The sequence below is a fragment of the Streptomyces sp. NPDC001231 genome, assembly GCF_042896885.1.
Taxonomy (GTDB): Bacteria; Actinomycetota; Actinomycetes; order Streptomycetales; family Streptomycetaceae; genus Streptomyces.
The window spans coordinates 56,772-112,873 of record NZ_JBIAXS010000008.1; the positions used below are offsets into that span (position 1 = coordinate 56,772).

52 protein-coding genes and 5 tRNA genes (1 of these 57 only partly in view) are annotated in these 56,102 nt (G+C 72.9%); 34 read left to right on the plus strand and 23 right to left on the minus strand.

Annotated features, from left to right (window positions below; genetic code table 11):
• From pheT to ACFY3J_RS11960, 3 genes are all read left to right on the plus strand, one after another.
• On the plus strand, window positions 1-2,052 hold the 3' portion of the coding sequence (gene pheT / locus ACFY3J_RS11950) for a phenylalanine--tRNA ligase subunit beta (RefSeq protein WP_384175407.1). The gene continues 462 nt to the left of window position 1, outside the view; only the last 2,052 of its 2,514 coding nucleotides appear in the window; the start codon falls outside the window, past its left edge; the stop codon is at window positions 2,050-2,052.
• A gap of 584 nt (window positions 2,053-2,636) precedes the next feature.
• Entirely contained in the window at window positions 2,637-3,977 is a 1,341-nt protein-coding gene (locus ACFY3J_RS11955; protein ID WP_384175409.1) for a transcriptional regulator, read from the plus strand.
• Window positions 3,978-4,072: 95 nt separating this feature from the next.
• Complete coding sequence (locus ACFY3J_RS11960) at window positions 4,073-4,618, plus strand: NUDIX domain-containing protein (protein ID WP_384175411.1); 546 nt, start codon at window positions 4,073-4,075, stop codon at window positions 4,616-4,618.
• A gap of 78 nt (window positions 4,619-4,696) precedes the next feature.
• On the opposite strand, the gene ACFY3J_RS11965 is transcribed toward ACFY3J_RS11960, so the two are convergent.
• A complete protein-coding gene (locus ACFY3J_RS11965) occupies window positions 4,697-5,569 on the minus strand; it encodes a 3-hydroxybutyryl-CoA dehydrogenase (RefSeq protein WP_384175412.1) in 873 nt (290 codons plus the stop codon).
• Between the two features lie 171 nt (window positions 5,570-5,740).
• Here ACFY3J_RS11965 and ACFY3J_RS11970 point away from each other — a divergent pair, with 171 nt between their 5' ends.
• Window positions 5,741-6,994, plus strand: a complete 1,254-nt coding sequence (locus ACFY3J_RS11970) for a glycoside hydrolase family 10 protein (protein ID WP_384175414.1) — start codon at window positions 5,741-5,743, stop codon at window positions 6,992-6,994.
• Between the two features lies 1 nt (window position 6,995).
• On the opposite strand, the gene ACFY3J_RS11975 is transcribed toward ACFY3J_RS11970, so the two are convergent.
• Complete coding sequence (locus tag ACFY3J_RS11975; RefSeq protein ID WP_141362616.1) at window positions 6,996-7,196, minus strand: DUF1918 domain-containing protein; 201 nt, start codon at window positions 7,194-7,196, stop codon at window positions 6,996-6,998.
• Window positions 7,197-7,326: 130 nt separating this feature from the next.
• A complete protein-coding gene (locus tag ACFY3J_RS11980; protein ID WP_390840807.1) occupies window positions 7,327-8,241 on the minus strand; it encodes a DMT family transporter in 915 nt (304 codons plus the stop codon).
• Between ACFY3J_RS11980 and ACFY3J_RS11985 the strand changes: the two genes are divergently transcribed.
• Window positions 8,240-9,715 (plus strand): PLP-dependent aminotransferase family protein, encoded by a 1,476-nt coding sequence (locus ACFY3J_RS11985; RefSeq protein WP_390840808.1) that lies wholly within the window; start codon window positions 8,240-8,242, stop codon window positions 9,713-9,715. The two genes, ACFY3J_RS11980 and ACFY3J_RS11985, sit on opposite strands and share 2 nt — an antisense overlap.
• 59 nt (window positions 9,716-9,774) lie before the next feature.
• On the opposite strand, the gene ACFY3J_RS11990 is transcribed toward ACFY3J_RS11985, so the two are convergent.
• Window positions 9,775-10,242, minus strand: a complete 468-nt coding sequence (locus ACFY3J_RS11990; RefSeq protein WP_384175420.1) for a DUF6314 family protein — start codon at window positions 10,240-10,242, stop codon at window positions 9,775-9,777.
• An 85-nt stretch (window positions 10,243-10,327) separates the two neighbouring features.
• Between ACFY3J_RS11990 and argC the strand changes: the two genes are divergently transcribed.
• From argC to ACFY3J_RS12015, 5 genes are read left to right on the plus strand one after another with little or no spacing between them, the layout of a single operon-like run.
• Window positions 10,328-11,356 (plus strand): N-acetyl-gamma-glutamyl-phosphate reductase, encoded by a 1,029-nt coding sequence (argC, locus tag ACFY3J_RS11995; RefSeq protein WP_390840809.1) that lies wholly within the window; start codon window positions 10,328-10,330, stop codon window positions 11,354-11,356.
• Window positions 11,353-12,504, plus strand: coding sequence for a bifunctional glutamate N-acetyltransferase/amino-acid acetyltransferase ArgJ (gene argJ, locus ACFY3J_RS12000; protein ID WP_390840810.1), 1,152 nt, complete (start codon window positions 11,353-11,355; stop codon window positions 12,502-12,504). Before argC ends, argJ begins: the two co-directional genes overlap by 4 nt.
• Window positions 12,501-13,409 (plus strand): acetylglutamate kinase, encoded by a 909-nt coding sequence (gene argB / locus ACFY3J_RS12005; RefSeq protein ID WP_384175426.1) that lies wholly within the window; start codon window positions 12,501-12,503, stop codon window positions 13,407-13,409. Before argJ ends, argB begins: the two co-directional genes overlap by 4 nt.
• Window positions 13,406-14,635, plus strand: a complete 1,230-nt coding sequence (locus ACFY3J_RS12010) for an acetylornithine transaminase (RefSeq protein ID WP_384175428.1) — start codon at window positions 13,406-13,408, stop codon at window positions 14,633-14,635. The genes argB and ACFY3J_RS12010 overlap by 4 nt, the downstream gene beginning before the upstream one ends.
• Before the next feature lie 19 nt (window positions 14,636-14,654).
• Complete coding sequence (locus tag ACFY3J_RS12015; protein ID WP_100567805.1) at window positions 14,655-15,194, plus strand: arginine repressor; 540 nt, start codon at window positions 14,655-14,657, stop codon at window positions 15,192-15,194.
• Between the two features lie 24 nt (window positions 15,195-15,218).
• Here the strand turns inward: ACFY3J_RS12015 and ACFY3J_RS12020 are convergent, their stop codons facing one another.
• From ACFY3J_RS12020 to ACFY3J_RS12040, 5 genes are all read right to left on the minus strand, one after another.
• Window positions 15,219-15,956 carry an FAD:protein FMN transferase gene (locus ACFY3J_RS12020; RefSeq protein ID WP_390840858.1) on the minus strand — a complete coding sequence of 246 codons (738 nt, stop codon included), beginning with the start codon at window positions 15,954-15,956 and terminating at the stop codon, window positions 15,219-15,221.
• A 55-nt stretch (window positions 15,957-16,011) separates the two neighbouring features.
• On the minus strand, window positions 16,012-16,824 hold the full coding sequence (locus ACFY3J_RS12025) for an FMN-binding protein (RefSeq protein WP_390840811.1): 813 nt from the start codon (window positions 16,822-16,824) through the stop codon (window positions 16,012-16,014).
• Between the two features lie 73 nt (window positions 16,825-16,897).
• Entirely contained in the window at window positions 16,898-18,280 is a 1,383-nt protein-coding gene (locus ACFY3J_RS12030) for a ferric reductase-like transmembrane domain-containing protein (RefSeq protein ID WP_384175431.1), read from the minus strand.
• 92 nt (window positions 18,281-18,372) lie between these two features.
• Window positions 18,373-18,840 (minus strand): FMN-binding protein, encoded by a 468-nt coding sequence (locus ACFY3J_RS12035; protein WP_384175433.1) that lies wholly within the window; start codon window positions 18,838-18,840, stop codon window positions 18,373-18,375.
• A 7-nt stretch (window positions 18,841-18,847) separates the two neighbouring features.
• A complete protein-coding gene (locus ACFY3J_RS12040; RefSeq protein WP_390840812.1) occupies window positions 18,848-20,200 on the minus strand; it encodes a ferric reductase-like transmembrane domain-containing protein in 1,353 nt (450 codons plus the stop codon).
• Window positions 20,201-20,354: 154 nt separating this feature from the next.
• Here ACFY3J_RS12040 and ACFY3J_RS12045 point away from each other — a divergent pair, with 154 nt between their 5' ends.
• Together ACFY3J_RS12045 and ACFY3J_RS12050 are read left to right on the plus strand one after the other, a co-directional pair.
• A complete protein-coding gene (locus ACFY3J_RS12045; RefSeq protein WP_390840813.1) occupies window positions 20,355-21,104 on the plus strand; it encodes a response regulator transcription factor in 750 nt (249 codons plus the stop codon).
• 17 nt (window positions 21,105-21,121) lie between these two features.
• Window positions 21,122-22,678: a sensor histidine kinase gene (locus ACFY3J_RS12050; RefSeq protein ID WP_390840814.1), complete on the plus strand. Its 1,557-nt coding sequence runs from the start codon at window positions 21,122-21,124 to the stop codon at window positions 22,676-22,678.
• Between the two features lie 18 nt (window positions 22,679-22,696).
• Here the strand turns inward: ACFY3J_RS12050 and ACFY3J_RS12055 are convergent, their stop codons facing one another.
• Together ACFY3J_RS12055 and ACFY3J_RS12060 are read right to left on the minus strand one after the other, a co-directional pair.
• Entirely contained in the window at window positions 22,697-23,395 is a 699-nt protein-coding gene (locus tag ACFY3J_RS12055; RefSeq protein ID WP_384175441.1) for a L,D-transpeptidase, read from the minus strand.
• A gap of 3 nt (window positions 23,396-23,398) precedes the next feature.
• On the minus strand, window positions 23,399-23,986 hold the full coding sequence (locus ACFY3J_RS12060; protein ID WP_384175443.1) for a pyridoxamine 5'-phosphate oxidase family protein: 588 nt from the start codon (window positions 23,984-23,986) through the stop codon (window positions 23,399-23,401).
• A gap of 350 nt (window positions 23,987-24,336) precedes the next feature.
• Between ACFY3J_RS12060 and ACFY3J_RS12065 the strand changes: the two genes are divergently transcribed.
• From ACFY3J_RS12065 to ACFY3J_RS12085, 5 genes are all read left to right on the plus strand, one after another.
• Complete coding sequence (locus ACFY3J_RS12065; protein ID WP_384175445.1) at window positions 24,337-25,530, plus strand: argininosuccinate synthase; 1,194 nt, start codon at window positions 24,337-24,339, stop codon at window positions 25,528-25,530.
• 176 nt (window positions 25,531-25,706) lie between these two features.
• Window positions 25,707-27,134 carry an argininosuccinate lyase gene (gene argH / locus ACFY3J_RS12070; RefSeq protein ID WP_384175447.1) on the plus strand — a complete coding sequence of 476 codons (1,428 nt, stop codon included), beginning with the start codon at window positions 25,707-25,709 and terminating at the stop codon, window positions 27,132-27,134.
• A gap of 72 nt (window positions 27,135-27,206) precedes the next feature.
• Entirely contained in the window at window positions 27,207-28,178 is a 972-nt protein-coding gene (locus ACFY3J_RS12075) for an aldo/keto reductase (protein WP_390840815.1), read from the plus strand.
• A gap of 90 nt (window positions 28,179-28,268) precedes the next feature.
• Entirely contained in the window at window positions 28,269-28,835 is a 567-nt protein-coding gene (locus ACFY3J_RS12080; RefSeq protein WP_384175451.1) for a TetR/AcrR family transcriptional regulator, read from the plus strand.
• On the plus strand, window positions 28,832-30,343 hold the full coding sequence (locus ACFY3J_RS12085; RefSeq protein ID WP_384175453.1) for an MFS transporter: 1,512 nt from the start codon (window positions 28,832-28,834) through the stop codon (window positions 30,341-30,343). Before ACFY3J_RS12080 ends, ACFY3J_RS12085 begins: the two co-directional genes overlap by 4 nt.
• Before the next feature lie 115 nt (window positions 30,344-30,458).
• Here ACFY3J_RS12085 and ACFY3J_RS12090 read toward each other — a convergent pair whose 3' ends face one another.
• Window positions 30,459-31,130 (minus strand): lysophospholipid acyltransferase family protein, encoded by a 672-nt coding sequence (locus ACFY3J_RS12090; protein ID WP_390840816.1) that lies wholly within the window; start codon window positions 31,128-31,130, stop codon window positions 30,459-30,461.
• Between the two features lie 212 nt (window positions 31,131-31,342).
• On the opposite strand from ACFY3J_RS12090, the gene ACFY3J_RS12095 reads away from it, so the two are divergent.
• The 3 genes from ACFY3J_RS12095 (at window position 31,343) to ACFY3J_RS12105 (ending at window position 33,717) form a co-directional block, all read left to right on the plus strand.
• On the plus strand, window positions 31,343-31,564 hold the full coding sequence (locus ACFY3J_RS12095) for a hypothetical protein (RefSeq protein WP_390840817.1): 222 nt from the start codon (window positions 31,343-31,345) through the stop codon (window positions 31,562-31,564).
• A gap of 189 nt (window positions 31,565-31,753) precedes the next feature.
• On the plus strand, window positions 31,754-32,944 hold the full coding sequence (locus ACFY3J_RS12100; protein WP_384175458.1) for a glycerophosphodiester phosphodiesterase: 1,191 nt from the start codon (window positions 31,754-31,756) through the stop codon (window positions 32,942-32,944).
• Between the two features lie 275 nt (window positions 32,945-33,219).
• A complete protein-coding gene (locus tag ACFY3J_RS12105; RefSeq protein ID WP_384175460.1) occupies window positions 33,220-33,717 on the plus strand; it encodes a GNAT family N-acetyltransferase in 498 nt (165 codons plus the stop codon).
• Between the two features lie 17 nt (window positions 33,718-33,734).
• On the opposite strand, the gene ACFY3J_RS12110 is transcribed toward ACFY3J_RS12105, so the two are convergent.
• Together ACFY3J_RS12110 and ACFY3J_RS12115 are read right to left on the minus strand one after the other, a co-directional pair.
• Window positions 33,735-34,166 carry a hypothetical protein gene (locus ACFY3J_RS12110; protein ID WP_141362661.1) on the minus strand — a complete coding sequence of 144 codons (432 nt, stop codon included), beginning with the start codon at window positions 34,164-34,166 and terminating at the stop codon, window positions 33,735-33,737.
• Between the two features lies 1 nt (window position 34,167).
• On the minus strand, window positions 34,168-34,527 hold the full coding sequence (locus tag ACFY3J_RS12115; protein WP_361412782.1) for a hypothetical protein: 360 nt from the start codon (window positions 34,525-34,527) through the stop codon (window positions 34,168-34,170).
• Between the two features lie 609 nt (window positions 34,528-35,136).
• On the opposite strand from ACFY3J_RS12115, the gene ACFY3J_RS12120 reads away from it, so the two are divergent.
• The 8 genes from ACFY3J_RS12120 (at window position 35,137) to ACFY3J_RS12155 (ending at window position 46,541) form a co-directional block, all read left to right on the plus strand.
• Window positions 35,137-36,183: a methionine ABC transporter ATP-binding protein gene (locus ACFY3J_RS12120; RefSeq protein ID WP_384175463.1), complete on the plus strand. Its 1,047-nt coding sequence runs from the start codon at window positions 35,137-35,139 to the stop codon at window positions 36,181-36,183.
• Complete coding sequence (locus ACFY3J_RS12125; RefSeq protein WP_384175465.1) at window positions 36,180-36,917, plus strand: methionine ABC transporter permease; 738 nt, start codon at window positions 36,180-36,182, stop codon at window positions 36,915-36,917. Before ACFY3J_RS12120 ends, ACFY3J_RS12125 begins: the two co-directional genes overlap by 4 nt.
• Before the next feature lie 60 nt (window positions 36,918-36,977).
• Complete coding sequence (locus tag ACFY3J_RS12130; protein WP_390840818.1) at window positions 36,978-37,814, plus strand: MetQ/NlpA family ABC transporter substrate-binding protein; 837 nt, start codon at window positions 36,978-36,980, stop codon at window positions 37,812-37,814.
• Window positions 37,815-37,989: 175 nt separating this feature from the next.
• A complete protein-coding gene (locus ACFY3J_RS12135; RefSeq protein ID WP_384175469.1) occupies window positions 37,990-38,628 on the plus strand; it encodes a GNAT family N-acetyltransferase in 639 nt (212 codons plus the stop codon).
• Window positions 38,629-38,758: 130 nt separating this feature from the next.
• A complete protein-coding gene (gene cbiE / locus ACFY3J_RS12140; protein WP_390840819.1) occupies window positions 38,759-39,967 on the plus strand; it encodes a precorrin-6y C5,15-methyltransferase (decarboxylating) subunit CbiE in 1,209 nt (402 codons plus the stop codon).
• 346 nt (window positions 39,968-40,313) lie between these two features.
• Window positions 40,314-44,228, plus strand: coding sequence for a nicotinate-nucleotide--dimethylbenzimidazole phosphoribosyltransferase (gene cobT / locus ACFY3J_RS12145; RefSeq protein WP_390840820.1), 3,915 nt, complete (start codon window positions 40,314-40,316; stop codon window positions 44,226-44,228).
• 208 nt (window positions 44,229-44,436) lie between these two features.
• Window positions 44,437-45,669, plus strand: a complete 1,233-nt coding sequence (gene cobA, locus ACFY3J_RS12150) for a uroporphyrinogen-III C-methyltransferase (RefSeq protein WP_384175476.1) — start codon at window positions 44,437-44,439, stop codon at window positions 45,667-45,669.
• Window positions 45,670-45,722: 53 nt separating this feature from the next.
• Window positions 45,723-46,541: a TrmH family RNA methyltransferase gene (locus tag ACFY3J_RS12155; protein ID WP_390840821.1), complete on the plus strand. Its 819-nt coding sequence runs from the start codon at window positions 45,723-45,725 to the stop codon at window positions 46,539-46,541.
• A gap of 719 nt (window positions 46,542-47,260) precedes the next feature.
• Here ACFY3J_RS12155 and ACFY3J_RS12160 read toward each other — a convergent pair.
• Entirely contained in the window at window positions 47,261-48,628 is a 1,368-nt protein-coding gene (locus tag ACFY3J_RS12160; RefSeq protein WP_390840822.1) for a serine/threonine-protein kinase, read from the minus strand.
• 570 nt (window positions 48,629-49,198) lie between these two features.
• Between ACFY3J_RS12160 and ACFY3J_RS12165 the strand changes: the two genes are divergently transcribed.
• Window positions 49,199-49,393 (plus strand): hypothetical protein, encoded by a 195-nt coding sequence (locus ACFY3J_RS12165; protein WP_384175482.1) that lies wholly within the window; start codon window positions 49,199-49,201, stop codon window positions 49,391-49,393.
• A 205-nt stretch (window positions 49,394-49,598) separates the two neighbouring features.
• On the opposite strand, the gene ACFY3J_RS12170 is transcribed toward ACFY3J_RS12165, so the two are convergent.
• From ACFY3J_RS12170 to ACFY3J_RS12190, 5 genes are all read right to left on the minus strand, one after another.
• Window positions 49,599-49,670 (minus strand) — tRNA-Val (locus tag ACFY3J_RS12170).
• Between the two features lie 37 nt (window positions 49,671-49,707).
• A tRNA-Val gene (locus tag ACFY3J_RS12175) sits at window positions 49,708-49,779 on the minus strand.
• Between the two features lie 25 nt (window positions 49,780-49,804).
• Window positions 49,805-49,876: transfer RNA gene (locus ACFY3J_RS12180), tRNA-Val, on the minus strand.
• A gap of 1 nt (window position 49,877) precedes the next feature.
• A tRNA-Cys gene (locus ACFY3J_RS12185) sits at window positions 49,878-49,951 on the minus strand.
• A 38-nt stretch (window positions 49,952-49,989) separates the two neighbouring features.
• Window positions 49,990-50,062 (minus strand) — tRNA-Gly (locus tag ACFY3J_RS12190).
• A 178-nt stretch (window positions 50,063-50,240) separates the two neighbouring features.
• Between ACFY3J_RS12190 and ACFY3J_RS12195 the strand changes: the two genes are divergently transcribed.
• The 3 genes from ACFY3J_RS12195 to ACFY3J_RS12205 all read left to right on the plus strand — a co-directional run bounded on the left by ACFY3J_RS12195 (window position 50,241) and on the right by ACFY3J_RS12205 (window position 53,307).
• Window positions 50,241-51,293, plus strand: a complete 1,053-nt coding sequence (locus ACFY3J_RS12195; protein WP_390840823.1) for a chorismate-binding protein — start codon at window positions 50,241-50,243, stop codon at window positions 51,291-51,293.
• Window positions 51,290-52,111 (plus strand): aminotransferase class IV, encoded by an 822-nt coding sequence (locus ACFY3J_RS12200; RefSeq protein ID WP_390840824.1) that lies wholly within the window; start codon window positions 51,290-51,292, stop codon window positions 52,109-52,111. Before ACFY3J_RS12195 ends, ACFY3J_RS12200 begins: the two co-directional genes overlap by 4 nt.
• Before the next feature lie 371 nt (window positions 52,112-52,482).
• A complete protein-coding gene (locus tag ACFY3J_RS12205) occupies window positions 52,483-53,307 on the plus strand; it encodes a GNAT family N-acetyltransferase (protein WP_384175488.1) in 825 nt (274 codons plus the stop codon).
• Between the two features lie 52 nt (window positions 53,308-53,359).
• Here the strand turns inward: ACFY3J_RS12205 and ACFY3J_RS12210 are convergent, their stop codons facing one another.
• Complete coding sequence (locus ACFY3J_RS12210) at window positions 53,360-53,890, minus strand: DsbA family protein (RefSeq protein WP_384175490.1); 531 nt, start codon at window positions 53,888-53,890, stop codon at window positions 53,360-53,362.
• 191 nt (window positions 53,891-54,081) lie between these two features.
• Between ACFY3J_RS12210 and ACFY3J_RS12215 the strand changes: the two genes are divergently transcribed.
• Together ACFY3J_RS12215 and ACFY3J_RS12220 are read left to right on the plus strand one after the other, a co-directional pair.
• Window positions 54,082-54,465 (plus strand): hypothetical protein, encoded by a 384-nt coding sequence (locus ACFY3J_RS12215; protein WP_390840825.1) that lies wholly within the window; start codon window positions 54,082-54,084, stop codon window positions 54,463-54,465.
• A 138-nt stretch (window positions 54,466-54,603) separates the two neighbouring features.
• Entirely contained in the window at window positions 54,604-54,756 is a 153-nt protein-coding gene (locus tag ACFY3J_RS12220; RefSeq protein WP_361412767.1) for a hypothetical protein, read from the plus strand.
• A 99-nt stretch (window positions 54,757-54,855) separates the two neighbouring features.
• Here the strand turns inward: ACFY3J_RS12220 and ACFY3J_RS12225 are convergent, their stop codons facing one another.
• Window positions 54,856-55,416: a CGNR zinc finger domain-containing protein gene (locus ACFY3J_RS12225; protein ID WP_225076210.1), complete on the minus strand. Its 561-nt coding sequence runs from the start codon at window positions 55,414-55,416 to the stop codon at window positions 54,856-54,858.
• 235 nt (window positions 55,417-55,651) lie between these two features.
• Entirely contained in the window at window positions 55,652-56,065 is a 414-nt protein-coding gene (locus ACFY3J_RS12230; protein WP_004002642.1) for an SsgA family sporulation/cell division regulator, read from the minus strand.
• Between the last annotated feature and the right edge of the window lie 37 nt (window positions 56,066-56,102).

The window sequence follows — 56,102 nt, forward strand, 5'->3', positions numbered from 1 at the left end:
GACGCCATCGAGCTGCTGGAGCTGGTCGACGAGGTCCTCGACATCGCCGTCACCGCCAACCGCGGCGACTGCCTGTCCCTGCGCGGCGTCGCCCGCGAGACCGCCATCGCCTACGGCCTGCCGCTGCGCGACCCCGCCCTGCTCGACGTACCGGCGCCGAACGCGTTCGGCTACGCCGTGCGGATCGACGAGCCGCACGGCTGCGACCGCTTCACCGCGCGCACCGTCTCCGGCCTCGACCCCGAGGCGCGCTCCCCGATCTGGCTCCAGCGCCGCCTCCAGAAGGCCGGGATGCGCCCGATCTCGCTCGCCGTCGACATCACCAACTACGTGATGCTGGAGCTCGGCCAGCCGCTGCACGCCTACGACCGCAAGCTGGTCCAGGGCACGATCGGCGTGCGCCGGGCCGAGGAGGGCGAGAAGTTCACCACCCTCGACGGCGTCAAGCGCACGCTGCACGCCGAGGACCTGGTCATCACCGACGAGCGCGGCGCCATCGGCCTCGCGGGCGTCATGGGCGGCGCCAACACCGAGATCGCCGACCACCAGGACACGGAGAACGCGACCACCGAGGTCGTCATCGAGGCCGCGCACTTCGACCAGGTCTCCATCGCGCGCACCGCCCGCCGTCACAAACTGTCCTCGGAGGCCTCCCGCCGCTTCGAGCGGGGCGTCGACCCGCAGGCCGCCTCCGCCGCGGCCCAGCGCACGGTGGACCTGCTGGTCCTGCTCGCGGGCGGCACGGCCGACGCCGGTGTCACCGAGGTAGCCGCGCCCGCGGCTCCGCGCACGATCACCGTGCCGGCCGACCACCCGGACAAGGTCGCGGGCGTCGTCTACGGCCGTGAGGCCGTCGTCCGCCGGCTCCAGCAGATCGGCTGCCAGGTGGAGGGGCAGGACGAGCTGACCGTCACCGTCCCGTCCTGGCGGCCCGACCTGACCGACCCCAACGACTTGGCCGAAGAGGTCATCCGCCTGGAGGGCTACGAGAACCTGCCCTCCACGCTGCCCAGGCTCCCCTCGGGCCGCGGCCTCACCCACCGCCAGCGGCTGCACCGTCGGGTCGGCCGCGCGCTGGCCGGCGCGGGCTACGTCGAGGCGCCGACCTATCCCTTCGTCGGCGAGCAGGTCTTCGACCAGCTCGGCCTCGAGCCCGGCGACCCCGCGCGCCGCGTGGTCCGGCTGGTCAACCCGCTCAGCGACGAGGAGCCCGCGCTGCGCACCACGCTGCTGCCGGGCCTGCTCGGCGCGCTGCGCCGCAACGACGGCCGCGGCAGCCACGATCTCGCCCTGTTCGAGACCGGCCTGGTCTTCCACCCGCGCGAGGAGCAGCGGGTCGCGGCCCAGCCGCCCGTCGACCGGCGTCCCACCGACGAGGAGATCGCGGAGCTGAACGCGGCGCTGCCCGAGCAGCCGCGCCATGTGGCCGTGGTCCTCGCGGGCGCCCGTGAGCAGACCGGCTGGTGGGGCAAGGGCCGCCCGGCCGACTGGGCCGACGCGGTCGAGGCCGCGCGGACCGTGGCCCGCGAAACCGGGGCCGAACCGATCGTCCGCAAGGGTCGGTACGGCCCGTGGCACCCGGGCCGCTGCGCCGAGTTCGCGGTCACCGTGGACGGTGCCGAGCGGGTCGTGGGCCACGCGGGCGAACTGCACCCGCGTGTGGTCAAGGCACTGGGCCTGCCCGAGCGCACCTGCGCGATGGAGCTGAACCTGGACGTGCTGGAGCAGGCCGGCGACGACACCCCGCGGGCGCCGGGCATCTCCACGTTCCCGGTCGCCACGCAGGACGTCGCCCTCGTCGTCGACAAGCCGGTCCCGGCCGCCGACGTCGAGGCCGCGCTGCGCGAGGGTGCCGGTGAACTCCTGGAGTCCATCCGGCTGTTCGACCTCTACGAGAACGCCGAGCAGCTCGGGGAGGGCCGCAAGTCCCTCGCCTACGCGCTGCGCTTCCGCGCGCCGGACCGCACGCTGACCGTGGACGAGGCGTCCGCCGCCCGTGACGCGGCGGTGGCGCTGGCCGCTGAGCGCACGGGGGCGGTTCTGCGCAGCTGACGGGTCGAGCGCGGGGGACTGCGAGTCCGTCGCCGGCTGCGAGCAGTCGGCGACCGGTCGCGCAGTTCCCCGCGCCCTTTTTTTGAGCTGGCCTCGGTCGACAAGGTGGGCCACTCGATGGAGCGGGTCGGCTGCGGGTGGCTGGTGGCCGGTCGCGCAGTTCCCCGTGCCCCTTTTTGAGCTGGCCTCGGTCGACGGGGTGGGCCACTCGATGGAGCGGGTCGGCTGCGGGTGGCCGGTGGCCGGTCGCGCAGTTCCCCGTGCCCCTTTTTGGGTCGGCCTCGGTCGACGGGGTGGGCCACTCGGTGGAGGCCGGTGGCCGGTCGCGCAGTTCCCCGCGCCCCTTCTTGAGTCCGCCCGGGTCGACAAGGCCGGCCACCTCGCGGAGCGCCGCCGTGCCGGGCCGCCGTGGTTCTTGAGGGGGAGCCGGCGGCCCGGCCGGCCTCTTGGAGGAGGCGGTTCAGTCAACCCGGTGGGGACTAGCCGCGACAGCGCGCGTACAGCCCGGATGCGCGTGCTCCGTTCACACCCCGTGTGAAGGCGAACGCACTACGCTGTCGCCACTGAGCCACCGGGGGGCACCCATGCAGCCCAACACACTGCTCGACGCGATCCTGGACGAGGCCGGGATCTCGCACGCGGGCCTGGCAGCGCACGTCAACCAGGAGGGGCGGGCCCGCGGACTCGCGCTCCGGTACGAACACACCGCCGTGGCCCGGTGGTTGAAGGGCCAGCGGCCGCGCGGCCAGGTGCCCGACCTGATCTGCGAGGTGCTGGCGGGCCGGCTGCGTCGGCCGGTCACGCTCGACGACATCGGCCTCGGCGTGCCCGGCGAGCCCTCCTCGCCGCACGGCACCTCGCTGTCCGGGTTCGTCGAACGCGCCACCGCCCTGTGGCGATCCGACGAGCAGCAACGCCCGCACCTTCTCGGAGCCCCCGCCGTGACCGGCACGCCCGCCGTCATGCCCGTGTGGGAGTGGGAGAACCCGCCCGAGGACGTGGACGTCTCCCGCGGTGGCCCGCACCGGGTCACCCCGTCCGACATCGAGATGCTGCGCGCCGCCCGCACGCACTACGAGCAGATGTACCGCAAGGCGGGCGGCGTCGCGACCCGCGGCCGTGTCGTGGGCTTTCTCAACGCCGAGGCCGCCCCGCTGCTGCGGGGCAGCTACACCGACGCCACCGGCCGCCAACTGCACCGCGCCACCGGCGCCTTGGTGGCGATCGTGGGCATCTGCGCCTATGACTCCGACGCGCACGGCCTGGCCCAGCGCTACTTCCACCAGGCGCTCAGGCTCGCCAAGGCCAGCGGGGACCGGGGACTTGGAGCGTATGTGATCGCGCTGCTGGTCAACCAGTCGCTGTTCATGCGGGAGTACCGCCAGGCCGTCGCCTTCGCCGAGGCCGCGCTGCGTGCCGCCGGCCAGCACATCACCCCCGCGCTCGTCTCCGACCTGTACGCGATGCAGGCCAAGGCCTACGCCCACCTCGGCGACGGCACGAGCGCCCTGGCCTGCATCGGGCGCGCCGAGTCCGCCGCCGAACGCATCCGGCGCGGATACGAACCCGACGAGACGGGCTACGTCCAACCGGGCCTGGTCAACGTGCAGGTGGCCGAGGCCCTGCTCAGCCTCGGCGAGCTGGCCGCCGCCGAGGAGCACGCCGCGGCCGCCGTCGACAACCCCGCGCACGACCGGGGCCGGGTGCACCGGCTGGCCATGCTCAGCACGATCCAACTGCGCCGGGGCAACGCCGACAAGGCGGTGGCCACGGCCGTGCGGATGGCCGAACAGGCCCGTGGGATGGAGTCGCAGCGGCTGCGGGACAGACTGCGCGCGGTGCGCGAGCACCTGGTGCGCAGCGGCAGCGCCGGCACGGCCGAGGCGGCCGAACTGATCGACGGGGCCCTGCGCGTACCGCTGTGACGGCGGGGCGGTGCTCCCGGCGGCTCGCCGTGTGTCTGCTGCGGGACCGTTCGGGCTGCGATATTGCCACTGACCCGACGGAAGGTGGCAGAACCGTGCAGTGGACGAAACAGAACGAACAAACTGTGTACGCAAACCGCTGGTTCACCGTCAACCTCGCGGATGTCGAGTTGCCGGACGGCCGGCACCTCGACCACTTCCTGATACGCCTGCGGCCCGTCGCCGTGGCCACGGTGGTGAACGAGGCGGGTGAGGTCCTCCTCCTGTGGCGCCACCGCTTCATCACCGACAGCTGGGGCTGGGAGCTCGCGGCGGGCGTCGTGGAGGACGGCGAGGACATCACGGCCGCGGCCGCCAGGGAACTGGAGGAGGAGACCGGTTGGCGGCCGGGACCCCTGCACCACCTCATGAGCGTGGAGCCGTCCAACGGACTCACCGACGCCCGGCACCACATCTACTGGTCGGACGAGGGCGAGTACGTCGGACACCCGGCGGACGACTTCGAGTCCGACCGCCGGGAATGGGTCCCCCTCAAGCTCGTTCCCGACCTGGTCGCCCGCGGCGAGGTCCCGGCCGCCAACATGGCGGCCGCGTTGCTGCTCCTGCACCACCTCAGGCTCGGACAGGACACGCTGTCCTGAGGGAGCGCACACGGTGTGCGAATGACGCGGGCCCGGCACCACCTCGGTGCCGGGCCCGTTGACCGTCGCTCTTCGTGGTCAGCCGTAGGTGTAGAAGCCGGAGCCGGACTTCCGGCCGAGCCGCCCGGCGTCCACCATGCGCTGGAGCAGCGGGGGAGCGGCGTACAGCGGCTCCTTGTACTCCTCGTACATGGAATGGGCGACCGAGGCCACCGTGTCCAGACCGATCAGGTCGGACAGCTTCAGCGGGCCCATCGGGTGGGCGCAGCCCAGCTCCATGCCGTTGTCGATGTCCTCGCGGCTGGCGATGCCCGACTCGAACATCCGGATCGCCGAGAGCAGGTAGGGGATCAGCAGCGCGTTCACCACGAAGCCCGAGCGGTCCTGGGCGCGGATCGCGTGCTTGCCGAGCACCTTCTCGGTGAACAGCTGCGCCCGGCTCAGCGTGCCCTCGGAGGTGGTGAGCGCCGGGATCAGCTCGACCAGCTGCTGCACCGGGGCGGGGTTGAAGAAGTGGATGCCGACCACCTGGTCGGGCCGCGCGGTGGCGACCGCCAGCCTCACCAGCGGGATGGAGGAGGTGTTGGAGGCCAGGATCGCGTCCGGCCGGGTCACCACCTGGTCCAGGACCTGGAAGATCTCGGTCTTGACCTGCTCGTTCTCCACCACGGCCTCGATCACCAGGTCGCGGTCGGAGAACTCGCCGAGGTCGGTGGTGAAGCTCAGCCGGGCCTGCGTCGCGTCCCGCTCCGCCTCGCTGATCTTGCCGCGCTCGGCCGCCTTGGCCAGGGAGTTGAACAGCCGGGTACGGCCTATCTCCAGAGCCTCGCCGGTGGTCTCGGCGACCTTCACCTCCAGGCCGGCCCGGGCGCACACCTCGGCGATGCCCGCACCCATCTGGCCGCAGCCCACCACTCCGACGCGTGCAATGTCTCCCGAAATGCCGGTCACATCGTCCCTTTCGCAGTTCCTACGGCTGTGGCAGGCGGCCCGTTGTGCGGTGCCTGCTCCGATCGTGCACGTTACCCCCGTGGTGGCCGTGATCGGTCGCCCGGGTCGGGCATGCTGGGCCGGTGAACGATCCGTGACCGTGCGGATCCACGGCGTACGGGGAGTGCCCGGATGGCCCGAGGGACACGGGTGACTCGACGGTCGTTCACCGTGGCGGCGCTGTCGACCCTGGCGGTGACCGGCGACGCGGCCACCGCGACGGGCGGCACCGGCACCGACCGGAGGAGCCGCGCCGAGGCCACCGAGATGCGCGGCATGTGGCTGGCGACCGTGCGCAACCGCGACTGGCCCTCCCGCACCGGGCTGAGCGTGGCCCGGCAGCGCGGCGAGCTGACCGCCCTGCTCGACGTGGCGGTGCGCCGCAGGCTCAACACGGTGTTCCTCCAGGTGCGCCCGTCGGCCGACGCGCTGTGGCCCTCGCCCCACGAGCCGTGGTCGCAGTTCCTCACCGGCACGCAGGGCAGGGACCCGGGCTGGGATCCGCTGGGCACGGCCGTGGCGGAGGCACACGCCCGCGGACTGCGGCTGCACGCCTGGTTCAACCCCTACCGGATCGCCCTGCACGAGGACCCGTCCCTGCTGGCCGCCTCCCATCCGGCCCGCAGGCACCCCGACTGGGTGGTCCGTCACGGCGGGTGCCTCTACTACAACCCCGGCCTGCCCGAGGTCCGGGCGTTCGTGCAGCGGGCGATGCTCGACGCGGTGTCCCGGTACCCGGTGGACGGCGTCCACTTCGACGACTACTTCTACCCCTATCCGGTCGCCGGGCAGACCTTCGACGACGACGTCGCCCACCACCGGTACGGCGGTGCCTTCGCCGGCCGGGCCGACTGGCGGCGCGACAACATCGACCGGCTGATCCGCGAGACGGCCGCTGCCATCGCCGCCACTCGCCCGGGCGCCCGGTTCGGGATCAGCCCCTTCGGGGTGTGGCGCAACGCCTCGTCCGACCCGCGCGGCTCGGACACCCGGGCCGGCGTGCAGACGTACGACGACCTGTACGCGGACACCCGCAAGTGGGTCGGGGAGGGCTGGATCGACTACGTCGTCCCACAGCTGTACTGGGCCATCGGCTTCGCCACCGCCGACTACGCCGCCCTGCTGCCCTGGTGGGCCGAGGCGGCACGCGGCAGCCGTACGCGGCTGTACGTGGGGGAGGCGCTCTACAAGGCCGGCGACCCCGCGCAGGGCGCGGCCTGGCAGGACCCCGACGAGCTGTCCCGCCACCTCACCCTCGCGGCCACGCACCCGGAAGTGCGCGGGCACGTCTTCTTCGCCGCGAAGGAGGTGGCGGCCGATCCGACCGGGGCCATGGCGCGGGTCGTCGCCGACCACTACCGCCGGCCGGCGAGACCCCCGCGCTGACTCAGTGGTGTTCGTGCTCCTTCTTGTGGCGGACCTGGCAGTCGGGGCCCGGTGACATGACGGCCTCGTGCCCGTCCGGGAAGCGGACGCGGTACGGCGGGTTGCCCTCCGTGCCCATGACCTCGACGATTTCGCTGATCTGGTCGTGCTGACCGACCACCCTGCCGTGTTGGACGAGCTGGTCGCCCACGGTTGCGCGCATCTGCGGGGCCTCCTCACCATGTGCGGGAGCAGCGGTCCTCGACTTCCGATTCCGAGTCTACGATGCGGAGCGCGGCCGGAACCGGTGAGCCGCCGGGCCGGTGTGCGGTCGGCACCGGTGTGAGCGCCGGTCAGCCGCGCGTCCGCTGGGTGACGGCGATGCAGACGAGCACGGCTACGGCCGTCACGGGGGCGGCCGGAGTGAGGTGCTCGCCGAGCAGCAGCACCGACCACACCAGTGTGAGCAGGGGTTGGGCCAGCTGCAACTGGCTCGCCTTGGGGATGCCGACGGCGGCCATGCCCCGGTACCAGACGACCAGCCCGAGGAACTGCGAGCCCGCCGCGACCCAGAGCAGTCCGGTCACGCTGTGGACGCCCAGGTGCACGGGCTCGTGCGTCAGCGCGAGCGCGGCCGCGGGCACGGTGAGCGGCAGGCATGCCACCAGCGCCCAGCCGATGACCTGCCAGCCCGGCATCACGCGGGCCAGCCGGCCGCCCTCGGTGTAGCCGGCGGCGCACACCAGCAGGGCGCCGAACAGGTAGCCGTCGGCGGTGGTCAGCGCACCGCCGCTCTGCTGCACGGTGAAGGCCACCACGGCCGCCGCGCCCGCCAGCGCCGCCGTCCAGAACGTGCGCGAGGGGCGGATGCCGAAGCGCAGCGCGGAGAGCAGCGCCGTGGTGAGCGGCAGCAGGCCCACGACGACGGCGGCGTGCGCGGTGGTGGAGGTCTCCAGGGCGAGCGTGGTGAGCAGCGGGAAGCCGAGGACCACTCCGGCGGCCACGACCGCGAGGCCGGGCCAGTGCCGGCGTGCGGGCGGCGGTACGCGCAGCGCCAGCAGGCAGCCGCCCGCGAGGACCGCGGCGAGCACACTGCGCACGGCCACCAGGGACCAGGGTCCGAAGCCCTCCAGGCCCCAGGCGGTGGCCGGGAAGGTCAGGGAGAAGGCGACCACGCCGAGGGCCGCCTGAAGGGTGCCGGCGCGCGGGCGGGCCGGGGCGTCCACCGCTATCGATGTCGGTGCGGTAGCGCTACTCTGTGCTCTCATGCAACAGCGTAGCAGCGTCGCCGAACTCGCAGAATGCCTGCGGCGGGAACTGGACCGCTACTCACCTGGTGGAAAGCTCCCGTCGAGCCGGGTCCTCGTCGAGCGGTACCGGGTCAGTCCGGTGACCGTCTCGCGGGCCCTGTCGCAGCTGGCGGCCGAGGGCCTGGTGGTCACCCGTCCCGGTGCCGGCGCCTTCCGCGCCCCGGCGCGCGGGACGGCCGCTCCCGCCGGCGACACCTCCTGGCAGGAGGTCGCGCTCAGCGCGGACGGCGCCGCCGACCTCGTACCGCGCACGGTGGACGCCTCCGGCGTCACGATCTCGCTGGCCGCCCCGCCGCCGGGCGTGATCGAGTTCAACGGGGGATACCTGCACCCCTCGTTGCAGCCCGAGCGGGCCATGGCCGCCGCGCTGTCCCGGGCCGGCCGCCGTCCCGGGACGTGGGGGAGGCCGCCGCTGGAGGGGCTGCCGGAGCTGCGCGAGTGGTTCGCGCGGGACATCGGCGGACCGGGCGGGACCGTCACCGCCGCCGAGGTCCTGATCACCGCGGGCGGCCAGTCCGCGCTGACCACCGCCCTGCGCGCCCTGGCCCCGCCCGGCGCTCCGGTGCTGGTCGAGTCGCCCACCTATCCCGGCATGCTGGCCATCGCCCGGTCCTCCGGGCTGCGGCCCGTACCCGTGCCCGTCGACGCCGAGGGGGTGAGGCCGGAACTGCTCGCCGACGCGTTCCGGGCCACCGGCGCCCGCGTGTTCGTCTGCCAGCCCCTGTTCCAGAACCCCACCGGCGCCGTCCTCGCCCCCGACCGGCGCGCGCGGGTGCTGCGGACGGCCCGCGAGGCCGGAGCCTTCGTCGTCGAGGACGACTTCGTGCGGCGGCTCGCGCACGAGGACGCCGGCACCCTGCCGCCCCCGCTCGTCGCCGCCGACCCGGACGGGGTCGTGGTGCACGTCGGCTCGCTGACCAAGGCCACCTCGCCCAGCTTCCGGGTGAGCGCGCTGGTCGCGCGCGGCCCGGTGCTGGAACGGCTGCGCGCCATCCAGGTCGTGGACACGTTCTTCGTGCCGCGGCCGTTGCAGGAGGCCGCTCTCGAACTGGTCGGCTCACCCGCCTGGCCGCGTCATCTGCGCACGCTCGCGGCGGAGTTGAAGAGTCGTCGGGACGCGATGACCACCGCGCTGCGGGGTCACCTTCCCGAACTCGCCCTGCCGCACGTCCCGTCCGGGGGCTACCACCTGTGGCTGCGCCTGCCCGACGGCACCGGGGGCGCCTCCCGGGCCTTCGGCCCTGGGGGAGAGGCCGCCCTGACGGCCGCCGCCCTGCGCGCGGGCGTCGCGATCACCCCTGGCCGCCCCTACTTCAGCGCCGAACCCCCGGCCGACCACGTGCGGTTGAGCTTCGCCGCGGTCGGCGGCACGGCGGAGATCGCCGAGGGCGTGCGCCGCCTGCGGACGGCCTGCGCGGAGGCGCTGCCCTGACGGCCGGCCCGGGGAACGGACGGCCGGGACCGACCCCCGGCGGTCTGCGTACCGGGGGCTCAGTCCTCGCGCGCGTAGTCCGTCGTCAGCAGCAGGTTCTTCGCGGGGCCGCCCACGCGCCACACCGTGCGCCAGTGCCCGGCGTCCCGGACGGTGAACTCGCCCCGGTAGAGATCCGCCGCGCACGGATGGCCGGCCAGGTGCCGCCCGGAGCGCAGGTCCAGATCGTGGAAGGGCCGCCCGTCCGCGAAGCGCACATCGGCCGTGCCCGGCACGCTCCCGGGCAGGAAGCGCAGCGTCCGCTCGGCGGGCCGGGCCACCCCCTGCCAGACGAACGTGCCGCACTCCCGGTGCAGGAGCCCGCCGCCGTCCAGGGCGCCGAAGGCCGTCGTGCCGGTGAACTCCCCCGTCCCGCCGCCCGCCAGGTCCCGCACCGACCGCCGGACCCGCCAGTTCCCGGCCAGGTACGCCAGCACGTCCGGCACCGGCAGGAACCGGTCCTCCGCCGCCCGCTCGCCCTTTTCCACCCGCTCACCGTACGACGACCGGCCTCGATTCCGTTGCATAAACGTGCAGGAATACGTATAGTCATGCCATCGAGGAGGAGGGTTCATGGCTGTACGTGTGGCGGTCGCCGGAGCGAGTGGATACGCGGGCGGAGAAGCGCTGCGCCTGCTCCTGGCGCACCCCGAGGCCGAGATCGGCGCCCTGACCGGGAACACCAACGCCGGCGAGCGGCTCGGCGCCCTGCAGCCGCACCTGCCGCCCCTCGCCGACCGCGTCCTGCAGGAGACCACCCCCGAAGTCCTCGCCGGGCACGACGTCGTCTTCCTCGCCCTGCCGCACGGCCGGTCCGCCGCCGTCGCCGAGCGACTGGGACCCGACGTCCTCGTCATCGACATGGGCGCCGACTTCCGGCTGAAGGACCCCGCCGACTGGGAGCGCTTCTACGGCTCCCCGCACGCCGGCACCTGGCCCTACGGCCTCCCCGAACTCCCCGGTGGCCGCGCCGCGCTGGCGGGTGCCCGGCGCATCGCGGTGCCCGGCTGCTACCCGACGGCCGCCTCCCTCGCCCTCTTCCCGGCCTACGCGGCCGGACTCGCCGAGAACGAGGCCGTGATCGTCGCCGCGTCCGGCACCTCCGGCGCCGGCAAGGCGGCCAAGCCGCACCTGCTCGGCTCCGAGGTCATGGGATCCATGTCCCCCTACGGGGTGGGCGGCCTGCACCGGCACACCCCGGAGATGATCCAGAACCTCAGCGCCGCGGCGGGTGAGCGCGTCACCGTGTCCTTCACGCCCACGCTCGCGCCGATGCCCCGCGGCATCCTCGCCACGTGCAGCGCCAAGGCCCGGCCCGGGGTCACCGCCGACTCCGTGCGCGCCGCGTACGAGAAGGCCTACGCCGACGAGCCCTTCGTCCGCCTCCTGCCCGAGGGGCGCTGGCCCGCCACCGCCTCCGTGTACGGCTCCAACGCCGTGCAGATCCAGGTGGCGTACGACCCCGCCGCGCACCGCGTCATCGCGATCAGCGCCATCGACAACCTGACCAAGGGCACCGCGGGCGGCGCGGTGCAGAGCATGAACATCGCCCTCGGACTTCCCGAGGAGCTCGGACTTTCCACGATCGGAGTCGCACCGTGAGCGTCACGGCAGCCAAGGGGTTCCAGGCGGCGGGCATCGCCGCCGGGATCAAGGAGAGCGGCAACCCGGACCTGGCCCTCGTGGTCAACACCGGACCCCGCCGCGCCGCCGCGGGCGTCTTCACCTCCAACCGCGTCAAGGCCGCCCCGGTGCAGTGGTCCGAGCAGGTCCTCAAGGACGGCAGGCTCTCCGCGGTCGTCCTCAACTCCGGCGGCGCCAACGCCTGCACCGGCTCCAAGGGCTTCCAGGACACCCACGCCACCGCCGAGAAGGCCGCCGACGTGCTCGGTGTCGGCGCCATCGAGGTCGCGGTCTGCTCCACCGGACTGATCGGCGTCCTGCTGCCCATGGACAAGCTGCTGCCGGGCGTCGAGACGGCCGCCGCCCGGCTCTCCGAGCACGGCGGCGAGAAGGCCGCCATCGCCATCAAGACCACCGACACCGTCCACAAGACGTCCGTGGTGACCAAGGACGGCTGGACCGTCGGCGGTATGGCCAAGGGTGCCGGCATGCTCGCCCCGGGCCTGGCCACCATGCTCGTGGTCCTCACCACGGACGCCGACCTCGAGGCCGACGTGCTCGACCAGGCGCTGCGCGCCGCCACCAGGGTCACCTTCGACCGGGTCGACTCCGACGGCTGCATGTCCACCAACGACACCGTGCTGCTGCTCGCCTCCGGCGCCTCCGGGGTCACCCCGCCGTACGCGGAGTTCGCCGAGGCCGTACGGGCGGTGTGCGACGACCTCGGGCAGCAGCTCATCCGGGACGCCGAGGGCGCCAGCAAGGACATCAAGGTCGAGGTGGTGGGCGCCGCGACCGAGGAGGACGCCGTGGAGGTGGGCCGCTCCATCGCCCGCAACAACCTCCTCAAGTGCGCCATCCACGGCGAGGACCCCAACTGGGGCCGCGTCCTCTCGGCGATCGGCACCACCCAGGCCGCCTTCGAGCCCGACCGGCTCAACGTCGCCATCAACGGCGTCTGGGTCTGCAAGAACGGCGGCGTCGGCGAGGACCGCGCGAAGGTCGACATGCGCTACCGCGAGGTCCACATCGTGGCCGACCTCGCGGCAGGCACCGAGACCGCCACCATCTGGACCAACGACCTCACCGCCGACTACGTCCACGAGAACAGCGCCTACTCCTCATGAGCTCCGGAACCACTCGCAAACACACCGCGCTCCCCAAGGCGAAGATCCTCGTCGAGGCGCTGCCCTGGCTGACCCGGCACCACGGCAAGATCGTCGTCATCAAGTTCGGCGGCAACGCCATGGTGGACGAGGAGCTGAAGGCCGCCTTCGCCCAGGACGTCGTCTTCCTGCGGCACGCCGGCCTCAGGCCCGTCGTCGTGCACGGCGGCGGCCCCCAGATCAGCCGGGCGCTCGACCGGCACGGCATCGTCAGCGAGTTCAAGGCGGGTCTGCGGGTCACCACCGAGGAGGCCATGGACGTCGTGCGGATGGTGCTCGCCGGGCAGGTGCAGCGGGAACTGGTGGGCCTGCTCAACCAGCACGGGCCCTTCGCCGTCGGCCTCACCGGCGAGGACGCGCACACCATCACCGCCACCAAGCACACCCCCGAGATCGACGGCGAGCCGGTCGACATCGGGCGGGTGGGCGAGATCACCGCGATCGACACCGGCGCGATCGAGGCGCTGCTCGCCGACGGCCGCATCCCGGTCGTCTCCTCGATCGCCCGCTCCCAGGACGACGGACATGTCTACAACGTCAATGCTGATACGGCGGCTGCGGCACTCGCTGCGGCACTGGGCGCCGAGACCCTCATGGTCCTCACCGACGTCGAGGGCCTCTACGAGGACTGGCCGAACTCCGACGAGGTGATCAGCCGCCTGACCGCGAGCGAGCTGGAGAAGCTGCTGCCGGAGCTGTCCTCCGGCATGGTGCCGAAGATGCGGGGCTGCCTGCACGCGGTGCGGGGCGGCGTGACCACCGCCCGCGTCATCGACGGCCGGGTCCAGCACTCGATCCTGCTGGAGATCTTCACCGACGAGGGCATCGGCACGATGGTCGTGCCGGACGAACAGGGGGAGTCGTGAGCAACCAGGACGCGAGCAATCAGGAAACGGGCAATCAGGAGACGGGCAACCAGGCACTGGCCGCGCGCTGGCAGGGCGCGCTCATGAACAACTACGGCACCCCGCGGCTCGCCCTCGTCCGCGGTGCGGGCCCGAAGCTGTGGGACGCCGACGGCCGGGAGTACGTCGACTTCGTCGGCGGTATCGCGGTCAACGCGCTCGGCCACGCCCACCCCGCCGTCGTGGAGGCGGTCGGTCGGCAGATCGCCTCCCTCGGCCACGTCTCCAACCTGTTCATCGCCGAACCGCCCGTGGCCCTGGCCGAACGGCTGCTCCAGCTCTTCGGCCGGGACGGCAAGGTGTTCTTCTGCAACTCCGGTGCCGAGGCCAACGAGGGCGCCTTCAAGATCGGCCGGCTGACCGGGCGGCCGCACATGGTCGCCACCGAGGGCGGCTTCCACGGCCGTACGATGGGCGCCCTCGCGCTCACCGGCCAGCCCGGCAAGCAGGAGCCGTTCCTGCCCCTGCCCGGCGCGGTCACCCACGTGCCCTACGGGGACGCGCGGGCCCTGGCCGCCGCGGTCACCGAGGAGACCGCCCTCGTCGTCATCGAGCCCATCCAGGGCGAGAACGGGGTCGTGGTGCCCCCGCCCGGCTATCTGAAGGCGGCCAGGGCGATCACGGCGGCCACCGGTTCGCTGCTGGTCCTCGACGAGGTGCAGACCGGCGTCGGGCGCACCGGGCACTGGTTCGAGTACCAGGCCCACGAGGGCGTCCTGCCCGACGTCGTCACGCTCGCCAAGGGCCTGGGCGGCGGACTGCCGCTCGGCGCCACCGTCGCCTTCGGGCGCGCCGCCGACCTGCTCCAGCCCGGTCAGCACGGTACGACCTTCGGCGGCAACCCGGTCGCCTGCGCCGCCGGACTCGCCGTCCTGGACACGATCGCGGGCGAGGGGCTGCTGGAGAACGTCAAGCGGCAGAGCGAGAGGCTGCGCGAGGGGATCGAGTCACTGGACCACCCGCTGGTCGCCCACGTCAGGGGCGCGGGCCTGCTGCTGGGTATCGTGCTCACCGAGCCGCGCGCGCCCCAGGTGCAGCAGGCGGCTCAGGAGGCCGGTTTCCTGGTGAACGCGCCCGCCCCCGAGGTCGTACGGCTGATGCCGCCGCTGAACCTCGGCGACGACGAGGTGGACGCCTTCCTCGGGGCGCTGCCCGGCGTCCTGGACGTGGCAAACGGGGACGGATGATCCGGAGATTGAGACGACGATGAGTCAGGCGCAGAACGGTCAGACCGAGGCCGGGCCTGCGGTGCCGCAGACCCGCACCGCCCGCCACCGCCGGATCGTGGACATCCTCAACCGGCAACCGGTGCGCTCCCAGAGTCAGTTGGCGAAGCTGCTGGCCGACGACGGGTTGAGCGTCACCCAGGCGACGCTCTCCCGCGACCTGGACGAGCTGAACGCGGTGAAGATCCGCAACACCGACGGCGACCTCATCTACGCGGTGCCCAGCGAGGGTGGTTTCCGCACCCCGCGCGCACCGCTGGGGGAGTCGGTGAAGGAGGAGCGGATGCGGCGGCTCTCGCAGGAGCTGCTGATCTCCGCGGAGGCATCCGCCAACCTCGTGGTCCTGCGAACGCCTCCGGGGGCGGCGCAGTTCCTGGCCTCGGCCATCGACCAGGCCGAGCTGCACGACATCCTGGGGACCATCGCCGGCGACGACACGCTGCTGCTGATCAGCCGGGACCCCACGGGGGGACAGGCACTGGCGGACCACCTGCTGAGGCTGGCCCAGAACGGCCAGTGAGCTTGGCGCGGGGCCGGCCGGTCCTCAGCCCAGCCGGGCGGCGAGCCCGTGCGTGCACCTGACCTCGTCGCCCGCCGTGATCAGCAGCGCCTCCACGTCCGGCAACGACTCCAGCCAGGCCAGGCCCTCGCGGGAGCCCATGGCGAACGCGGCCGTCGCCCAGCAGTCCGCCCAGGTCAGGCTGGGGGCGACCACGGTGACCGCGACCAGGTCGGTGACCGCCGACCTGCCGGTGCCCGGGTCGACGATGTGGGCGCCGCGCTCGGCCGTGCCCGACGTCGCCACCGCCAGCTCGCTCGTACCCGCCGCGGAGACCACCGCCGCGAGCCCGCCGGGGCGCAGGGGGTCAGAGACGCCCACGCGCCAGGGCCGCTGCGAGTCGGGGGAGCCGAGCAACTGCACGTCTCCGCCGCCGTTCACGCTGACCCCGCTCACCCCCGCCGCCGCGATCCGCCGGGCGGCCCGTTCGGCGGCCCAGCCCTTGACGATCCCGGTCGGATCCAGGCTCCCCTGGTAGCGCAGGCTGAACCAGCCCTCGCTGACCCGTTCGGCCTCGGCGCCCAGTTCGAGCACTTCGGCGACCTCGGGGTCGCACTCCGCCACGGTCAGCTCACCGCGCGCCAGGCGGGAGAGCTGGCTGTCGTCGCGGTAGGTGCTGAACACCTCGTCGACGCGGTGCAGCCCGACGATCGCCTCGCCCAGGGCCGCCGCCACCGCGTCGGACCGACCGCCGCGCACGTCGAAGGAGAAGACGGTCCCCATGACCTCCTCCGCGTGCCGCACCGCGACGGGACCCTGCGCCGAACCGGACACGGTCTCAGCCACCCGCCTCGTCCAGTGCCGACTGGAGGGACTTCTTGTAGCCGTCGCTGGTGTAGGTCGCTCCCGACACCGTGTCGATGTCGGCGCTCTGCGCGGTCACGGCCTCCTGGTTGAGCCTGGGGACGGCGAGGTCGCTCTTCTGGCCGCTGACGCCGCCCTGTGGTGCCTGTACCGCCTCGGCCTTGGTGATCCTGCCGCCGCTGACCGTGATCCGGACCTGCACCGGGCCGTACTGGGTCTGCGCGGCGTCGCCCGTGACGGTACGGGTCTGCGCGGCTTGCGAGCCGGCGGCCCCCGAGGAGGACGAACCGGACGGCGAACCGGAGGCCTGCCCGGACGCCGAACCGTCCGCCTTCACCTTGTCCAGTGCCGACTGGAGGGACTTCTTGTAGCCGTCGCTGGTGTAGGTCGCTCCCGACACCGTGTCGATGTCGGCGCTCTGCGCGGTCACGGCCTCCTGGTTGAGCCTGGGGACGGCGAGGTCGCTCTTCTGGCCGCTGACCCCGCCCTGCGGTGCCTGTACCGCCTCCGCCGCGGTGATCCTGCCGCCGCTGACCGTCAGCCGGACCTGCACGTCGCCGTACTGGGTCCGGGCCACGTCGCCGGTCACGGACCGCGTGCCCGTCCGCCGCGCGCCGCTGCCGCCCTGCGGCGACTCCTGCGCCGTCGCGGTCCGTTGCGGCGCCGCGCCGGCCGCCGAGGCGGAGGCCGGGTCGGAGGCCGGCTTCAGCGACAGCAACAGCACGATGCCGGACACGGTCGCGGCGCCGGCCAGCACGGCACGTCGGATGGGGTGGCTCTTCCTCATCGCCGATGAGCTCCTGAATTCCGTGAGTCCCGTAAGTCTTCTGGTTTCCGCGGCCGTTCCGCGTTCCCGTCGCTCACATCTCGAACGACTCGTGATGGATGCGGCGGGCGGGGACACCCGCGCCGCGCAGTGCCTCGTACACCGACTGCGCGAAGCCGGGCGGGCCGCACATGAAGACGTCGTGGCGGTCGATGTCGGCGATCTTGCGGCGCAGCGACTCGGCGGAGATGTCGGGGCGTTCCCCGTCCGGGCTGTTCACCGCGTACATCAGCCGGGCGCCGCGCTCGTCGGCGATCTTCGCCAGTTCGCCCCACAGGGCCAGGTCCTGCGTGCTGTTGGCCCGGTACAGCAGCGTGATGTCACCGGCCGCGCCGGGCAGCGTCTCGAACAGCGCCCGCATCGGCGTGATGCCCACCCCGCCCGCCACCAGCAGCACCTTGCCGCGGCTGCGCCGGGACGCGGTCAGCGCGCCGTACGGCCCCTCCGCCCACACCCGGGTGCCGGGGGTGAGTTCGCGCAGCCCGGCGCTGTGGTCGCCGATCGCCTTGACGGTGATGCGCAGCAGGTCCGGACGGGGCGCCGCCGACAGGGAGTACGGGTGGGAGGAGAACCGCATGCCGGGTGCCAGGAACCGCCAGCGGAAGAACTGCCCGGCCTCCGCGCCCATCCGGTGCAGCTTTTTGCCGCCGATCAGCACCGACACGATGCCCGGCGTCTCCTCGATCACCGCCTCCACCCGCATGCGGTGACGCAGGTTCAGCCGGATCGGGGTGAGGATCCGGTACCAGATCACCAGCGCGGTCACCGCGCCGTACAGGCCGTACCAGAAGGTCCTGGCGGCCGGTTCCACGGCGAAGTCGTTGCCGGTGGTGATCTGGTGCCAGAACGTCAGGAACACCGCGACATAGGTGAACAGGTGCACGTGGTACCACGTGTCGTAGGGCATCCGGCGGCGCACCGGGCCGATCGAGACCAGTCCGACGACCACCAGCAGTCCGGTGCCGATCGCGGCCTTGCCCATGTCGGGCAGCTGCTCGACGGATTCGACGGTCTGCGCCACGATGTCGCCGAGCGACTTGCCGCCCAGCAGCGCGTAGCCCCACATGGTGAGGAAGACGTGCGCGAGGACCAGGCACAGCGTGTACCGGCCGGTCATGGCGTGCCAGCGGGCGACCCGGTCGGAGCCCACCCGCCGCTCCAGGGCCGGCACCCGCGCCATCTGGAGCACGACCAGCGCCATCAGGTAGCCGGCGAGCAGGCCGGTGATCCGGCCCGCGTTCAGGACCTTCCCGGCGGTGCCGTCGATGGACGGGGTGTTCATCCACCACAGCCAGACGACGCCCGCCGCGCCCGCCCAGACGGCGGTCAGCAGTGGGACGGCGGGGGAGCGGCGCGGCCGGATGCGGCGCATCGTCTGGCGCCGGGCGGCGCGGCCTCCTGCGAGCGTGCTGGTCACGGTTCCTCCGCGGACGGGGTCAGGGGGCGGCGTGGTCCCTTGGCCCTGGAATACGTGCCACGGCGGCCACGCGTTCAGCATCCGGTCGAGGTTCAGCGTCCGGCCGCGTCCAGCGCGGACTGGAGCGAGCGGCGGTATCCGTCACTGGTGTACGTCGCGCCCGAGACGGTGTCGATGCTCGCGCTCTGCGCGGTCAGCGCCTCCCTGCGCAGCTGGGGGATGGCGTAGCCGCTGATCTCCCGGTCCCGCGGGTTGCCGGAGGGCCGGGCGAGTGCCGTCACGTCGGTGATCCGGCCGTCGACGAGCGTGACCCGCACCTGGACCGGACCCCAGCGCGTCCGCACCGTCTCACCGGTGACGGTCCTGGTGCCGGTGGACCGACCGGTCCCGCCGGTCCCGCCGGACGTGCTCGAACCGCTGGACGGGGCCGGCGCGGGATCCGCGGCGATCTGCGGCGGTGTGTGCGGCTTGAGCGACAGCAGCATCACCAGCCCGGAGACGGTGGCGGCGCTCGCCAGCACGACGCGGCGCAGCGGACGGTTCTTCCTCAACGCGTGCAACAGGGCCTCACAGCTCGAACGACTCGTGGTGGATACGGCGGTCCGGCACCCCGGCGGCGCGCAGCACCTCGTACAGGTCCCGGGCGAAGGCGTGCGGGCCGCAGAGATACACGTCGTGCCCGGCCAGGTCGGGGACGGCCGCACGCAGGGACTCCACGGTGAGGCGGGGGCGTTCGCCGCGCGGGCCGTTGAGCGCGTACAGCACCCGCGCCCCGCGCCCGCGCGCTATGGCCTCCAACTCACCGCCCAGGGCGAGGTCCTGGGCCGTACGTGCCCGGTACAGCAGGGTGACGTCACCGGGCAGCGTCTCGAACAGCGCCCGCAGCGGTGTGATGCCGACTCCGGCGGCGATGAGCAGGGACTTGTGCGAGGTGCGCCGTTCGGCGGTCATCGACCCGTAGGGGCCCTCCGCCCACACCCGGGTGCCCGGCCGCAGCAGCGGCACGGCCGCGCTGTGGTCGCCGAGGGCCTTCACCGTGATGCGCAGCAGGTCCGGACGGGGCGGCGCCGACAGGGAGTACGGCGTCGACGTCCAGCCCATGCCCTCGGCGAGGAACCGCCAGCGGAAGAACTGTCCGGGCCGCGCGCCCAGTTCGTCCAGCCGGTGGCCACGCACGACGACGGAGTACACACCCGGAGCCTCCTTGTGGACCGCCTCGACCCGCATCCCGTGGCGCAGGTTGAGCCGTACCGGGACCAGGATCCGGAACCACACCACCAGGGCCGCGACGCCCAGGTACAGCGCGTACCAGGCCGCCGTGGCCAGGACGTGACCGGTGAACTCGCCGCCCAGCGCCACCTGGTGGCCGAAGGCCAGGAAGACGGCGGCGTAGGTGAGCAGGTGCGTGTAGTACCAGAACTCGTGACCGGTCCGGCGGCGCACCGCGCGCGCCGAGGTGACGCCGACCGCGAAGAGGATCAGCGTCCCGGCGGTGGCCTTCAGCATCTCCGGGTAGTCCAGCACCACCGTGACCGCCTCGCGCAGAACGGAGGAGCCGTCCTGCGCGGCGTACCCGGCGAGGACCAGCACCACGTGCACGACCAGCAGACACACCGTGTAGCGGCCGGCCATCGCGTGCCAGCGCGCCACCCGGTCCGAGCCGATCCGGCGCTCCAGCAGCGGCACCCGCGCCATCAGACCCACCAGCACCGCGCAGGCGTACCCGCACAGCAGGCCCGCGATCCGTCCGGCGCCGGTCAGCCAGCCCGCCGCGCCCACGACGGAGGCGGTGTCGTACCACCACAGGAGGACCACCGCGGCGGCACCCGCCCACAGCAGCGCCAGCACCGCGCCCGCCGGGGAGCGCCGGGGCGCCAGTGGCACGGGCGGTGCCGCCCGCCGCTCGTACACCGTGGTCATCCGCTCTCCCGTCCCTTCGCCGGTCCAGGACGCAACTGTGCGGGGCGAACCTCTGAGGAAGCTCTGAGCCGCGGGCGGAGTGGGCCCACTCACAGAAAACTCAGAGGGTTCTCCCTCGCCGTCCGGGCCGGGCACCGGCGATGCTGGAAGGGCCATGAACACCTTCCGCCCGGGCCCTCCCGGCCTGCCCGCCCTCACCCGACTCGACGGCACCCCCGTGCGCATCCTCGTCGTCGACGACGACCCCGACCTCGCCGAAGTGCTCTGCGGAGCCCTGCGCTACCAGGGCTGGGAGGTGCGCGCCGCGGGCGACGGGGCCTCGGCCGTCGCCGCGGCGCGCGAGGTGCGGCCCGACGCCGTCGTCCTCGACGTGATGCTCCCGGACACCGACGGATTCGCCGTGCTGCGTGAGCTGCACGCCGCGCAGCCGGACGTCTGTGTGCTCTTCCTCACGGCGCGGGACGCGGTGGAGGACCGTGTCGCGGGGATCACCGCGGGCGGCGACGACTACGTGACGAAGCCGTTCAGCCTGGAGGAGGTGGTCGCCCGGCTGCGCGGACTGCTGCGCCGCGCCGGCATGGCCCGGCAGCCGGCGGACGGCCCGCGGCTGACCGTGGGCGACCTGGTCATGGACGAGGACGCCCGCGAGGTCACCCGGGCCGGAGAGCTGATCGAGCTGTCCCCCACCGAGTTCGAGCTGCTGCGCTTCCTGATGCACAACCCGCGCCGGGTGCTGAGCAAGGCGCAGATCCTCGACCGTGTGTGGTCCTACGACTTCGGCGGCCAGGCCCATGTGGTGGAGCTGTACATCTCGTACCTGCGCAAGAAGGTGGACGCCGGCCGCGAGCCCATGATCCACACGGTGCGCGGGGCCGGGTACGTGCTGAAGCCGGCGGTACGGTGACCGTGCCGCGGCGGGCGATGACACCGCGGACACGGCGGCTGCCCCGGCCGCGCACCCTGCGGGCCCGGCTCACCTTCGGCCTGGTGGTGCTGCTGGCCGTCGGCTGCGCCGCCGTCGGCGTGGCCGCGGTCCTCGAACTGGACGGCTTCCTCACCGGTCGGATCGACCAGCAGCTCCAGGAGGCCGGTCCGGGCTTCCCGGAGAGCCTGGAGCACGGCACCGCCACGCCCGCAAAGCCCTCCGACCACGACGGCGACGAGCGCGGCGACACCCGCCGCCAGGCCGCCGGCACCTTCGGTGCGCGGCTCCTCGGCGGCACGGTGACCCACGCGGCCATGGTCCCCTCTCAGTCCCGTCCCGGCTTCGACGTCACCCTCACCGGCGCCGACCGCGGGGCACTGGCCGCGCTCCCGGTGGACCGCGGCGGGCACACGGTGCGCCTGTCCGACCTGGGCGAGTACCGGCTGGCGGCCTGGCCGGGCCGGGACGGTGACGTGCTGGTCACCGGGCTGCCGATGGCGCCGGTGCGGGCCGCGGTCCACCGCCTGGAACTGGTCGCGGGGACCGTCTCCGCACTGGCCCTGGCCATCGCCGGGGTCGCGGGCGCCCTGTGGGTGCGCTGGTCGCTGCGGCCGCTGACCCGGGTCGCGGAAACCGCCGCCCGGGTCAGCGAGCTGCCGCTCGCCAGCGGCGAGGTGGCGCTGCCGCCCCGCGCGCCGCGCGCCGACCCGCGCAGCGAGGTCGGTCGGGTCGGCGCCGCCTTCAACCGGATGCTCCACCACGTCGAGGACGCGCTGACCAAACGGCACGCCAGCGAGGAACGCCTGCGCGGATTCGCCGCCGACGCCAGCCACGAGCTGCGCACCCCGGTCGCGACCGTGCGCGGCCATGCCGAGCTCGCCCTGCTCCACCCGGGGCCGGTGCCGCCCGAGGTCACCCGGGCCCTGGAACGCATCGCCGCCGAGTCCGCGCGCATGGGCGAGATGGTCGACGAGATGCTGCTCCTGGCCCGGCTGGACGCCGGGCGTCCCCTGGACCGCCACCCGGTCGACCTGACCCGCCTGGTCCTGGACGCGGTGACGGACGCCCGGGCCGCGGGTCCGGTGCACCGCTGGGCGCTGGAGCTGCCGGAGGAACCGGTGACGGTGACCGGTGACGCCCACCGGCTCCAGCAGGTGCTGGGCAACCTGCTGGCCAACGCGCGTGCGCACACGCCCGCGGGCACCAAGGTGACGGTGTCCCTGGACCTGGAGTGCGACCGGGAGGCGGACCCGGAGGGTGTCGTCACGGCCGTGCTGCGGGTGCACGACGACGGGCCCGGCGTCCCCGAGGAGGTCCAGCCGGGTGTCTTCGAGCGCTTCACCAGGGCCGACCGCCGTCGCACCGACTCCTTCGGCGGCGCCGGGGCCGGCCTGGGCCTGTCGATCGTGGCGGCCGTGACGGAGGCCCACGGCGGCAGTGTCGGCCTGGACAGCCGCCCCGGCTCCACGGCCTTCACCGTCCGGCTGCCGGCGGGCGGCGTCCAGGGTCTTTCGTCCGGATCACGCCGGGCTCGCGGGCCTGATCAGGCCTGATCCGGGCGAAAGCCTGAGTCAGTAACGGCTGATCGCGGTCGTCCCGCCCGCCGTGCCGATCGCGATGTGCGGCCGGCGCCCGGGATCCGCCCACGCCAGGATCCGCCGCATGGCCTCCCGCGGCACCGACACACAGCCGGCCGTCGCCCCGGGCCCGTTGACGTGCAGAAAGATCCCCGCCCCCCGGCCGCGCACCGGACGGGAGTAGTTGAACCCGATGACGAGCGCGTGCGCGTACTGCCTCGGGTACGCCACCAGGTGCTCGGACTCGTCGGCCCGGCAGTCCGCGGGGCGCGGCTGGGTCCAGCGGTTGTAGGAGCGCGAGCCGTTGTCCTGGCACCACCAGGAGTCGGGGCCCACCCGCCGGTACCGCAGCCGGGTCCCGCCCGGCGCGGACTCGACGCCGAAGGCGAACGGCAGGTGGTACAGCCCGGTCGGCGTCGTGTACGTCTCCTGCCGCCGCACCGTGCCCTCGACGAGCCCCTTCGCGCCGAACCGGGCCGGCGCCGAACCGGCCCGCACCCAGCGTCCGCCGCGCAGGTCCCACCAGATGACGGTGCCCGAGGTGGCGTCGGCGCGGGCGGCCTGAGCGGTGATCAGCTGGGTGCCGCCGCCGGTGTCCCGCATCCGCGCCGGCAGCGGCACCTCCCCCGCGGGCGCGGCACCGAGCGTGAGGAGGGACAGGGCGGCGAGGACCGAGGCGGCACCGGGGCGCATGGCTCAGACCGTAGTGGGCGGCAGCGGCAACGGCAGCCCGGGCAGTCCGTCCAGGCTGGTGGCCACGTGCTCCTTCCTGGTGAAGTAGTCGCTCAGCGAGGCGTCGTCCTCGCGCGCGAAGCGCCTGCCGTGCAGATCGCGGTCCGCCTCGTACGCCATGAAGGGCACCGCGTATCCGCAGGTGTCCCGCACCAGCTCGGCGTGTACGACGATGATCGCGCGAAGCCCGTGGTCGGCCGGATCGATGTCGGGGAAACGAGCGAGGAGTTCACCGAAACGAGGGTCGTCGCGGAAGACGGGCTCGCCCCGGCCGTGGACGCGCACGATGTTGGGCGGGCCCTGGAAGGCGCACCACATCAGGGTGATCCGGCCGTTCTCGCGCAGGTGGGCGATGGTCTCCGCGTTGGACCCGGCGAAGTCCAGATAGGCCACGGTGTGCTCGTCGAGCACCGCGAAGGAGCCCTTGAGGCCCTTGGGGGAGAGGTTGACCGTGCCGTCGCCGGAGAGCGGGGCGGTCGCGGTGAAGAAGAGGGGTTGCCGCTCGATGAACGTGCGCAGCCTGCCGTCTATGCGCTCATACGTCTTTCCCATGTCCAGCGATTATCCGGGGAAGTTCTTTCGCCTGTCTAAGGAATTGCGCCTTCCGGACCACCGTGGCCGCCCCGGCCGGCGCTTCCTCGGGGCGGCCACGGCTGCCTGTCGCCTCACGGGGTGAGGCGCAGGCGGCCGGGGAGGCAGGCGCCCGGGGTCCGGCGGCCGGGGCGCCTGTGTTCGCCGGGAGATACGCGGAAGCGGTTGCGCTCGTTCAAGGAGTGACGGGCGGGTTCTGAAGACACCTTGCGAATCCCCTGGTGCGGCGACGCGCCCCGGACGAGATTGACGAACCATGCAGAGTTCTGCATACTCATGCATGTCAGCGAATGCAGTGTGAGGAGAATCCCGTGACCGAGCGCGTCGTACTCGCCTACTCGGGCGGTCTGGACACCTCCGTCGCCATCGGCTGGATCGCCGAGGAGACGGGCGCCGAGGTCATCGCCGTTGCGGTCGACGTCGGCCAGGGCGGCGAGGACCTGGACGTCATCCGCAAGCGCGCGCTCGCCTGCGGTGCCGTCGAGGCAGAGGTCGCCGACGCCAAGGACGAGTTCGCCGACGAGTACTGCCTCCCGGCGATCAAGGCCAACGCCCTCTACATGGACCGCTACCCGCTGGTCTCCGCGCTGTCGCGGCCGACGATCGTCAAGCACCTGGTCGCCGCCGCCCAGAAGCACGGCGCCGGCATCGTCGCCCACGGCTGCACCGGCAAGGGCAACGACCAGGTCCGCTTCGAGGCCGGCATCGTCGCCCTCGCCCCCGACCTGAAGTGCATCGCCCCGGTCCGCGACTACGCGATGACCCGGGACAAGGCCATCGCGTTCTGCGAGGAGAAGAACCTCCCGATCGCGACCACCAAGAAGTCCCCGTACTCCATCGACCAGAACGTCTTCGGCCGCGCCGTGGAGACCGGCTTCCTCGAGGACATCTGGAACGCGCCGATCGAGGACATCTACGAGTACACCCAGAACCCGGCCGTCGCCCGTGAGGCCGACGAGGTGATCATCACCTTCAAGGAGGGCGTCCCGGTCGCCATCGACGGCAAGCCCGTCTCCGTCCTCCAGGCCATCCAGCAGCTCAACGAGCGCGCCGGCGCCCAGGGCATCGGCCGGATCGACATGGTCGAGGACCGCCTCGTCGGCATCAAGTCCCGCGAGGTGTACGAGGCTCCCGGCGCGATCGCCCTGATCACCGCCCACCAGGAGCTGGAGAACGTCACGGTCGAGCGCGAACTCGCCCGCTACAAGCGGCAGGTCGAGCAGCGCTGGGGCGAACTGGTCTACGACGGCCAGTGGTTCTCCCCGCTCAAGCGCGCCCTGGACGGCTTCATCAACGAGGCCAACCAGCACGTCTCCGGCGACGTCCGCATGACCCTGCACGGCGGCCGCGCGGTCGTCACGGGCCGGCGCTCCCAGGAGTCGCTGTACGACTTCAACCTCGCCACCTACGACACCGGCGACACCTTCGACCAGTCCGCCGCCAAGGGCTTCATCGACATCTACAGCCTGTCGTCGAAGATCGCCGCACGGCGCGACCTGGCCTAGGTCCTCTCGTTCGGATCATGCCGGGCTCGATCCGGACGAAAGACCCTGGGGCCCGGCCCGGCGCGGACCTCGCGTCACGGCGCCGGGTCGCCTCGCACGCACTAGCCTGACAACCGCCTCCTCACTCACGGGTGGGGAGGCGGTCGCGCACATCGCCATCTCCGAGGAGCAACGCAGTGAGCAGCAACAGCGGTGACGTACGGCTCTGGGGCGGCCGTTTCGCCGACGGCCCCGCCGAGGCCCTGGCGAAGCTGTCCGCGTCCGTCCACTTCGACTGGCGCCTCGCGCCCTACGACATCGCCGGCTCCCGCGCCCACGCGCGCGTGCTGCACAAGGCCGGGCTGCTCACGGACGACGAACTGCGGCGCATGCTGGCCGGCCTAGACCAGCTGGAGGCGGACGTCGCCGACGGCTCCTTCACCGGCACCATCGCCGACGAGGACGTGCACACCGCCCTGGAGCGCGGGCTGCTGGAGCGCCTCGGCGCCGACCTCGGTGGCAAACTGCGCGCCGGCCGGTCCCGCAACGACCAGGTCGCCACCCTCTTCCGCATGTACCTGCGCGACCACGCCAGGATCATCGGCGGTCTGATCGCCGACCTCCAGGACGCGCTCATCGGCCTGGCCGAGGCCCACCCGGACGTGGCCATGCCCGGCCGCACCCACCTTCAGCACGCCCAGCCGGTCCTGTTCGCCCACCACGTCCTCGCGCACGTCCAGTCCCTGTCGCGGGACGCCGAGCGGCTGCGCCAGTGGGACGAGCGGACGGCCGTGTCACCGTACGGCTCCGGTGCCCTGGCCGGTTCCTCCCTCGGCCTGGACCCGGAGGCGGTGGCGCGGGACCTCGGCTTCGAGCGCGGCAGCGCCGGCAACTCCATCGACGGCACGGCCTCCCGGGACTTCGTCGCGGAGTTCGCCTTCGTCACCGCGATGATCGGTGTGAACCTCTCCCGGATCGCCGAGGAGATCATCATCTGGAACACGAAGGAGTTCTCCTTCGTGACCCTGCACGACGCCTTCTCCACCGGCTCGTCGATCATGCCGCAGAAGAAGAACCCGGACATCGCCGAGCTGGCGCGCGGCAAGTCCGGCCGGCTGATCGGCAACCTGACCGGGCTGCTCGCCACCCTCAAGGCGCTGCCGCTGGCGTACAACCGCGACCTCCAGGAGGACAAGGAACCCGTCTTCGACTCCTGCGACCAGCTGGAGGTCCTGCTGCCGGCCTTCACCGGCATGATGGCCACGCTCACCGTGCACCGCGAGCGCATGGAGGAGCTGGCCCCGGCCGGCTTCTCGCTGGCCACCGACATCGCCGAGTGGCTGGTCAAGCAGGGCGTGCCGTTCCGGGTGGCGCACGAGGTCGCCGGCGAGTGCGTGAAGGCCGCCGAGGCCGAGGGCAAGGAACTCGACGAGCTGACCGACGAGCAGTTCGCCAAGATCTCCGGCCATCTGACGCCCGAGGTGCGCACCGTCCTCAACGTCCCCGGCGCCCTCGCCTCCCGCAGCGGCCGCGGCGGCACCGCCCCGAGCGCGGTCGCCGTCCAGCTCGCCGAGGTCAAGGCGGACGTGGCGGCGCAGCACCAGTGGGCGGACGCCCGGAAGTAGTTCGCCGGCCTTCGGGGCCTCGCGGGCTAAGTTGGTCCACAGCCGTAAGGAAGCGACCGAACGGAGCCCGCGATGCCCTTCGCCCGACTGGCCTCGGCCACGACCCCCACGTGCCACATCGGCCTGGGACTCGCCGCCGTCGGGCGTCCGGGTTACATCAACCTCGGCCGCGACAAGGACCTCCCGGCCGACCGCACCGTGGACGCCCTGCGCGAGCGCACCCACGAACTCCTGGACGCCGCCTACGCCCAGGGCGTCCGCTACGTGGACGCCGCCCGCTCCTACGGCCGCGCCGAGGAGTTCCTCGCCGACTGGCTCAGGGCCCGCCCCGACGCCGACGACGTCGTCGTCGGCAGCAAGTGGGGCTACACCTACACCGCGAACTGGACCACCGACGCCGACCGGCACGAGGTCAAGGACCACAGCCTCGCCACCTACGAGCGGCAGCGCGCCGAGACCGCCGAACTGCTCGGCGACCGGCTCGATCTGTACCAGATCCACTCGCTGACCCCGGACAGCCCGGCGCTCACCGACAAGGAGCTGCACGCCAGGCTCGCCGAGGCCGCCGCGGGCGGCCTCACGATCGGCTTCTCCACCAGCGGACCCGCCCAGGCCGACACCGTCCGGGCCGCGCTCGGCGTGACGGCCGACGGCGCCCCCCTCTTCCGTACCGTCCAGTCGACGTACAACGCCCTGGAGACCTCCGCCGGTCCCGCCCTCGCCGAGGCGCACGACGCCGGACTGACGGTGATCGTCAAGGAGGGCATGGCCAACGGCCGGCTCGCCGAGCCGTACGCCCCCGAGGCGCTCAAGGCGGTCGCCCGGGAGACGGGCCTGGGCTGCGACGCGGTCGCCCTCGCCCTGATCCTGCGCAGGCCCTGGGCCGGTGTGGTCCTCTCCGGCGCCGCCACACCCGGCCAGCTCGCCTCCAACCTGCACGCACCTGCCGTCGACCTCGACGAGGACCAGCTCTCCCGCCTCGACGCGCTGGCCGAGGAACCTCGGGCCTACTGGGAGCGGCGCGGGCAGCTGCCCTGGCGCTGAGCGCCCACGGCACCCTCCTCCAGCATGAGCCAGTGAGACACGTACGCCTAATGTGAGACATCGGTGTCTCATTCGGGCTATCGTTGTCTCATGGCTGTCGATCGTGACCACGTGCTGCGCAGCGCAGCCACCCTGCTCACCCACAAGTCCACCGCCACCATGGACGAGGTCGCCAAGGCGGCCGGGATCAGCCGGGCCACGCTGCACCGCCACTTCGCCGGACGCGACTCGCTCGTCAGGGCGCTGGAGGCGCTCGGCATCGCCGAGTGCGAGGCCGCCCTCGACGCGGCCCGTCTGGAGGAGGGGCCGGCCGGAGACGCCGTACGGCGCCTGGTCCGCGAGATCGAACCGGCGGCCGGGCTGCTCTCCTTCCTCTACACGGAGAACCAGCTGTTCGAGGGCGAGGAGCAGAACGAGGGCTGGGCGCGGCTCGACGAGCGCATCTCCGAGGTCTTCCGGCGCGGCCAGCTCAGCGGCGAGATCCGTATCGACCTCACCCCCGCCTGGCTCACCGAGGCCCTTGTCGGCCTGATCGCCTCCGGCGCCTACGTCGTACTGAGCGGCAAGGTCGCCCCCAAGGACTTCCACCACATGATCACCGAGCTGGTGCTCGGCGGCGCACTGCGCACGGACACTTCACGGAACGAGGAATCATGACCAGCACCCTGCAGCCGGCTCGCGTGGCGGAGGTGGAGCAGCGTCCGGGCCGCTGGCTCGCGCTCTCCGTCCTCGTGCTCGCCGTGCTGCTGGTGGCCGTCGACGCGACCGTCCTCGGTCTCGCGACCCCCTTCATCAGTGAGGACCTCAGGCCCTCGGGCACCCAGCTGCTGTGGATCGGCGACGTCTACTCCTTCGTCATCGCCGGTCTGCTCGTCTCCATGGGCAGCCTCGGCGACCGCATCGGCCGCAAGCGCATCCTGCTCGGCGGAGCCACCGCGTTCGGCGCGGTCTCCGTGCTCAACGCCTACGCCGCCACGCCGGAACTGATGATCCTGGCGCGGGCGCTGCTCGGTGTCGCGGGCGCCACCCTGATGCCCGCCACGCTCGCCCTGATCCGCAACCTCTTCCACGACCCGCGCGAGCGCAGCCTCGCCGTCGGCATCTGGGGCGCCACCGCCTCCGGCGGCACGGCCGTCGGCCCGATCGTGGGCGGCCTGCTGCTCGAGCACTTCTGGTGGGGCTCGGTCTTCCTCATCAACCTGCCCGTGATGGCGGTCCTCGTCCTGGTCGGCATCAAGACCCTGCCCGAGTCCCGCAACCCCGACCCGGGCCCGTGGGACCTGGCGAGCGTCGTGCTGTCGCTGGTCGGCGTGATCGGCGTCGTCTACGCGGTCAAGGAGGCCGTGGCACGAGGGTTCACCTGGCCGGTCCTGGCCACGGGTCTGCTGGGCGCGGCGGCGCTGTACGGCTTCGTCCGCCGCCAGCTCACGCTGCCGAAGCCGCTGCTGGACATGCGGCTCTTCCGCAGCCGGGGGTTCTCCGGCGCCGTCCTCGCCGATCTGCTGACCGTGCTCGGCATGTCCGGTCTGGTGTTCTTCCTGTCCCAGTACCTGCAACTCGTGCAGGGCAGGCGACCGTTCGAGGCGGGTCTGTTCGAACTGCCCGCCGCCGTGGGCGCGGTGGCGGCCGGACTGCTCGCCGGACGGGCGGCAAGGCGCTTCTCGGTGCGGACCGTGGTCTCCGGCTCACTGGCCGCCATCGGTCTGGGGCTGGCCGCGCTGACGACGCTCAGCGGGACCACCGGCTACCCGCTGCTGGGCACGTCCCTGCTGGTGGTCGGCGTCGGTGCCGGCTTCTCCTTCACAGTGACCGCCGACGTGATCCTGTCCAGCGTGCCCAAGGAGCAGGCGGGCGCCGCCTCGGCGGTCTCCGAGACGGCGTACGAACTGGGCGCGGCCCTCGGCATCGCCCTGCTGGGCTCCATCGTCACCGGCGTCTACCGGGGCTTCACCGGCCCGGCGGGCACACCGTCCGCCGCCCGCGAGTCGCTGGGCGGCGCGGTCGAGGTGGCGGCGAGCCTGCCGGCGCGGACCTCCGAGGCCCTGCTGCACGCGGCCAGGGAGTCCTTCGTCCACGGCCTGCACCTGGCGTCGGGAGCGGGAGCGGCGGTACTGCTGGCAACGGCACTGGCGGCGTGGTTCCTGCTGAAGGGCCAGAAGCTCTGAACCCCGGGCAGGGTACGACGAGGGCGCGGGCGGTGCCGGGACGAGCCTGCGCGGCGCGGTGGCGACCGGCCACGGCGGACCCGCGGCCGTCGTGCCCCGCCCGACCGCCGGAGGCCTAGGCCGCCTTCGCCTTGGTCGCGTACATGTCGACGTACTCCTGCCCGGACAGCTGCATGACCTCCGCCATCACCGAGTCGGTCACGGCCCGCAGGACGTACCGGTCCCGGTCCATGCCCTCGTACCGGGAGAACTCCATCGGCTCGCCGAAGCGGACGGTGACGCGGCCCGGCCGGGGCAGACCCGACCCGCCCGGCTGGAGCTTGTCGGTGCCGATCATGGCGAACGGGACCACGGGCGCCCCGGTCATCAGGGTGAGCCGGGCGATGCCGGTGCGGCCGCGGTAGAGGCGGCCGTCGGGGGAGCGGGTGCCCTCCGGGTAGATGCCGAACATCCTGCCCTCCTCCAGCACCCGGCGGCCGGTCATCAGCGCGGCCACACCGCCCCGGCCGCCGTCACGGTCGACCGGGATCATGCCGACGCCGGTGAAGAACCAGGCCATCAGCCGGCCCTTGAAGCCCTTCCCGGTGACGTACTCGTCCTTGCCGATGAAGAAGACCTGACGGTCGCAGACCAGCGGCAGGATCATCGAGTCGATGAAGGTCAGGTGGTTGCCGGCCAGGATCACCGGGCCGTCGCCCGGAATCCGCTCCGCGCCCTCCACCCGTGGGCGGAACATCAGGCGCATGATCGGGCCGAGCACTCCCTTGATGAGCGCGAAGCGGGACAACGGGCCCTCCGGTGTCTGGAGATGTCGAGGGATTGTTCATGAGTCTGTGCAGGTGAGGACGATACTCGCGGCCCGGGGCCGAATGCACATCGGGCTCACCGCCTCTTACGCACTGTTGACATACGTTTACCTGCGACGGAGGTACGTTTCGCGCCGGTAACCCGAACGGAACGATGTGATGGAGGTCGCTCGCCGTCCGGGAGGGGAACGGGATGCCCATCGTGGTCGCCTTCGTCGTGCTGCTCATGGTGCTGGGCGCCGCCGTGGCGGTTCCGGTCCGCAGGGACCGGCGGCGGTCATCGGGCCACGACACAGCGAGGCCGGAGGCGGCGGTGCCCCGACCGCGCGACGCGCGCGGCGGCGCCCGCGCCGTACGCCACTTCGCCCCGTTCGGCGGATCGGCCGCGCCGCGGGGCCGCGACGACCGTCACTGAGTGCGCCTTCCCTGGCCGGCCCGGGTCATGCCGACGGGCTGTCACCCGTTCGGCGGGCGGCGCCCGTTGTGTCCCGTACGGCCTCCGGCGACACCCGGCGTCATGCCGGTGTTCGCCGCGCGGTCTCCCGCCCGTCATCGGTGCCCCCCTACGATCGGCGCGCGGACGACACGAGACCAGGAGGCGGTCATGGGTACGCGGGAGTCGGACGAGCAGGGACGCGGGACCGGACGCCGGGCCGTGCTCGGGGCCGCGGTGCTGGGCGCGGGCGGAGCGGTACTCGGACTGCCCGGCGCGGCCGGAGCCGCCCAGGGCGGCTCCGGCGGCCGGAAGGGCGGCGGGCTGAAGAGCCTGCCCGTGCCGACGATCGTCGGCCACCGGGGCGCCAGCGGCTACCGGCCCGAGCACACCTTCGGCTCCTACGACCTGGCCCTCGACCTCGGCGCCCATGTCGTCGAGGCCGGTGACCTGGTGCCGACGAAGGACGGTCACCTCGTGTGCCGGCACGAGCCGGAGATCGGTGGCACCACGGACGTCGCCGACCACCCCGAGTTCGCCGCCCGCAGGACCACCAAGACCCTGGACGGGGTGCCCACCACCGGCTGGTTCACCGAGGACTTCACCCTCGCCGAGCTGAAGACGCTGCGCGCGGTCGAACGCATCCCGGCCAACCGCCCCCACAACACCCTCTACAACGGCCGCTGGGAGATCCCCACCTTCGAAGAGGTCCTGAGGTGGCAGGACGAGCAGACCCGCAAGCGCGGCCGGCAGGTGTGGATCTACCCCGAGACCAAGCACCCGACGTACTTCCGCAAGCTGGGCCTCGGCCTGGAGGAGCGGGTCGCCGCGCTGCTGCGCAAGTACGGCAAGGACAAGAAGGACTCCCCGGTGATCCTCCAGTCCTTCGAGCCGAGCAGCATCCAGCGGCTGGACCGGCTCGTCGGCAATCCGCTCGTGGTGCTGCTGTCGGACGCCCGCAGCCGCCCCTGGGACTTCGCCGAGGCGGGCGATCCGCGCACGGTCGCCGACCTGATCACGCCCAAGGGCCTGAAGGAGATCGCCTCCTACGCGCAGGGCATCGGCCCGACCGTCGACCTGGTCATCCCCAAGGACGCCGACGGCAACCTCACCCGGCCGAGCACGCTGGTCCGGGACGCGCACGCCGCGGGTCTGATCCTGCACCCGTACACCGCCCGCAACGAGAACCCGTTCCTGCCGCCCGAGTTCCGCAAGGGCACCGCCGCCGACGCCTACGGTGACGTCTTCGCCGTGTTCCAGGCCTACTTCGCCACCGGCATCGACGGCATCTTCACCGACAACGCCGACACCGGACTGCTCGCCCGCGAGGACTTCCTGAGCGGCCGGCACGTCAACCGCTGAATTTCCCGGCCCCGTTCGGGGCGACCACGGCCGTCCCGGCAGCCCGCGCCGGGACGGCCGCGTCGTGTCGCGACCGGCCACCGCGGTCGCCGCCGGACCCCACCCACCGTGAGAGGGCGGGTGAGTTGGGTATCTCACAAGGCAGCACAGGCCCGGAACATGCCAGTTGTCCGGGATGTCCGCGACGATTGCGCGCACCGGAGGTTGCGGCCCGCGAAGCGCGGGGATAGGAGTGGGGGACGACCGGCGATCAAGTGAGCGGGAGGCGTGCGCACATGGGCATGAGCGTGACCATCTCTGCGGCGGCCGAACAGGACGCGGAGCAGATCTTCAGGTTGCAGTACCTGTGCTTCCAGAGTGAGGCCGCGCTGTACGGCAACTACCGCATCGACCCGCTCGTCGAGAGCCTCGACTCGATCCGTCACGAGCTGGCCGCGGACTGCGTCTTCGTGGCGCGGCTCGGCGACGAGGTGGTCGGTTCGGTGCGCGGCCGGGTGGCCGAGGACGGCGCGGCCCTCATCAGCAAGCTCTGCGTCCACCCGCGCCTCCAGGGGCACGGCATCGGCGCCCGGCTGCTGCGCGCGGCCGAGGCCGCGCTGGCCGCGGAGCGCGGCGCCACCAGGTTCCGGCTGCACACGGGTCACCGCAGCGAGGGCAACCTGCGTCTGTACCGGCGCGTGGGCTACCAGGTGGTCGGCACCTCCCAGGGCGCCGACGGAGTACCGATGATCACCCTGGAGAAGCCGGAGGGCAGCTACGCGGCGACCGCGTAGCGCGGCTGCGGACCGGCTCAGGCCGCTTGCGGCTGCTGCTTCCGCGCCTTGCGCAGCCAGTACAGGGCCGACAGCGGAAGCAGCACCGGGATGAAGACGTAGCCCCGGCCGTAGTCCGACCACACGGTCGCGTCCGGGAACGCGGACTTGTCGAGGAGCGTCCACGTGCCGACCGTCAGTACGCCCACCAGCTCGGCGACGCAGCACGCCAGCGCGGCCCTGCGCGCCTTCTCCCCGCCGCGCACCAGCGAGTACGTGATGAAGCCGTACACGACTCCGGCGACCGCGGACAGCGAGTAGGCGAGCGGCGCCCGGTCGAACTCGGTGGCGATCTGGTAGGCCGAGCGCGACACCGCGCCGACGACCATCACGCCGTACAGCCAGACCAGCAGCGTGCCCGGACCGCTGACGAGCCGTGCCCCGGCCGGCTTCTCCTCCACGGCGCTCATCTCACCTTCCCCAGATGTCATAGAGCCGCACCTCCAGGACGGCGAGGACCACTCCGCCCGCCGCGGCGGTCACCGAGCCCCAGCGCGTCCGCTCGGTCAGCGACATGAGCCCGGCCGCCGGGACGCACGCGAAGGCACCCAGCAGATACGCGACGAAGATCGTCGTCCCCTGCGCCGGCTTCTCGCCCCGCGCCAGCGCCACGACCCCGACCACCAGCTGGACCAGGGCGAGCAGCGACACCACCGCCATCCCGATGAAGTGCCAGTCCTTCGTGGGCTGGTCACGGTAGGCCGCCCAGCCGCACCAGGCGGCGAGCAGCAGCGCGGCGACGCCGGTCATCAGCGTCAGGGCATCAAGCATGCTGCGACCTTATTACGGGGCGAACGCCCCGCCGCGCCCGGCCCGGCCCCGCGGACCCGGTGCCCGCCGGTGCGGCTCCCCCGGTGCGGCGCCGTGGCGTTGGCCACAGTCCGGCGTTCCCCGCGCCCGCCCCCGGCTGTCCGGACGGACGCTCGCGGGCCTTGTCCGTACTGGTCACAGGCGCCAAACCCCCAGGTCCGCGCCCCATCGCCCAGGTGTCCACGTGCGTCCAGCATGTGGACAACGGTGGCCTCCCGTCCCCGTGGGTCTGGTTTACTGACCGCATGACCACGACGAGCGACCGCATCCCGGCGACCGAGGCGACTGTGCCGCCCGGTGCTCGTTGTATGTGTCCTGTACGTCGAATGTGCGCCTTCTAGAGGGCCCCTGCACCAGCTGAGCCTCGCGCCCCGAAGCGAGAGCCCGCTCATGTCCGCGCCCGCGTCCGGTCCGTCCGGGCGCACGCGGCCGAGCCACGCCCCCGCGCACACGTTTCTCCCGGTTTGAGCACCTCTGCGAGAGCCGTGCCGCGTTCTGGCGCTCCCCGACCATGAATGCCGTGCCCGGCGCCCACGACGCGCCGCGCACTCGACAGTGACGGAAACCCACGTGATCACCACATCGGGCCTCACCAAGGTCTACAGTTCGCGCGGCCGCGAGATCACCGCGCTCGACGGCGTCGACCTGCACGTCCGCGAAGGCGAGGTGTACGGCGTCATCGGCCAGTCCGGCGCCGGCAAGTCCTCGCTCATCCGCTGCGTCAACCTGCTGGAGCGGCCCACCGCCGGCACGGTCACCGTCGCCGGACAGGACCTCACCGCCCTGGCCGGCCGCGGCCACCGGGCGGGCAAGGACCTGCGGCGGGCGCGCAGCCGGATCGGCATGGTCTTCCAGCACTTCAACCTGCTGTCCTCGCGCACCGTCCAGGACAATGTCGAGCTGCCGCTGGAGATCCTCGGCACGTCCGGGAAGGAACGTTCCAGCAAGGCGCTCGAACTGCTCGACCTCGTCGGTCTCGCCGACAAGGCCCGGGCCTACCCCGCCCAGCTCTCCGGCGGCCAGAAGCAGCGCGTCGGCATCGCCCGCGCCCTCGCCGGCGACCCCAAGGTGCTGCTGTCCGACGAGGCCACCAGCGCCCTCGACCCGGAGACCACCCGCTCCGTCCTCCAGCTGCTGCGCGACCTGAACCGGCAGCTCGGCCTGACCGTCCTGCTCATCACGCACGAGATGGACGTCGTCAAGTCGGTCTGCGACTCGGCGGCGCTCATGGAGAACGGCCGCATCGTCGAGTCCGGCACGGTGAGCGAACTCCTCGCCACCCCGGGCTCCGAACTGGCCGCCGCGCTCTTCCCGGTCGGCGGGGAGGCCTCCGCCGACGACCGGACCGTCATCGACGTCACCTTCCACGGCGAGAGCGCCACCCAGCCCGTCATCTCGCAGCTGTCCCGCACCTACAACATCGACATCTCGATCCTCGGCGCGGCCATCGACACCATCGGCGGCCTCCAGGTCGGCCGGATGCGCATCGAACTGCCCGGCCGCTACGAGGACAACGTGGTGCCCATCGGCTTCCTGCGCGAGCAGGGCCTGCAGATCGACGTCGTCGACCACGCCCCGGCCGCCCGGCCGGAGCTGGTGAAGGAAGGTGCCGAGTGACCTGGTCCGAAACGCAGCCGCTGCTGTCCCAGGCCAGTTGGGACACCCTCTACATGGTCGGCTGGTCCACGCTCATCGCCGTCGTCGTCGGACTGCCCCTCGGCGTCCTGCTGGTCCTCACCGACCGGGGCGGGCTCCTCCAGAACGTCGTCGCCAACAAGGTGATCGGGCAGGTCGTGAACATCACCCGCTCGATGCCGTTCATCATCCTGATGGTGGCCCTGATGAGCTTCACCCGCTTCGTCACCGGCACGACGATCGGCCGCGAGGCCGCCATCGTGCCGCTGGCCATCGGCGCCATCCCCTTCTTCGCCCGGCTCGTCGAGACGTCCGTCCGCGAAGTGGACGGCGGGCTGGTCGAGGCCGTCCAGGCGATGGGCGGCAACACCTGGACCATCGTCCGCAAGGTCCTCGTCCCCGAGTCCCTGCCCTCGCTGATCGCCGGCACCACCACCACGATCGTCGCCCTCATCGGCTACTCCGCGATGGCCGGCACCGTCGGCGCCGGCGGCCTCGGCGACATCGCCATCCGCTACGGCTACCAGCGCTTCGACACCCGGCTCATGTGGATCACCGTGGCCATCCTCGCCGTGGTCATCTCTGCCATCCAGTTCGCCGGCGACCTCGCGGCCCGCTCCCTGCACCGCCGCTCCGGCCGCTCCGGCCCCGCACCGAAGCTGCGGCTGCTGAAGGCCGGTGAGCCCGCGGCCACCGGCGTCGGCAAGGCCGCCTGAAGACCTCCTCCCGAATCTCCCCGTACCCGGGGTCGCACCACCCAAGGAAAGGCACTTTTCGTGCGTAACACCACCAAGATCACCGCCGCCGTCCTCGCCGCCGGAGCCCTCACCCTCGGGCTCACCGCCTGCGGCTCGGAATCCGGCTCCGGCAAGGCCGACGCGAACGCCCCGCTGACGGTCGCCGCCACTCCCACCCCGCAGGGCGAGATCCTCGCCTACGTCAAGGACAACCTGGCGAAGAAGGCCGGCCTCAACCTGGAGGTCAAGGAGTTCACCGACTACGTGACCCCGAACACGGCCGTCCAGCAGGGCCAGGTCGACGCCAACTACTTCCAGCACAAGCCGTACCTCGACGACTTCAACAAGAAGAACGGCACCGACGTCGTGCCGGTCCCCGGCGGCACGGTGCACCTGGAGCCGCTGGGCGTGTACTCCAAGAGCGTCAAGAAGCTGGCCGACCTGAAGAAGGGCGCCACCGTCGCGCTGCCCAACGACACCACCAACGAGGCCCGCGCCCTGAAGCTGCTGGAGGCCAACGGCGTCATCAAGCTGAAGGCCGGCGCCGGATACGACGCGACCCCCAAGGACGTCACCTCCAACCCCAGGAACCTGCAGTTCAAGGAGCTGGAGGCGGCCCAGCTGCCGCGCTCCCTCGGTGACGTCGACGCCGCGGTGATCAACGGCAACTACGCGCTGGAGGCCAAGCTCAGCCCGGCCAAGGACGCCATCGCCGCCGAGGCCGCGAAGGACAACCCGTACGCCAACTTCCTCGCCGTGAAGAAGGGCAACGAGAACGACCCGCGGGTCAAGAAGCTCGCCCAGCTCCTCACCTCGCCCGAGGTGAAGAAGTTCATCGAGGACAAGTACGACGGCGCGGTCGTCGCGGCGTTCTGATCCGTCCGACCGACACCCGCACGACGCACGGGGTCCGCGCCCTCACAGGGTGGGGGCACCCCCACGCCGTTCAGGCAGTGGGGGAGGACCCCGTGGTGCGGTTCAGCGCTTGCATGCTGCATGCTGGGCAGTTCAGCAGGCCCTGAAGGTTCTTCCGAAGGTTACGGAGCGGCGCATGAACAGCACCTTCCCCAACATCTCCATCAGCACGGAGCGGTTGGTGCTGCGTCCCCTCGAGGAGGACGACGTGCCCGCCCTGGCCGAGATGATGAACGACGAACAGGTCGCGGCCTGGACCGACGTCCCCCAGCCCTTCACCGAGGACGGGGCCCGCGCCTGGATCACCGGGTACGCCCCCGCCGAACGCACCGCCGGCCGGGGCCTGGACCTCGCGGTCACCGAGTTCCTCACCCAGCGGCTGGTCGGCATCGTCCAGCTGACCAAGGCCGACTGGCACGTGCGGTCCGCCGAGCTGTCGTACATCGTCGCACCCTGGGCACGCGGCGAGGGATACGCCGCGGAGGCCGCGCTCGCCACCGCGCAATGGCTCTTCGGGGACCAGAAGTTCGAACGCATCGAGCTGCGCACGGCCGCCGACAACACCGCCTCCCAGCAGGTCGCCCAGAAGATCGGCTGCATCAGCGAGGGCGTGCTGCGCAACGCCTGCATAGCGCACGTCCGCACCGAGGACGGCACATGGACCGACATGCGCACCGACTTCATCGTGTGGAGCCTGCTGCCGGAGGACCTGGAGGGCGCGGGCGAGCAGCTCGCCGAGTCCGGCGGCTACACGTCCTTCTCGGAATGGAACTGAGGCGCCGGGACCCGCGGGCACACCCGCCCCGCCCCGCCGCGCGTCCGGCAGCTCCACCCGGTACGCTCGCGGAACACGCCCTCGGGCGTCCGTACCCCGACGACCTGCGCAATCCTGGAGACTGACGACGATGGCCGACCGGGTCACGGTGATCGGCTGGGACGGTTCGCCGCCGACCGACGCGGCGCGCGGTGCCCTGGGCGCCGCCACCCTCGTGGCAGGCGCGGCCCATCACCTGGCGCTGCCCGAGGTACCGCGCACCGCCGAACGCATCCGCCTCGGCAGTGTCGCCCTCGCCGCCCGCCGCATCGCCGCCCACCGCGGCACCGCGGTGGTCTTCGCCGACGGCGACCCGGGCTTCTTCGGGGTCGTACGGACCCTGCGCGCACCGGAGTTCGGCCTGGAGGTCGAGGTCGTCCCCGCCGTCTCGTCCGTGGCCGCCGCCTTCGCCCGCGCCGGAATGCCCTGGGACGACGCCCAAGTGGTCGTCGCACACAAGCGCACCCTGCGACGCGCGGTGAACGTGTGCCGCGCATACGCCAAGGTCGCCGTGCTCACCGCTCCCGGCGCCGGACCCGCCGAACTCGGCCTGCTCCTGGACGGAGTGCACCGCACGTTCGTCATCTGCGAGGAACTCGGCACCGAACGCGAGCAGGTCAGCGTCGTCACCTCCGACAAGGCCGCCGACCACACCTGGCGCGACCCCAACGTCGTCATCGTCATCGGCGGCCGGGGCGGCGGCGAGGGCGGCGGCTGGATCGCCGGGAACGACCCCGCCCACGGGCCGCGCGGCTGGACCCAGCCCGCCGAGGCCTACGGCGGCGGGCTCTGCGAGGGGGAGACCGATCTGCTCCGGGCCGCCCAACTCGCCCGCCTCGGACCGCGCGTCGGCGATCTGGTGTGGGACATCGGCTGCGGCAGCGGCGCCTTCGCCACCGAGGCCGCGCGCGGCGGCGCCGCCGTCATCGCCGTCGACCGGGACGCGCGGGCCTGCGCCCGCACCGAGTCGGCCGCGCAGCGCTTCGGCGTCCGCACGCAGGTGGTGCACGGCACCGCCCCGCACATTCTGGAGAACCTGCCCGAACCGGACGTCGTCCGGGTCGGCGGCGGGGGAGTTGCCGTGGTCTCCGCGGTCGCCGACCGCCGTCCGCAGCGGATCGTCGCCCATGCCGCGACCCGGGACGCGGCCGAACTCGTCGGCCGTGACCTCACCGAGCACGGATACCAAGTCGAGTGCGCCCTGCTCCAGTCCGTCGCACTCGACACGCGCGCCTGGACGGAGACCGAGCGCAGCGTCGTGTTCCTGCTCAGTGCCGTGCTGCCCGAGCGCGCCCCGTGATCGGGTTGTCGTACCGCGCGCGGTAGGCTGGCCGATCGTTGCACCGCACCGGGTGGTCCGGAAGTTCGTTCGTCAATGTCCGGAAAACCCACCCGATTCAGGGCGGGTGTGGTACGGCAGACCCGGAGAACGCGCAACGTGGCGCAGTCCACAGCGGGCCGTCGCGGATCACGCTGTCGCGGTGGCCGGACGACCGCGAGAATGCCACTCAATGGCTTTGTCGCCTTTTCCGGGCGGGTTGTTCGTGCCGCACGGCGCGGACGCTCGTTCTTCACTGGGGGCGGTCGGTGCGCCGTTCCGGGTGAGCTGGTCGTAGGAGCACTAAACCGATGGGCGAGGGGTACGCATGACCGACACCGGCCAGGTCCCGGGCGAGGGACTGCCGGAGAGCGCAGGCATGGTGGAGCAGCCGGGCGTCCCCGCGCACGGTGCGTACGCCTACCTCTCCGAGTCCCCCGCCGAGGACGAAGACCTGCTCCTTCCGGGCTCCCACGGAGCGTGGGGCAACGAGGTGGCCCCGCCCGCCCCGGAGCCGGTCCTCGAGGCCGTCCACGAGCCGGGCCCGCACGAGACGGCCGGCCGGGACACCGGCTCCGTCGACCTCGGCGGTGTGCGGCACCACGACCCGGCGGCCACGCCGCCGGCCGGGATCGCCGCGGCGGTGCCCCCGCGCCGGCCGCTGCACCTCGGTCCGCCGATCCCCGACGCCTCCGCGAGCCCGGTCCGCTCCCTGGCCGACCGCGGTCCCGCGGACGCGCCGGTCCGCCGGCCCGGACCGCCCGCGGCCGGCCCCGAGTACCTCGACGTTCCGCAGCCGCGCGAGATGGCCCCGCAGGGCGCCGCGCCCTGGGGCGCCCAGCCCACCGTGGCGGCCCCTCCGGTGCTCGCCGGGGCGGGGGCCGCGGAGACGGTCGTTCCGGTCCCGGAGCCGGTCGGCGTGGCCCAGGTGGCCGACGCGGCCCTGCCCGGCGCCGTCCCGTACGGCCCTGACACGAGCCACCCGCCGACGGACGGCCGGGGCCAGGCGCTCGGCCAGGTCCCGACCGGTGGTCGGACGCCGGAGGCGGGACCGGGGTCGGTAGGTGTCGGTGCTGCCCTGCCGGGGGCCGGGATTGAGCCCGGTGGTGCGGCTGAGGGTGCGTCATCCCAGCCCGGGGACGCTGTGGCCGGGGTTGTCCCGGGTACCGGTCCGGTGCTCGAGGCCGGGCCGCGGTTGGAGGGCGCCGGTGTCGCTCCCGGTGCGCCCGTGCCGGGGGCCGGAGTTGAGCCCGGTGGTGCGGCCGGGGCCGAGTCCCCGTCGGAGGGCGCTGCCGCCGGGGCTGCCCCGGACGCGGGTCAGGTTCCGGCCGGTGGCCGGGCGCCGGAGGCCGGGACCCAGCCGGAGGGCGCCGTCGCCGCGGACGCCGGCCAGGTGCCGGATGGTGGGCAGATGCCCGAGGCCGGCCCGCAGTTGGAGGGTGCCGACGTCGTTCCCGGTGCCCCTGTGCCCGCGGCGGGGGCCGCACCCGGCGGTGCCGCCGAGCCCGCGCACGCTCCGGACGCCGCGCAGGTGACGGATGGCGTGGACGTGACCCGGACCGCCGTTGCTTCCGACGGCGCGGCCGAGGCCGCGCAGGCGGATGTCCCCGCCGACGCCGTGGCCGCCGCCGAGACGACGCGGGCAACCGGAACCGGCCCCGGGGGACTGCGGGCCGTGCAGGTCGAGCCCGCGCCCGTCGCCGTCAACACCCCTGAGGCGGGCCAGAGCCCGGCAGGGGCCGCCCCGCAGACCGCCCGGGCCGAGGCCACGCAGGTTCCGGCAGCCGCTCACACCCCGGAGACCGGCGACTCCGCCGACGCCACCGTCGCGGCAGATGAGCCGACCGGGCCCGCGCGGCCGCGGGCCCAGGCCGCCGACGCCCCCGGGACCACGCCCGCCCCGGCGGCTCCCGCCGACGCCACCGCGACGCCCGTCGCCGTCGTGGAGCAGCCGGCTTCGCCGGAGGCGCTCGCAGCCGTGGAGCCCGGCCCGCAGGAGGCGGCCGGTGCCGCCGCCGTACCCGCAGCGGCTCACATCGCGGACCCCGCCGTCCAGGATCCGGACGCGCTCCAGCCCGCCGACGCCGCCGACCCCACGAGCGCCGAAACAGCCGGGACCCAGCCCGCCCAGCCGGACGCGGCGACGCCGCCCGCGGACCGGACCCCCGGCGAGCACGCCCACGGCGCACCCCTCCGCCCCGGCGTCCCCCTTCAGCCGCAGCCCGGCCAGACCCTCGGAGAGTTCGTGCCCGTCGAGGGCTCGGTGCCCACCACCCCGCACCTGGCCCCGACCCCGCCGCACCCCATCGTCGTCCCGGCGGACCAACTTGCCCCGGAGGAGCCCGCCGTCACGGTCCCCGCACCCCGCGACGGCGACGCCGCCGCGTCGAGCGAGGAGCCCGCGCCCGAGGCCGTCCAGCACGCGGACGACCTGGACACCCACGGCGCCGACCCGGAGGGGACCCCGGAGGAGAACGCGGCCGCGGAGGCGGAGGCGTCGCGGCCCACCGGCCCGGCCGCGCCCGGCTACGACGACGCCGAGCGCGAGGCCGTGCTCAAGGTGATGCGCGAGCGCCGCGACATCCGCAACGGCTTCCGCGGCGACCCCATCCCGCACGAGGTGCTGCTGCGCGTCCTGGAAGCCGCTCACACGGCACCGTCCGTGGGCCACTCGCAGCCCTGGGACTTCGTCGTCATCCGCTCCGCCGAAACCAGGCAGGCGATGCACGAGCTGGCCATGCGCCAGCGCGAGGCGTACGCCAAGTCGCTGCCCAAGGGCCGGGCGAAGCAGTTCAAGGAACTGAAGATCGAGGCCATCCTCGACACCCCGGTGAACATCGTCGTCACCGCCGACCCGACCCGCGGCGGCCGGCACACCCTGGGCCGCCACACCCAGCCGCAGATGGCGCCGTACTCCTCCGCGCTCGCGGTCGAGAACCTCTGGCTCGCGGCCCGCGCGGAAGGCCTCGGCGTCGGCTGGGTGAGCTTCTTCGACGAGCGCGAGATGGTCCGCGCCCTCGGCCTGCCCGAGCACCTGGAGATCGTCGCCTACCTGTGCGTGGGCTACGTCGACGAGTTCCCGGACGAGCCCGAGCTGATGCAGGCCGGCTGGTCCAAGCGCCGCCCGCTGTCCTGGGTGGTGCACGAGGAGACGTACGGCCGTCGCGCCCTGCCCGGCGAGGACCCGCACGACCTGCTCGCCGAGACCGTCGCGCAGATCCGCCCGCTGGACGCCAAGGCGCTCGGCGAGGCCTGGGAGCGGCAGAAGCGGATGACCAAGCCGGCCGGCGCGCTCGGCATGCTGGAGATCATCTCCGCCCAGCTGTGCGGCCTGTCCCGCCAGTGCCCGCCGCCGATCCCCGAGCCCGCGGCCGTCGCGGTCTTCGCCGGCGACCACGGAGTGCACGCCCAGGGCGTCACCCCCTGGCCGCAGGAGGTCACCGCCCAGATGGTGGCCAACTTCCTCGGCGGGGGAGCGGTCTGCAACGCCTTCGCCGGACAGGTGGGCGCCGAGGTCTGCGTCGTCGACGTGGGCGTCGCCGCCGACCTCCCGGCCACGCCGGGCCTGCTGCCCCGCAAGGTCCGCGCGGGCACCTCCGACATGACCACCGGTCCCGCGATGACCCGCGAGGAGGCCAAGCAGGCCATCGAGGTCGGCATCGAGACCGCCCGCGACCTGGTGGCGGCCGGGAACAAGGCGCTGCTCACCGGTGAGATGGGCATCGCCAACACCACCGCGTCCGCCGCCCTCATCTCCGTCTTCACGGGCGCCGATCCCGCAGAAGTCACCGGCCGGGGCACGGGCATCAACGACGAGACCCTGACCCGCAAGACCGATGTGGTCCGCCGCGCACTGGAACTGCACCAGCCGGACCCGGCCGACCCCATCGGCGTGCTCGCCGCGATCGGCGGCTTCGAGCACGCGGCCATCGTCGGTCTGCTGCTGGGCGGCGCCTCCCTGCGCACGCCGGTCATCCTGGACGGCGTCAGCGCCGGCGCCGCCGCCCTGGTCGCCCGCGCCATCGCCCCCGAGGTGCTGGCGGCCTGCATCGCCGGCCACCGCAGCGCCGAACCGGGCCACGTCGCCGCCCTCAACAAGCTCGGCCTGCGCCCTCTGGTCGACCTCGACCTGCGCCTCGGCGAGGGCACGGGCGCGCTGCTCGCCCTGCCGCTGGTGCAGAGCACGGCCCGGGCGATGCACGAGGTGGCCACGTTCGACTCGGCGGGAGTGACGGAGAAGTAGCCGCGCGGAATCCACGATTCCCCGGTCGCCGGCCGCGCTTGTGGACGGACCGGACCCATGGTCCGTCCACAACGTGCCGCGGTGGTGCCCATGGCCGGGACCCGGTCACGCCGCCCAGCCACCGGACGCCCAGGCCGCCGCATCCCCCGACCGCGTAAAATCCGCACGTCAGGGCTATCGCACCGCCGCCGCAAGAGGAGCTCGCCTCATGGCCGAACACCCCGCCTACCCCGTAGGCCTCCGCCTGACCGGCCGCCGTGTGGTCGTCCTCGGCGGGGGGCAGGTCGCCCAGCGCCGCCTCCCGGCGCTCGTCTCGGCGGGCGCGGACGTCGTCCTCGTGTCGCCCGAGGCCACCCCCTCCGTGGAGGCGATGGCGGACACGGGCGAGATCACCTGGAGGCGGCGGCCCTACGAGGACGGCGACCTCGCCGACGCCTGGTACGCCCTGATCGCCACCAGCGACCACGACGCCAACACGCGCGCCTCGGCCGAGGCGGAGCGTCTGCGCGTGTGGTGCGTCCGCTCCGACGACGCCGACGTCGCGACCGCCTGGACCCCGGCCACCGGCCACAGCGAGGGCGTCACGGTCGCCGTGCTCACCACCAGCGCGAGCGGCCGCGACCCCCGGCACACCGCGGCCATCCGCGACGCGGTCGTGGAGGGCCTGCGCGACGGCACGCTGGTCGCCCCGCACCACCGCACCCGCACCCCCGGCGTCGCCCTGGTCGGCGGCGGCCCCGGCGACCCGGACCTGATCACGGTCCGCGGGCGCCGGCTGCTCGCCGAGGCCGACGTCGTCATAGCCGACCGGCTCGGCCCGCGGGACCTGCTCGCCGAACTCCCGCCGCACGTCGAGGTGATCGACGCGGCGAAGATCCCCTACGGCCGCTTCATGGCCCAGGAGGCGATCAACAACGCCCTCATCGAGCACGCCAAGCAGGGCAAGTCGGTGGTCCGGCTCAAGGGCGGCGACCCGTACGTCTTCGGCCGGGGCATGGAGGAACTCCAGGCGCTCGCCGAGGCCGGCGTTCCCTGCACGGTCGTCCCCGGCATCTCCAGCTCGATCTCGGTCCCGGGCGCGGCCGGCATTCCGGTCACCCACCGGGGGGTCGCCCACGAGTTCACCGTGGTCAGCGGGCACGTGGCGCCCGACGACGAGCGTTCCCTGGTCGACTGGCCGTCCCTGGCCAGGCTCACCGGCACGCTCGTCGTCCTGATGGGCGTCGACAAGATCGGCAGGATCGCCGAGACGCTCATGGCCCACGGCAAGTCCCCCGACACCCCGGTCGCCCTGGTCCAGGAGGGTACGACGGCCGCCCAGCGCCGGGTGGACGCGACCCTCGCGACGGTCGCCGAGACCGTACGCGCGCAGGACGTGAGGCCGCCGGCCGTCATCGTCATCGGCGAGGTCGTCGCGGTGGGCCCGCGCACCGAAGAGTGACCCCCGCCCACCCGAGCCGCCCGCACCATCACCAGGACAAGGCAGTATCACCCGTGGCCGATCTCATCACCGTCGAGGACCCCGACGACCCGCGCCTGCGCGACTACACGGACCTGACCGACGTGGAGCTGCGCCGCAGGCGCGAACCCGCCGAGGGCCTGTTCATCGCCGAGGGCGAGAAGGTCATCCGCCGGGCCAGGGACGCCGGGTACGAGATGCGCTCGATGCTGCTGTCCGCGAAGTGGGTCGACGCGATGCGCGACGTCATCGACGAACTCACCGCACCCGTCCACGTGGTGAGCCCGGAACTCGCCGAACGGGTCACCGGCTACCACGTGCACCGCGGCGCCCTCGCCTCCATGCAGCGCAAGCCGCTGCCCACCGCGGCCGAGGTGCTGCGGACGGCCCGCCGGGTCGTGGTCATGGAATCCGTCAACGACCACACCAACATCGGCGCCATCTTCCGCTCCGCCGCCGCCCTCGGCATGGACGCGGTCCTGCTCTCCCCGGACTGCGCCGACCCGCTCTACCGCCGCAGCGTGAAGGTCTCCATGGGCGCGGTCTTCTCCGTGCCGTACGCCCGTCTCGACACCTGGCCGAGGGGCCTGGACGCGGTCCGCGAGGCCGGTTTCACGCTGCTCGCCCTCACCCCCGACGAGAAGGCCAAAACCCTGGACGAGGCCGCCCCGCACCGGATGGACCGGGTCGCGCTGATGCTCGGCGCCGAGGGCGCCGGCCTGTCCCGCCGGGCCCTGGCCGCCTCCGACGAGTGGGTCCGCATCCCCATGTCGCACGGCGTCGACTCCCTCAACGTGGGCGCCGCGGCCGCGGTCGCCTTCTACGCGGTGACGACGGGCCGTCCTCAGCCATAGACCCCGCCCAACGAGGCGCCGCCCGGCCCGACGTCCGTGGCGGCTCCCGCCGGCCTCCACGGCCTCCGCGGTCGTTTTCCACGCGGCGACGGGTCGTCCTCAGCCGTAGGCCCTGCCAGACGAGTCGGCGTCCGGCGTGACGAGGTCTGGGACCGCCGGGCGCCCGGGATCGTCCGTGGCGGCTTCCGCCGGTTCTGTGTCCGCCGTGGTCGCGGTCGTTTTCCACGCGGCGACGGGTCGTCCTCAGCCGTAGGCCCTGCCAGACGAGTCGGCGTCCGGCGTGACGAGGTCTGGGACCGCCGGGCGCCCGGGATCGTCCGTGGCGGCTTCCGCCGGTTCTACGTCCGCCGAGGTCGCGGTCGCTTTTCACGGGGCGACGGGTCGTCCTTGGCCGTAGGCCTTGCCGGACGGGTCGGCGTCCGGCCCGACCAGCTTGACGAGCCGTGGGACCGCCGGGCGCCCGGGATCGTCCGTGACGGCTCCCGCCGGCCCGAACAGTCGCAGCGGCTGCGGTCGTCTTTCACGCGGTGGCGACGGGTCGCCTTCAGCCGTACACCCCGCCCGACAAGATGTGGACTCTGCCCGACGGGCCGTAGGACCCGCCGCCCAACGTGCCCGACGAGCGTTGGACCCCGCCCGACGCCCGACGCCCGACGCCCGACGCCCCCACCGCCGACGGCCCGACGCCCGAGATCGTCCCCGGCGACTCCCGCCGGCCCCTACGGCTGCCGTGGCGACGGTGCCTCCGTCGCCTGCGCGTGCCGCTGCTCCCGGACACCGTGGCCGTCGCCGCCCAGCCCCCGCGCGGGCCCCTGGCAGCCCTGCGCCGCCGCGATGCCGAGCGCGACCAGCAGCGTCACCACCACGAACACGATCAGACGCTGCCGCAGCAGCCTCGGATTGGCGGGCCGCAGGCCGCTCGACGTGCCCCGCGGTCCCGTCCGCCCGGCGCCGTCACGCCGCACCGGACGGCTGCCGCTGCCCGAGCGCGAACCGCCCCGGGACGCCGGTGCCGGGCGCGAACCGCCCGTACGGGAGGGACCGCCGCCCCGGGACGAGCCGCCCGTGCGGGATGACGTGCCGCCCCGCGACGGAGGCACCGAGCCCTGTGGGGCGGGGGTGCCCGGCGGACGCCGCCGGCCCCGTGCCTGCTCGGGCTGACCGGTTCGCCGGCGTCCCGGATAGCTGTCGACCAGGGGACCGGTCGACCGGTCGGCCTCCGCTCCACGCGGCGCGGGGGGCCGCGCCTCGTCCAGGTCCTGCGCCTCGCGCGCGGCGATCTCCTTCAGCCGCAGCGACAACTGCAGCGTGGTGGGCCGCTCCTCGGGGTCCTTCGCCAGACACGCCCGGACCAGCGGAGCGAGCGCGTCCGGCACGCCGTGCAGCTGCGGCTCCTCGTGCACCACGCGGTACAGCATCACCTCGGAACTGCCGTGCCCGAACGGCGAGTCACCCGTCGACGCGTAGGCCAGGGTCGCCCCCAGCGAGAACACGTCGGTGGCCGGAGTGACCGCGGCGCCGCGCACCTGCTCCGGGGCGAGGAAGCCCGGAGAGCCGACCGCCGTGCCGACGTGCGTGAGCGTGGAGGCGCCGGTCGCCCACGCGATGCCGAAGTCGATGATCCGCGGCCCCTTGGGGGACAGCAGGATGTTGGAGGGCTTGAGATCCCGGTGCACCACCCCGGCCTCGTGCACGGCGACCAGTCCCTCGGACAGCGCGGCCCCGATCGCCGCCGTCTCCGCCGCGCACAGGGCACCCTCTTCGGCCACCTTGTCGTGCAGGGAGGGCCCGGGCACGTACTGCGTGGCGAACCACGGCCGGTCCGCCTCCAGGTCCGCGGCCACCAGCCGCGCCGTGCACCCGCCCCGGATCCGCCGCGCCGCCGAGACCTCGCGCGCGAACCGCGAGCGGAACTCCTGGTCCTCCGCCAGATCCGGCCGGATGACCTTCAGCGCCACGCGCTGGCCCTTCCGGTCGGAGCCCAGGTAGACCACGCCCATCCCGCCCGCGCCGAGCCGTCGGTGAAGCCTGAACGAGCCGACGACGCGCGGGTCCTCGCGCCTCAGGCGCATCATCGCCATGTTCATCCCCGCTGCCCGGTCCCTGTGACGAGCCACAGCTTACGTATCCGGGACCGCCGGCGCGCAGAGGCCGCGCCCTCTCGACCCCATCGATTGTCCGCGCGAGACAGCGGATTTGACACGCGGTCAACATGCTTGGGGATAGCCCGTTTTGGGGTGCTGCAAGATCCCAACCGCCCTCCGGGGGAAGGAGGTTGGACCTGTGCTGGGCGGCCGTGAGGGCCGGGGGTGGACGGGCCCCGCCGCCGGGGGGAGCAGGCCCCGCGCCGGGGTGCGGTCGAGGTGAGCGAAGTCACGCACAGCGGGGGCGGCTCGTCCGGCGGACCGGTGGGGGCGGCGGTGCCGCGGGCGACCCCTCCGGGAAGACCCCGAGGCCCGGAGCCATGTCTCCACCCAGGGGAGTAGTCCCCGGCTCACGGCTCATCCTCCGGGAGGCCCTCCAATCGGTACGAGGGCATGACGCCCCGGATACGCCGCGCGCCTAGATTTGAGGTCAAGCGGCGGGTGCGGCACTCGTCCCCCGAGGTCAAGTACCCGCCGCTGCCAACGACAACCAAGACGGTCAGGAGAGGGACCATGGCCCTGACGGCACCGCGGACGCTGCTCCGCACCCAGGAGCGCCTCACGCGCCCCCACCGTACGGGCCGCCGCCACCCCCTGGTGGCGACGCTGATGGCCCTTCCCCTGGCGGCCCTGCTCCTGCTCGTCTTCGACGGCTGGAACACAGTGGCCACACAGGCGTCGTCCGTGGGTGTGATGCTGGGGCGCTGAGCGGCGACCCCAGGCCCGGAAGAGCGGTCCGGGCGGGGACATCCACCCATGAAACCCCGTGGGGACGGGGGTGCGGCGGACGGCAGAATGCCGGCGCAGCTGGGGAGCTGCGCCGGCATTGTCTTGCGCCCCGGCGGTCCGGCCCCGGTCGCGTGGAACGACGAAGACCCCGGCCGCACGCGACGGCCGGGGTCTTCCTGGTGTGTGGACGATACTGGGATTGAACCAGTGACCTCTTCCGTGTCAGGGAAGCGCTCTCCCGCTGAGCTAATCGTCCTCAAGATCATGATCACGGGTAAGGATCACGATCCCTGTGCGCGATACTGGGATTGAACCAGTGACCTCTTCCGTGTCAGGGAAGCGCTCTCCCGCTGAGCTAATCGCGCGGGTAAGGATCTTCGGCAGATCCAGTGGACGATACTGGGATTGAACCAGTGACCTCTTCCGTGTCAGGGAAGCGCTCTCCCGCTGAGCTAATCGTCCTTGGAGGTGGAGACGGGATTTGAACCCGTGTAGACGGCTTTGCAGGCCGTTGCCTCGCCTCTCGGCCACTCCACCAGGAGTACAGGGGATCCGGGAGATCCCCTCTTCCTACGAGCGGACGACGAGGCTCGAACTCGCGACCTCAACCTTGGCAAGGTTGCGCTCTACCAACTGAGCTACGTCCGCCTGTCGTTTCGGTCCGCTTGCGCGGCCCGGCGACGTGTTGAACTCTAGCGGATTCCCGGGCCAGTACAAAAACGCGTTTGCGCAGCGTGCTGCGCTGCGTCCGCCCGGCGACCCGGCCGGGGGCCCGGAACGACACGCCCGGACCGCCCGGGACGGCGCCCGCCATAGACTCGACGGCGTGCTCGACCTGTCTCCTCTTGCCCGTTTCGGCGACCGTGTCGCCACCGGCCTGACCGATGTCACCAGCGATCCCGCGGCCCTGGACTCCAGCGGTTTCTGGGCCGTCGCCGCGGACTACGAGGGCCGGCTGACCTGCGCCCGCTTCCGTGACGTGCGGGAGGAACCCGTCCCCGCTCCCGTCCCGGGCCGGTGGCGCGGCCCGGCGGCCGGTGACTGGACCTCTTCCCTCGACCACGCCGCGTACACGGCCGGCGTGCGCCGCATCCGCGAGCACATCGCGACCGGCGAGGTCTACCAGGTGAACCTCTGCCGCGTGCTCGGCGCGCCGGTCGCCCCGGAGGCCGACGTGGACGCCCTGACCGCCGTACTGGCCCGCGGCAATCCGGCACCGTATGCGGGAACGATTCGCCTGCCCGAACACGGGGTGGAGATCGCCACCGCGTCCCCCGAGCTCTTCCTGCGCCGTGACGGCCGGACCGTCGAGTCCGGCCCGATCAAGGGCACCGCCCGCACGGAGGCGGAACTCCTGGACAAGGACTACGCCGAGAACGTGATGATCGTGGACCTGGTCCGCAACGACATCGGGCGTGTCTGCGCCACCGGCAGCGTCACCGTCCCCGACCTGTGCGTCGTCGAGAAGCACCCCGGACTGGTCCACCTCGTCTCCACGGTCCGCGGCGAGCTGTGCGAGGGCGCGGGCTGGCCCGAACTGCTCGACGCGGCCTTCCCGGCCGGCTCGATCACCGGAGCCCCCAAGTCGAGCGCCCTCAGGATCATCGACGCCCTGGAGACCGCGCCCCGCGGTCCCTACTGCGGCGGCATCGGCTGGGTCGACGCCGACCGCGGTACGGGCGAGCTGGCCGTCGGCATACGTACCTTCTGGATCGACCGCGCCGCCGACACGCCCGTCCTGCGTTTCGGCGCCGGTGCCGGGATCACCTGGGACTCGGACCCCGAGGGCGAGTGGCGGGAGACCGAGCTGAAGGCGGCCCGGCTGCTCGCGGTAGCGTCAGGCACGTACGAGGAAAGTGGAGAGGGACTGCAACGGTGAAGATCTGGCTCGACGGCGCGCTGCGGGACATCGAGTCCGCCCGTGTCTCCGCGTTCGACCACGGGCTGACCGTGGGCGACGGCATCTTCGAGACGGTGAAGGCGCTCGACGGCAAGCCGTTCGCGCTCACCCGCCACCTGGACCGGCTCACCCGGTCCGCCCGTGGCCTCGGCCTGCCCGACCCCGACCACGACGAGGTGCGCCGCGCCTGCGCCGCCGTGCTCGAGGCCAACCCGATGCCGCTGGGCCGGCTGCGCATCACCTACACCGGCGGTCAGGGACCCCTCGGCTCCGACCGCGGGGACCAGGGCCCGACACTGCTGATCGCCCTCGGCGAGACCACCCGCCGCCCCGACTCCACCGCCGTCGTCACGGTGCCCTGGACCCGCAACGAGCGCGGCGCGCTCACCGGCCTGAAGACCACCTCGTACGCCGAGAACGTCGTCGCGCTCGCCCGCGCCCACCAACACGGCGCCACCGAGGCCCTGTTCGGCAACACCGTCGGACGGCTCTGCGAGGGCACCGGCTCCAATGTCTTCGTCGTCCTCGACGGGGAGGTCCACACCCCGCCGCTCGCCTCCGGCTGCCTCGCCGGGATCACACGCGCCCTCGCGATCGAGTGGACGGGCGCGAAGGAGACCGACCTGCCGCTGGACGTCCTGGGCCGGGCCGAGGAGGTCTTCCTCACCTCCACCCTGCGCGACATCCAGGCCGTGCACCGCGTCGACGACCGCGAACTGCCGGACGCCCCGGGCCCGGTGACCGCCAAGGCCATGCGGATCTTCGACGAACGCTCGGCCCACCGACTGGACCCCTAGCCACAATGCCAGTGACTTAAGCGGCTACTGACGCTCCGGGCGAAGGCGTTTCCGCACGTCAGAGCCTCGAAGTGCTACATAAGTCATCGGTATTGCCCCTAGCCAGGGCCTCTCGTTTGGATCATGCCGGGCTCGCGGGCCCTGGTGCCGCTCCCCCGAGCTCTTCGAGCAGGGGGTACCCCCAGCGGCGTTGTCGTCGGTTGGCAGGGCTCCGCCCTGCCGCCCTCCTCCGTCTTGCGATCCACGGCACCAGACCCCGCTCCCTGATCCGGCCTGATCCAAACGAAAGACCCTGGACACGGCGGTCCGGACCCGCACAGGCGGCCCATAATCGGCTGCCGTGCCGTCTCGCAGCGGGTAGAACATCCCTGATGACCACGACCCTGCGGCCGACCGAGCCGCTGCAGCAGAACGCCGACGGAACCCGTTCACGCCGCTACCAGGTGTGCGTGAACAGCCGCCCGGTCGGCGGGATACACCTCGCCACGCACCCCGTCTTCGGGCCCGCCGTCGCCAGGGTCCTCGACCTGCACATCGACGAACCGGACCGCCGCCGGGGCCGCGGCACGGTGGCCGCGCTCGCCGCCGAGGAGGTGGCGCGCGGCTGGGGCTGCAAGCGGATCGAGGCCGCCGTGCCCGCCGACGCCGAGGCCGCGGTCCGGCTGGTCACGACGCTCGGCTACGTCGAACGCAACCGTGCCATGGAGAAGCGGCTGGACGCCGGCGCGCCCGAACTGCCCGCCGGCAGCCGGGGCAGGCCCATGACCCCGGCCGAGTACGGCCCGTGGCTCGAACACGGCAAGCTCGGCTACGCGCAGAGCTGGATCGACCGAGGTGTGCCCGCCGACGAGGCACGGGCCAAGTCGGAGGAGGACCACGCCCGGCTGCTGCCCCAGGGCCCCGACACTCCGGGCATGGTGCTCAGCGTCCTGGAGCACGAGGGCACCCCGGTCGGCACCCTGTGGGTGGCGGTCACCGAGGAGCGGGCCTTCGTCTACGACGTCGAGGCCGACGAGCGCTTCCGCGGCCGGGGCCACGGCCGCTCCCTGATGCTGCTGGCCGAGACCCAGGCGCTGGCCGCGGGCAGACGCGTCCTGGGCCTCAACGTCTTCGCGGGCAACACCCCGGCCGAGCGGCTGTACGAGTCCCTCGGCTACCGGCCCGTGCTGCGCGCCGTCTACAAGGAACTGCTCTGAGGAACCGCTGCGGCACTCCGTGAGAACAGCGGCGACGGACGGGCCGGGCCGGTCAGTTCCCCTGCCCGGCCTCGGCCAGCAGCCGGTCCACGATCTCCTCGACGCGCTCGCGCAGCCCCTCCTGGCTCTTGCCGCCGTCCAGGCGCTCGCCCCCGACCACGTACGTCGGCGTGCCGGTCACGCCGATCGCCTTGCCCTCGGCCTGGTCGGCGTCGACGATCAGGATGTGCCGGCCGTCGATCAGCGCGGTGTCGAACTCCTCGGCGTCCAGGCCCAGTTCACGGGCCACCTCGATCAGGACGGGCTCGCCCTCGCGGGCCAGCCGCTCGACCCGGCCCAGCACCGCCTCCACGTACGGCCACCCCTGCCCCTGCTCGGCGGCCTCCTCCGCGGCCTGCGCGGCGGCGAAGGAGTGCTGGTGCTTCTCCAGCGGGAAGTGCCGCAGCCGCAACTCCAGCCGGTCGCCGTACCGGGCGCGCAGGGCACGCAGGTCGTCGAGCGCGGTACGGCAGTCGGGGCACTGGAGCTCGCACCAGACGTCGAGGACCGGGACGGGGGTGTGCGCGGGGGAGGAGTCGCTCATGGGGACAGTCTCCCAGGCCGGCCGCGGGCGCCCCAACCGGGATCACACGTCGTACGCCCCACCGGGACCTGCGGAGGAGGCGACCCGGAGATCTCCCTGAAGTCCGCCCGGAACATGGCCTCCCCGGCGGTGGGCGGTGCAGGATGGAAGGGACGAACCACCCCGACCGGTGAGCCTGCCTGGAGGACCGGATGATCGCCGAGACCGTATGTTCCGCCGTTTCCGCGGCCGGCCTGGGCATCGCCGCCGTCACGGCCTACCGGCGGCGCTTCCTCGCCGCGGCCCGTATCGCCGCCTACTCCCTGGTCCCGGTCGGCCTGGCGATGACCGGCATCGTCGGCTGGCTGGCCGACACCGCCTTCAGCCCGACCGCCTGGGCGGGATTCGGCCTGCTCGGCGCCGCCTGGCTGCTCTTCGCGACGACCCGGGCGGTGGAGCGCCGCCGCGGCGGCACGCGCAAGGAGCGCAAGGAGACGACCCGGACGGCGGAGCGGGGAGCGGTGGCTCCGGCGGCGTCCGGGAGCGAGGACGACTTCAGCGACATCGAGGCGATCCTGAAGAAGCACGGCATATGACGGTGATCATGGGTGCGCCCGTAAGTGATCACGGTCCGCGCCGAAGCGGACCGAAGATCACGGAATCCAGCTGACTCCCGCACAATCCTGGTGTGTTGACCGCGTCAGCAGCGGCGGCTGCGCCATCATCGCCCCGAGATGGTGGACACGACACAGAGCGAGTCCGCGCCGCCTCAGGACGAGCCGCGCGGATGTCTCTTCGCCCTTTCCCAGCCGCCGCTGATGATCTTCCTTGCGGTGATCGGGTGTCTGCTGCTCATGGCTTCGTTGCACGACCTGCTGTTGCTGTGAGCCGTATCCGTGGGTCCTCGGCGTCACCCGCCGGGGACCACGACAACCATCGACACGGCAGCGGGACGGCCCGGACAGGTCCGTCACCCGGCCCCCCGCTCAGCCTGCCGCCTCCTTGCGGCGCGCCCGGTAGGCGGCCACATGCAGACGGTTGCCGCACGTACGGCTGTCGCAGTACCGCCGCGAGCGGTTGCGGGACAGATCGACGAAGGCACGCCGGCAGTCGGGAGCCTCGCAGCGCCGCAGCCGCTCCCGCTCCCCGGCCACCACGAAGAACGCGAGCGCCATCCCGCAGTCGGCGGCCAGGTGATCGGCCACGGAGGCACCGGGCGCGAAGTAGTGCACGTGCCAGTCGTACCCGTCGTGGTCCGTCAGGCGGGGCGTGGTGCCCGCGGCGGCCACCAGCTCGTTGATCATGCCCGCGGCCGTCCGGCAGTCCGGGGCCGCGAAGATCCCCGCGAACCGGCCGCGGATCCTGCGCACCGCGGAGAGATCGAACTCCGACAGCACACCCACATCGCTCATCTTGTGGTTCGCCACGAAATCCGCGAGCGCCGCGACGTCCGCCAGCCCGTCCGGTGCCCCGTCGTCCTCCGGTGCGGTGTTCACCAGATCCACCACGGTGTCCAGCGCGCACCGGGTGTCGTGGGTGATCAGCACGTTTCGCTCCCTGGCCTGGGGATCGGGCACACGCCCGCCGATGCAGGCCGATGGTAGTGGCTCCACGCGCCCCCGAGCAGCTCACGGCGCCGCCGCGGCGGCCACGCGAGCACACCGGCACCAGCCCCCGCGGGAGACCGGTGCCGGTGTGTTCGCGTATGCGGTTGTCCTGGCCCGAGCCGTCTCCCCGAGTGGACGGCGACGGGCAGCTTGAAGGGTTTCGACGAGCCGGCTCCTAACTCTCCGCGAGGATGTGCGACAGCTCCTGATCCAGATCGAAGTGCCGGTGCTCCGTGCCGGGGGGCACGGCCGCGTCCGTTCGCTTCAGGAAGGACTCCAGGGCCCGCGCAGGGGCCTCGAGCAGGGCTTCGCCCTCCGGAGAGCTCAGGGCGATGCACACGACGCCCTGGCCATGGCTGCGCGAAGGCCAGACACGGACGTCTCCGGTACCCGTGGGTCGGTGAAGCCCCTCGGCGAGGAGGTCGCGGGCGAACACCCACTCGACGGTCTCCTCGGCTCCGGTGTGGAAGGTGGCGTGCACGGCGTAGGGGTCGGCCGTGTCGTACCGCAGGCCTGCGGGGACAGGCAGAGAGGACTCGCTCGATACAACGAGGCGCAGGTGCAGCTCGCAGCTGACCGTGGTGTTCATAAGCGCCATGGCCTTTCGCTCAGTGTGCGCTCGGGGA

Coding starts and splice junctions, on each gene's coding strand:
- ACFY3J_RS12085 (WP_384175453.1), top strand. CDS start 28,832: ATGACCAGCACCCTGCAGCCGGCTCGCGTGGCGGAGGTGGAGCAGCGT.
- ACFY3J_RS12165 (WP_384175482.1), top strand. CDS start 49,199: ATGGCCCTGACGGCACCGCGGACGCTGCTCCGCACCCAGGAGCGCCTC.
- cbiE (WP_390840819.1), top strand. CDS start 38,759: ATGGCCGACCGGGTCACGGTGATCGGCTGGGACGGTTCGCCGCCGACC.
- ACFY3J_RS12205 (WP_384175488.1), top strand. CDS start 52,483: ATGACCACGACCCTGCGGCCGACCGAGCCGCTGCAGCAGAACGCCGAC.
- ACFY3J_RS12045 (WP_390840813.1), top strand. CDS start 20,355: ATGAACACCTTCCGCCCGGGCCCTCCCGGCCTGCCCGCCCTCACCCGA.
- ACFY3J_RS11955 (WP_384175409.1), top strand. CDS start 2,637: ATGCAGCCCAACACACTGCTCGACGCGATCCTGGACGAGGCCGGGATC.
- ACFY3J_RS12075 (WP_390840815.1), top strand. CDS start 27,207: ATGCCCTTCGCCCGACTGGCCTCGGCCACGACCCCCACGTGCCACATC.
- ACFY3J_RS12135 (WP_384175469.1), top strand. CDS start 37,990: ATGAACAGCACCTTCCCCAACATCTCCATCAGCACGGAGCGGTTGGTG.
- ACFY3J_RS12050 (WP_390840814.1), top strand. CDS start 21,122: ATGACACCGCGGACACGGCGGCTGCCCCGGCCGCGCACCCTGCGGGCC.
- ACFY3J_RS12115 (WP_361412782.1), bottom strand. CDS start 34,527: ATGCTTGATGCCCTGACGCTGATGACCGGCGTCGCCGCGCTGCTGCTC.
- ACFY3J_RS12055 (WP_384175441.1), bottom strand. CDS start 23,395: ATGCGCCCCGGTGCCGCCTCGGTCCTCGCCGCCCTGTCCCTCCTCACG.
- ACFY3J_RS12110 (WP_141362661.1), bottom strand. CDS start 34,166: ATGAGCGCCGTGGAGGAGAAGCCGGCCGGGGCACGGCTCGTCAGCGGT.
- ACFY3J_RS12080 (WP_384175451.1), top strand. CDS start 28,269: ATGGCTGTCGATCGTGACCACGTGCTGCGCAGCGCAGCCACCCTGCTC.
- ACFY3J_RS11985 (WP_390840808.1), top strand. CDS start 8,240: ATGCAACAGCGTAGCAGCGTCGCCGAACTCGCAGAATGCCTGCGGCGG.
- ACFY3J_RS12020 (WP_390840858.1), bottom strand. CDS start 15,956: ATGGGGACCGTCTTCTCCTTCGACGTGCGCGGCGGTCGGTCCGACGCG.
- ACFY3J_RS12015 (WP_100567805.1), top strand. CDS start 14,655: ATGAGTCAGGCGCAGAACGGTCAGACCGAGGCCGGGCCTGCGGTGCCG.
- ACFY3J_RS11980 (WP_390840807.1), bottom strand. CDS start 8,241: ATGAGAGCACAGAGTAGCGCTACCGCACCGACATCGATAGCGGTGGAC.
- ACFY3J_RS12025 (WP_390840811.1), bottom strand. CDS start 16,824: ATGAGGAAGAGCCACCCCATCCGACGTGCCGTGCTGGCCGGCGCCGCG.
- argB (WP_384175426.1), top strand. CDS start 12,501: ATGAGCTCCGGAACCACTCGCAAACACACCGCGCTCCCCAAGGCGAAG.
- ACFY3J_RS11970 (WP_384175414.1), top strand. CDS start 5,741: ATGGCCCGAGGGACACGGGTGACTCGACGGTCGTTCACCGTGGCGGCG.
- ACFY3J_RS12215 (WP_390840825.1), top strand. CDS start 54,082: ATGATCGCCGAGACCGTATGTTCCGCCGTTTCCGCGGCCGGCCTGGGC.
- ACFY3J_RS12210 (WP_384175490.1), bottom strand. CDS start 53,890: ATGAGCGACTCCTCCCCCGCGCACACCCCCGTCCCGGTCCTCGACGTC.
- ACFY3J_RS12230 (WP_004002642.1), bottom strand. CDS start 56,065: ATGAACACCACGGTCAGCTGCGAGCTGCACCTGCGCCTCGTTGTATCG.
- ACFY3J_RS12220 (WP_361412767.1), top strand. CDS start 54,604: ATGGTGGACACGACACAGAGCGAGTCCGCGCCGCCTCAGGACGAGCCG.
- ACFY3J_RS12160 (WP_390840822.1), bottom strand. CDS start 48,628: ATGAACATGGCGATGATGCGCCTGAGGCGCGAGGACCCGCGCGTCGTC.
- ACFY3J_RS12060 (WP_384175443.1), bottom strand. CDS start 23,986: ATGGGAAAGACGTATGAGCGCATAGACGGCAGGCTGCGCACGTTCATC.
- ACFY3J_RS12100 (WP_384175458.1), top strand. CDS start 31,754: ATGGGTACGCGGGAGTCGGACGAGCAGGGACGCGGGACCGGACGCCGG.
- ACFY3J_RS12095 (WP_390840817.1), top strand. CDS start 31,343: ATGCCCATCGTGGTCGCCTTCGTCGTGCTGCTCATGGTGCTGGGCGCC.
- ACFY3J_RS11975 (WP_141362616.1), bottom strand. CDS start 7,196: ATGCGCGCAACCGTGGGCGACCAGCTCGTCCAACACGGCAGGGTGGTC.
- cobT (WP_390840820.1), top strand. CDS start 40,314: ATGACCGACACCGGCCAGGTCCCGGGCGAGGGACTGCCGGAGAGCGCA.
- argC (WP_390840809.1), top strand. CDS start 10,328: ATGGCTGTACGTGTGGCGGTCGCCGGAGCGAGTGGATACGCGGGCGGA.
- ACFY3J_RS12105 (WP_384175460.1), top strand. CDS start 33,220: ATGGGCATGAGCGTGACCATCTCTGCGGCGGCCGAACAGGACGCGGAG.
- cobA (WP_384175476.1), top strand. CDS start 44,437: ATGGCCGAACACCCCGCCTACCCCGTAGGCCTCCGCCTGACCGGCCGC.
- ACFY3J_RS12040 (WP_390840812.1), bottom strand. CDS start 20,200: ATGACCACGGTGTACGAGCGGCGGGCGGCACCGCCCGTGCCACTGGCG.